A 56,747-nucleotide genomic window follows, 5' to 3' on the forward strand; every position below is an offset into this window, starting at 1 on the left:
GCGCCGAGTGCGCATCTTTGCAAGCTCTGCTTGCTTTTATGGAATAGGGAATTCTATCGGAATTTCCTATTCCATAAAAAGAAAATACCACCTGTCAAATGACAAGTGGTATTTTTTATGGACCTGAGGGGAATCGAACCCCTGTCCGAAAGCCTGTTCCCTGTTCTTCTACTATCGTAGTCAGTTCTTTGACATTCCCTCCGTCCGCCGGGAACTAACACCCTGCGGGCTTCAGTAGCTTCATGATACGCCCATGCGCGCAAAGCTTAACGCATGTCGTTTCCCACATAGTCGATGCCGGATTCTTAAAGTGCGGGTGCTCTAAGGCCGACAGCTGCCATTAGGCAGCGTATGCTAAATTATCTTCAGCGTTTATTTTTAATTTTGCGATTTGACGCATCGCCTGCGGATAGCTTCACCAGCTGCGAGACCCCCGTCGAAACCAGTACAAGCCCTGGCTGGGACTGCCTGAAACGCTGCGAACGGCAGCCGTTTTGCCCTCTTCGGGTAATCTGTTCTCCCAGTATAGACCGAAACCCCTGAAAAATCAAGCCCTTTTCTTAAATTTAAACTCTTATTCCACCAGAATCGCGTTCGGATAGATCCGGTCCATCCGTTCATCTGGAAAATGCGTATCCAGCCACCCGTCCGCGAAGGTCTCGATGCCCTCGCCGGTCTGCCGCACCGTATAGCGGTTCAGGGCCAGACCCGACAGGCAGACATCATAAATCATAAATACCAGCAGAATCCAGGTCATCCAGGTTCCGAATTTCTTCGGAATCTTCTCGATCCAGCCGGAAAACAGCGGATACAGTACCTTCATCCAGACCACCGCTGCGATGCCCCAGAAGAAGCAGTACAAGAGGTTAATTCTGCCGCCCAGATTGAACGGAATCTTACTGTAATCCCAGAACACTGTGCCGAATACCAGCTCCGTAAAGACGCTGCAGATATACTCATAAGCGCCGCCCAGAACCGTGCCGAAGCAGAAAATATAGCTGTCGCTCCGATCCTTATACCGGTACAGCACCGCCGTCAGAAGGGCACAGCCCAGTCCCCAGACGATACTGAAGGGTCCGTACACCACGCTGCTGCGGCTCATGAGCTTGCCAGCCGTCACATAGCAGAAAATGGTTTCGGTGATATCGCCCAGGAACGCGCCCAGCAAAAACAGGCACACCAGCTTATAAAAGCAGCAGCCCACCGCAAAGACGCCTGCCTTCGCCCGCGCCGCGTCCGCTTCCTTTTCCTGCTCCCGTCTGGCTCTAAGAAGCTCTTCAGCCGCCAGCCTCGGATAGGCCCGCTCCATACGGCGCAGCACAAAGGCTGTCAGCTTTCCGCCCATCTCATCAGAGGTTTTCTGCAGATTCTCCGCCACGCCATACAGCAGAGACGCCTTTTTCACGCTGGATCTCACCTTCAGGATTCCCACCAGTGTGCCGACAAAATCCATAATGAAAATGATACCAAGCACAAGTAGAATGATTTTTCCGACCCCATGGGGTAAAAGCTTCAGCACATCCCGTAAAAACGGATTCACAAAACGGATGCAGAGTACTCCAAGCAGACCCCACACCACCGACCAGGGCAGGCTCACATAGCCGCCGAACTGGAAGCGTTTCCGGGAGAAATCCCACCATTTCCGATGGAAAATCCGCTCCAGCACGAAGCCGGTCGTATAGGTCACAATAAAAGAAAGAATCACGCCGCCCACAAACAGGAAAAACAGGCTGTCACGAAGCTCTGTCAGGAAAATGGCAAATAACAGTCCGCCCACGCCGTAAGCAGGACACCAGGGACCATAGAGAAAGCCCACATCCACAAATTTTCTCTGCCGCGCCGCCGCTCCGGCCGTGCCAGTCACCCAGCCCGCAAAGCTGTATGTAAAAAAGAGCCACAAAAGCTCGTATCCCGTCATGTCCATACTATTTTCCTCCTCTGTCCGTCCCTGCACAAGTCTCTTGTATGGGGCTTATTATAACGGTTTTCCGTGCTCCACACAAGCCTCTTTTACAAAAGAAGCGAAGCGCCTGGCCGCAAAAGGCATGGTTTCCCAGTTTCGCCACAAAAGCGCCACCGGCCGCTCCAGCCGTTCCCGGATTGGGCGCAGCTCCAGCCCATCCTCGAAGCCCTCCAGCACCAGCCGATACAGAATCGACACGCCCAGACCCTGACGGATCATGGCCAGAATCGAATAGTCATCGTATACCTTGTATTCGATCCGCGGCTCGATCTGAAGCTTCGCGAATGCCCGCTCCGGCACACTGTATTCGCCCTCATCCAACAGGATAAAGGGTTCTCTGCCAAGCTCCGCAAGCGACACATCTTTCTGCCCGGCCAGCGGATGTCCCTCCGGCAGTACCGCCACCATCTCGTCCCGGTACAGGACGCTGACCTCCATGTCCGGCACCGCCTCGGCATTCACGAAGCCAAAGTCAACGCTTCCATCCCGCACCCAGCCTGCAATATTCGTGTACTCCCCCTGCTGCAGCACAAAGCGCGTACCCGGGTACTTTTTTTTAAACTCTCTCATAAGCTCCGGCAGCAGATTTCTGCTGACACTGGTAAAGGTTCCGATTTGGATAACACTGTTTTCCAGCCCCCGCATTTCCCGTTCCTTCCGCTCAAGCGCCTCCTCCGCCTGGTAAATCTGCTGAAAATAAGGCAGATAAGCCGCGCCGTCCACCGTCAGCAGCGTTCCGTCCTTTCGCCGATTAATGAGCGTTGTCCCCGTCTCCTGCTCCAGCGCCTTGATCGTCTGGCTCACCGCGCTCTGGGAATAACCCAAAAGCTCCGCCGTCTTCGTAAAGCTCCCCGTTTCTATGATTTTACAGAAAATTCCGTATCGCGATATCATATGGTTCTCTCCATCAGTTTAACTTATGTTTTTATTATAATCATTCATTTTACTTATGTAAAGAGAACTGATAAAATAAAGCAAGCTACAAAAGGGAGGAATTATCTTATGAAAGAAAGTAAAGCCCAGGGATTCCGGCTCGGCATGCGGGACGGCATTCCCATCGGCCTCGGCTATCTGGCTGTGGCATTTTCGCTTGGCATCACCGCGCGGAACGCAGGTCTCAATGCCTTTCAGGGATTTCTGATTAGCATTTTAAATAACGCGTCCGCGGGTGAATACGCCGGCATCACGGTCATCGCTGCCAATGCCGCTTACGCGGAAATCGCCATTGTGACTCTGATTACCAACGCCCGCTATCTTCTGATGAGCTGCGCCATGAGCCAGCGGCTGGAGCCCGGACTTTCTCTGGGACACCGCCTTTTGATGGGCTTTGATATCACAGACGAGCTTTTTGGCATCGCCATTGCACGCCCCGGATATCTGAATCCCTATTATACCTACGGCGCCATGCTCATGGCAATGCCCGGCTGGTCCATCGGCACATCCCTTGGCATCATTGCAGGCAACATTTTACCGGAGCGCGTGGTCAGCGCCTTAAGCGTGGCCCTCTTCGGCATGTTCCTGGCTGTGATCATCCCGCCTGCCCGGAAAAATAAGGTGGTGGCTGTTCTGGTGGCCCTGTCTTTCGCCGCAAGCTTCGCCTGCTCGGTTCTGCCGTGGATCAGCACTCTGTCGGACGGTACCCGCACTATTATCCTGACGGTCGTGATTTCCGCCGGAGCCGCGCTTTTGTTCCCGGTTCCCAAAGAAAACACTGCTGAAAAAACTGCTGAGAAAGGAGTTTCCCACTCATGACCCATAATATTTACATCTACATCCTGATTATGGCCGCCGTATCCTACACAATCCGCGTGCTGCCGCTGACCCTGATTCGAAAGCCGCTGGAAAATCAGTTTCTCCAGTCCTTTCTCTACTATGTGCCCTACGTAACTCTGGCCGTCATGACCTTTCCGGCCATCATCCACGCCACCCAGTCTCCCATCGCCGGAGCGCTGGCCCTCGTCATCGGCATTGCCGCCGCCTGGATGGGCGCGGGACTGCTGCCCGTAGCAGTCATCTGCTGCGCCGTAGTATTTGTGACGGAGTTCTTTTTGTAAGCTTACTTTTACGTAACCTTTCTTATTTCGCGCAGCCGAAAGGGCTGAGACAGTTTTAAACCGCCTCAGCCCTTTTTATCTCATACCTTCTCTTTTCCCCTTAAATCTTATCCGGATGCTTACTCAATGGTAATTCCGGCCTTCTCCAGAATCTTCGGCACATTCTTCTCTGCGCCGATAGCCATGATATGTACGCCGTCGCAGATGCCCTCGTCCTTGATCTTCGCGATCATCTCCGCAGCCATCTCGATACCAAGCTGTGTGGGCAGTCCCTTAACGCCCTTCTCCTTGCCCTCTGCTGCCGCAGCGGAGAGACGGTCAATCATATCCTGGGGTACTGCGATACCCGGTACGTTCTCATTCATGTATTTCGCCATACCAGCTGCCTTCAGCGGGATGATACCTGCCATGATGTGGGTATGGATGTTTGCCTTATCCACCTCGTCCATGAAACGCTTCAGGCCTTCGATATCAAAGATACCCTGGGTCTGGATGTACTGTGCGCCTGCGTCTACCTTCTGGCGCAGCTTGTTAATCTGCAGCGGAAGCGGATCATAAACCGGAGTTACCGCAGCCCCCTTATAGAAGGTGGGCGCATTATCCAGATCATTGCCGCCGCAGTCCTTTCCGGTAGCTTCCATATAAGTCAGCATATGCAGGATACCTACGGAATCCAGATCGTAGACCGGCTTGGACTCCTTGCAGTCGCCTACGGTCGGATGGTCTCCAGTCAGAGCCAGCATGGTATCGATACCGAATGCCGCTGCGGAGAGCATATCGCCCATGATACCCATACGGCTTCTGTCACGTCCGGTAACCTGTACGATGGGCTCCAGCCCTGCTTCCTTCAGCTTGATACAAAGACCAAGGGAGGAAGCCTTCAGACAGGCTGACTGCATATCGGTTACGTTCACGCCGTGAACCTTGCCCTTCAGAAGCTCTGCTACTGCAAGCTGCTCTGTAAAATCATATCCCTTCGGGGGAGCCATCTCAACGGTTACACCGAATTTACCGCCTTCCAGCGCTTTCTCTAACATTCCCATTATTTATTCCCCCTGATATTAATTGTTCTCGGATAAGATACCTTTGCGTATCCCTTGTCCGGTCTTCTCTTTGTCAGGAGATCCAGTCTTCCCAGAGACTCCAGACGTTTGTAAATCATAATCCATGCGCAGTCATTGTCCGGATTCACCTCGCACTTGCCGTTCTTCTGTCCGCCGCAGGGACCGTTTACCAGAGACTTGGCGCAACGGGAAATGGGGCAGATGCCGCCGGTGGTTCCCAGCACACAGTCTCCGCACAGATGACAGGCTTCCTCAAAGAGACCGAAACGAACAGCCTCGCCTAAGAACATGGTATTATTGGACGGATAAACCGGTGCGGACGGGCTGTGGGCTGCCGCCACCTGCACGCCGTCGCCGCAGGACATACAGACTACGGCGTCCGGTCCTGCCGCGTTCAGCTTCTTCATGGCTGTCTTCACGCCCATATTCATACAGCAGTAATCTGCCATATTCGTGGCTACTACGGTCTTTCCCTTAGATTCCAGATACGCTTTCAGTTCTGCTACTTCCTTCTCACCGCCGGTCGCGCATGCGGTCGCGCAGCTTCCGCAGCCCAGAATCGCAATCTTCTGCGCGTCTCCGAGCATCGCCATCAATTCATCGATGGGCTTTTTCTGTGTGATAATCATGATATCCTCTCCTTAAAATTCGGGTGTTTGTCCACGGGAGGCTTTCCTTTTTGAAAGTCACTTCTGCCCGAAGAACCTATTTCTATTTTAATACATTTCCCACAAAAATCAACCCGTAATTTTCTTTTTTTAACAGAAAATATCATTTTTATAACATCATTATTTTCATATCATAACACTTTATAACATTTTTGTTTTTAACAACTTTGCCTGATTTGCAAGCTCAGGCTATGATCTATCCTCTCTATGCCTCTGCTTTTTCTTCTTTCTCCTGTTGAAACTCCGCAATCGCATCCAGAAACTGTCTTCCGTACTTCTTCCGCTTATTTTCTCCCACGCCTGAGACCTCCAGAAATTCCTCTTCCGTGGCGGGCAGCTTCACACACATATCGATCAGCGTCTTATCGTTGAAAACGATATAGGGCGGCACCCCATTTTCCCGGGCTATCTCCATGCGGAGTTTTCGCAGAACCTCGAACAGCTCACTTCCTGCACTGGTCAGGCCGTCCGTACTCTTAACTTTGGCCGTCTTCTTCTTTTTCTCCGGCTCCTTCGCCTTCCAGGTCCGCAGCATGACCCGGGCATCCTCCTTCATAAGCGGCGCGGTATCCCCCAGCTTCAGGACACTGTACTGTTCCTCGGTCTGGCGCAGATACCCTTCGCTTACCATCTGGCTAATCAGAGCGCGCAGATCCGCTTCTTTTTTCTCCTTCAGGCTTCCGTAGGATTCATAGTTCATCATTCCCAACTCCCGCAGTCTGACCCGGTTGGCTCCAAGCAATGTGCCGATGACAATCTGAATGCCGTAACGTCCGCGGGTCTCCGTCACGCATTTCACCACCTGCCTGGCTTCCTCGGTCAGGTCGATCTCCGTGTATTCCCGGTGGCAGTTGCCACAGTTTTCACAGGGGTCTTCCGTCTCTTCTCCGAAATACTGTAAAATATAGTTTCTCAGGCATCCCGTTCCCCGGCAGTACTGCTCCATGGTCTGAAGTCTCCTGGTATCCCGCTGGCGAATCAACCGCGCCTCTTCTCCGGTCAGCTCGGAAAAATCCTTCTGCTCCAGTAAAAATCGATTGATCATCATGTCCTGTGGTGAAAATAAGAGAATACACTGGGCCGGTTCGCCGTCCCGTCCGGCGCGCCCCGCCTCCTGGTAATAATTTTCCATGCTCTGAGGCATGTTGTAGTGAATCACAAAACGCACATTGGATTTGTCGATGCCCATGCCGAAAGCGTTAGTGGCAACGACGACTGGCGCCCGGTCATAGATAAAATCCTCCTGATTTTTCTTCCGTTCCGCGCCGCCAAGACCCGCGTGATAGCGCGTCACCGCCACGCCCCGCTTGAACAGTTCTTCGTAAAGCTTGTCCACATTTTTCCGGGTGGCGCAGTAAATAATGCCGCTGTCCGACGGGTGCTTTTCTATGTAGTCCAGGATAAAATCGTCCTTTTTCCGGATATGCTCTACACTGTAATAGAGGTTTTCCCGGTCAAAGCCGGTCACAACCACGTTCGGGTTGGCCAGTTGCAAGGTTCGCAGGATATCATCCCGCACGTTTTCAGTGGCTGTGGCCGTAAAGGCGCTGACCACCGGCCGTCTTCCCAGCTTTCGGATAAAATCCACGATTTTCACATAGCTGGGCCGAAAATCCTGCCCCCACTGGGAGATGCAGTGGGCCTCGTCCACAGTCACCATGGAAATCTCCGTATGTGTGGCAAAATCCAGAAACTCCCAGCTTTCCAGCCGTTCCGGGGCCACATAGATAATCTTGTATACACCCTGGGCCGCCAGGGAAAGGGCCTTTCGAATCTGTCCTTCTGTCAGCGCTGAATTGATAAACGCCGCATGTACTCCGACGTCATTGAGCGCCTTCACCTGATCCTGCATCAGTGAAATCAACGGCGACACCACCAGGGTAATCCCCGGCAGCAGCAGCGCCGGCACCTGATAGCACACCGACTTTCCCGCTCCCGTCGGCATAATCGCCATCGCGTCCCTGCCATTTAAGATCGCCTCAATAATCTCCTCCTGCCCGGGGCGGAAGGTATCATAGCCGAAATAGTTTTTTAAAACTTCGGTTGGTTTCATACTTTCTTTCCTTCCATATAGCTTTTTAGTTCTTCCAGTTTCTTTACTGTCATTTTTTCTGAGTAGTGTAAGCCATCATAGGTAAGATGAAGTACGGGATATTGCCCTTTTGTCTTCAATAGCATATGTATTTCAATCAGCCATTCCACCACTGCCTGTATCTCATTTCGAGTCATATCCTTCAACGCTCCATACTCCGGTATTTCATTCAGATTGTTCTGTTGTATACGCTCCGACTGGTGTCCTTTCAAAATATCCGTAAGCATTGTAACTCCATAATATTTGGAACGGCTCATATTCTGTACCGCTGTCAATACTGTATAAACCACGTCATTCAAATCTAGCCCTTTTAGCGTAACCGGTTCCATATTTACTTTTTCTATTTTCACATCTGCTATATCTGCCTGTATCTGTTTTCTTACTTTTACCTCCGTACATTTTCTATTCTGCACAAGTATTTCATCGTTTTTATCATTTTTTTCCTCTACGTCCGGAGTATATCCCATTTGATCATAAAATGCTTTTTTACTGATTGTTCGGTCGCATCCTCTTCCATCCTTTCTGTAATTAGTACATCCCAAAAAATAATCTTTTTTCTGACTCGCATCTTTTCCCGGTTTTATAATCAGATAACCATCTCTGCATTTGTCACATTTTTGAATGGACAGTTTTCCGCCATTACAATCATTTGTCATGAAACCACACACTTCAGGTTCATTTGTACAAATATACAGTCGGAGCCCATATGCTCTTTTATACTTCAGTTGTAAAGGATATCCACATATCGGACATACCTTTCGATCTATTCGCCTCTCTGCTTCTTCGTTCCATTCTCCTTCCAATTTAATATTTTTATAATCTCTCTTCAATTCAAGCAGAAACTCCGAGGGATTGCTTTCTGGTGCCACAAAATATACACGATTCTTGGTTCTTGTCATTGCCACATAAAAAAGCCGCCTTTCCTCTGCGTAATCAATGGAATGATCCCCTTTGATTACAAATCCAAGAACCGGATCGTCCTCTATTTTAGCAGGAAATCCATAGGTTTCATTTTTTCCGTTAATGATAATAACATCATCATAACCAAGCCCCTTTGATGAATGTGCCGTCATAAATACGATTTTCAAATTCGGATATTTTACACTTTTTACTTTATCCCCACGCCTTACAAACTCAAATAGTCCTGTCCGTTCCAATTGGTCTCCGTCAAAACCGAATCTGCCAATCAGCAGAATTGTTCCCGCCTTTTTTCCTTCTTTTTTTCTGCTTATTACGATATGATCGAGGGCTGTCTGAACTGCATTTGCCAGTGCGTAGTTTGCTCCTGTTCTTCTGTCCGCATTTACCTCTTTTCTTCGGCTGTCATAGGTATAAATAATCACCGGATCTTCAATCGTTTTGGGCGAAATCAATTGCTTCTTTATTTGCGCACTGTTTTTTTGAATAAAATTGCCTGCGATATCTATTACTTCCTGAGAATTTCGGTAGGTTCTTACTATTTTAAGCATTTTAGCATATCCCATTTTCTCAGCAAATTTTGTAAACAGTGTAATATCAGAACCACTAAAGGCATAGATGGACTGCCAGTCATCACCCACCGCTATAATTTTAGCATCCGTTACTTCAGACAGCGCTTTTGTCAAATCAAACCTCTGTCTTGAAATATCCTGATATTCATCCACAATTATATATTTAAAATCAAGCTTCTGCTTCATTTCCTTTACTTCATTTAATAGCCTTGCAGATTCATTTATCATATCTTCGAAATCAACTGCTTTGTTTGTCTTTAGCCATCTGTCATATTCCAGATAACACTCCTGGCAAATATCCAGAAATAACTTACTTCTCACATTTGTTGTCGAATGATACATCCGTGCAAATTCATCGCTTCCATATCCATTTACCTTAAAATTGGATATAAAACGGCAAATCAGGCTCAGAAGCTTACGGATGTACCGGTTTTCTTCCCCCGCAACAAGCTGTTCCATCACTTCTTTGTTATTCCTTGGCCTTAATTCTATCCCGCACACCTCTAATTTTTCTTTCAGATGCTCAATCAGACTTCGATTATCCTTATAACTTGAAAATGTATAAATAAGCTTTGTTCCATGTTTTCTGTGGAGCATAATCTTATCATTTACCGCTTTTTTATAACATTCCAATTCTTCATCACTATATCTGTCATTTTTACCATCTTCTGAAATCCCGAAATGTTCAAGATAAACCTGATTATCTCCCTGTAGAATTGCAAAATCCGGTGTATAAGGCTTCCTGGAAAATGCAATATAATACGGATATGTCGGTTCGTATTCATAATCAATGTTATTCAGATACAGGAAATTTGCGATTTCAACTTCCTGATACGAACGTAAAATCTCATTTTGAATCGTGACTGATTTTTTTGTTCTTGCATCAATCACCTCTCTTTTAAAGTTTTCCAAATCACTGCGCAAGGTTGAGTAATTTGCTTTGGCGATATGATTGAAAAAACCATTCAGTTCATTCCCCTCATACGGCGCATCAAAATAAGTTGCAAAAAACATAATGAGTTTATTGACAATACTTTCATTTTTCAGCAGAGAATTTCTAAAATAATCCCGGAGTACAAAATACATTTTTGAATTATCCACAATTGTCATGGTTTCCTCCGGGGAATGCTTATGTATAATCGCATTTCCAGTAGAATGAAAGGTTGCGATCGGGCACTCAATATGAAGTCCTTTCTGAATTTTATCTTTCAGTTCATTCACAGCCTTATTGGTAAAAGAAATAACCAGAATCTGAGAGGGATCTATTTTTCCTTTTTCAACCAAATATTTTACTTTCGCTGCAACTGTGGTTGTTTTCCCAGCACCTGCACCAGCAATCACAAGAGAATAGTCTTCATCTGTCAAAACAACTTTTCTTTGATCTTTATCCAGGATAACATTCGGATCCACTTCCTTCAAAATATTGTCCAAATAATCTTTTTCCTGAGCCAACATCTTTGAGACATAATGTTCGTTATGCTCTTCCACATAGGTTTCCAAATGCGTATATCTTTCTAATATACAGCTTATTTCTGCTTCTTTTACACGGTTTGCCCGGCAGAAATCAGAAAGCACCCCGCCTTTTTGCAAAACTCCAAAAAAATCTATTACTTCCGTATATTGAGAATATATATCTGCATAGTCACTTTTTGCTATATACCCTGTTCGCTCCAGAAGCTTTTCAATTGTATCCTGTAATACCAGTATTCTATTACAATTTTCATTTCGTATTTCTGTCGTTGTATTTCCTTTATGAGAATCTGAGCCCTTTCCGTCAAATTTATCTTTGGCACGTCCTAATATGCGATCTAAAAATCCCATAATTTTCTCCTAATCGTATAAACTCTTTTCCTCATTATGTACTTTTTCCAACATTTTGTCTACTGTGATTTACTGATAACGAAACGCAAAATGGCAGAGGGGAAGCCTCCGCCATTTTTTCTGTCAGTACTTTTCTGTATAGAGTTCAGGAGCTTCATTTCCTGAATGCTCACTTTTCTTCAGTAACTCTACCAGTCCATGCTGGTTTCCCACATTCGTAACATCAATTTTATGTACACATTCTCCCATCCACGGCAATTGGCTGCTTAGTTCTTTCATTAACCGATAGATATCTACGGTTGTAATTCTATTAACAGACAAATATCCGGACCCCTGTCTATGCCGAAATCCATGCTTTCTAAAAAATTTTCGCAGATCACTATATGCATGATGGTAATCATTTCCAGGATAATGCTTTTTTAATTGATATGTATCCAGGTCAAAATTCAATGCTTTCACATATTTTCTTTCCAATATGCTAAGCCCTCATCGCCTGTCTGTAATTTCTCAGAAAATTTTCTTCGTTAAAATGCTCTGGAGCATCCAAATAGCCGTCACTCTCATAGAACATCCATTCCACTGCATTATTCATAAACCATGACTGATCGGATAGTATATTTGAAACGATCCCAAAATACGCGAAATCATTCTCATTCCCACTGTCCCGGTAAACCCTTGCGCCTGAGGTATCTTCCATTCGAAGCAGTCCATATTTGGCAAATAAACGGTCCAATGTCTGATAGACTGACTCCAGCTTATAGGTTTTCTCTTCCGTAATCTTCTTTTCATCCATCCGAATCAACATCTTCAGCATCCGAAAACCTCCCGTCCAATGAATTTTAATAGAGATTCTTCACCTTAAACTCCTTCTCTGCCTCGCGCCGCTGATCCTTTTTGGCAATGTCCTGACGTTTGTCGTAGAGCTTTTTACCGCGGGCCAGACCTACCTCGACTTTAACCAAGCTGCCTTTCAAATATACCTTTAAGGGCACCATGGTGTAGCCTTTTTCGGCCATCTTGGACGCAATCTTCCGGATTTCGTATTTGTGCATCAGAAGCTTCCGGGGGCGTAAGGGGTCTTTGTTGAAGATATTGCCCTTCTCGTAGGGACTGATGTGCATGCCATAGACCCATACCTCCTCCTTTTCCACCTTGACAAAGGCCTCCTTGACGCTGCATTTTCCCATGCGGATCGACTTTACCTCGGTTCCGGCCAGGGCGATGCCGGTCTCGTAGGTCTCGTCGATGAAATAATCGTGATATGCCTTCTTGTTATTGGCAACTAACTTGTAATTATCCTTCCCCATCTTGTTCTCCTCATCTATCTGTTCTGTATCATAACTGCTCACACCTAAGGGCTTGCCGCTGGCAGCTCCTCACGGATACTTCGTACTCTCAAATCACTTTCCTACGTCTTCGGCAGTCAATTCTTCCGGCCATACTGAACCGTTACTCTGTATCTTTCGTCGATAATAATTCGTAATCAATGGTCCTGCACAGCCGATCCGTCCCCTTCACACGAATACGCACCCGCTCACCGATGCGCCAGACCTTTCCGGTCCGAGCGCCCCGAAGCTCGCTTCCGGCCTCATCATACTCGTAAAAATCGTCGGTCAGCGAATTCACATGCACCAGGCCCTCCACTGTATTGTTCAGCTCCACATACAGACCGTAAGCTGTCACGCCGGAAATGACGCCGTCAAACGCTTCGCCGATATGCTGCTCCATGTACTCCACCTTCTTTAGCTTCACGGTCTCCCGCTCCGCCTCCTCTGCCCGCCGCTCCAGCTCGCTGGAGCGCTTGGCCACCTCCGGCAAAATCGCCTCGTAATGTACCACCCGGTCGCCGTTTAAGCGGCCCCGCAGGTTTTCCTTGATAATCCGGTGAATCTGCAGATCCGGATACCGCCGGATGGGCGAAGTAAAATGACAGTAATGGGTAGCTGCCAGTCCGAAATGTCCGGTGCAGTCGGTGGCGTACTTGGCCTGCTTCATGGAGCGCAGGGTCAGGCGGCTGATCATGGCCTCCTCCGGAGTCCCTGCAATCTTATCCAGCAGCTTCTGTACCTCGCCCGGATGAATCTCATCGCCCGATGTATGAAGCGCGTACCCGAAATTCTGGATAAAGGTTCCCAGACGGCTCATTTTTTCACTGTCCGGCTTCTCATGAATCCGGTATACAAAGGGCTGAGCCTGCCAGTAATAATCCTCTGCCACAGTCTCATTGGCCGCCAGCATGAAATCTTCAATCAGACGGGTGGCCTCATTGCGTTCATAGGGCCTGATATCAATGGGATATCCCTTTTCATCCAAAATCACCTTCGTCTCCGGAAAATCAAAATCTATGGATCCCCGCTTTCTTCTCCGCTTTCGAAGGAGGGCCGACATCTCCGCCATCTCCTTCAACATGGGAACCAGCTCCGGATAGAGTGCTGTCTCCACCGGATCATTGTCCAGCACCTTCTGTACCCCTGTGTAGCTGAGTCTGCGATTCACACAGATCACCGTCTCCGCAATGGTATGGCCGATAATCTTACCTTTCTCGTCAATGGTCATGATGCAGCTCAAGGCCAGGCGATCCTCCCCTGCATTCAGAGAGCAGATTCCGTTGGAGAGATTGCGCGGCAGCATGGGAACCACCCGGTCCGCCAGATAGACGCTGGTGCCCCGGTCCAGAGCTTCCTGATCGAGGGCGCTGTTCTCCTGCACATAGTTGGTCACATCCGCGATATGCACGCCCAGCACGTAATTGTCGCCCTCTCTGCGCAAAGAAACCGCGTCGTCCAGATCCTTCGCGTCCTCGCCGTCGATGGTGACGCAGACCTCATCCCGCAGATCCAGCCGTCCGGCCCGATCCGCCTCTGATACCGGCTTCGCCACCCGTTCCGCCTGGTTCAGCACCCGCTCCGGAAACTCCGTGGGAATACTGTAAGCCAGCATAATAGCCAGCACTTCCGTAGCCGGATCATCCGCCTCTCCCAGCACCTGCGTAATCTTCCCCTCGGGATTTTTCCGACCCCTGCCGTAATCCGTGATTTCGGCCACAACCTTTTGCCCGCTGACTGCCGGACCGATTTTCTCCAGGGGAATAAAAATATCGTGGTTAATCCGTTGATTATCCGGTACCACAAAGCCGAAATTCTTGCTGCGCTCAAAGGTACCGATAACCTCAGTGAGTCCATGTGACAGAACCTTTGTAATCACGCCCTCCGGACGTTTCCCTGCATGGCCCTTGATCACCACTTCCACCGTATCACCCAGAAAAGCGTCTCCGGCGTCATTTTCTCCGATGAAGATATCCTGCTCCTCGTCCTCCACCGATACAAAACCGAAGCCCTTGGCATGGCTTGTATACACGCCGACCACTTTTTTGATCTCCGCTTTTCCGTAGCGCCCCCGCTTGGACAACGAGATTTTTCCTTCGGAGAGAAGTTCATCCAGAACTTTATTCAATTCCTCCCGGTCCCTCTTCTCCACCTGCAGGATGATCGCCAGCTCCTTCTGCTTCATGGGCACATAGCGCGGATCATTGATAAAATCATATATAATTTTCTTTCGCTCTTCAAATGTCTTGTCTGCCATAATTCCTCCGGCATATTACATAAATCCGGCATGCAGACCTGGGTTCTACGAACCCAGGTCTCGCGGGCTTCGCCCTATGTTCAAAAGTTCAAGCACTGGCTATCATGCTGGCAGGATAGCCAGTGCTTGAACTTCTGAACGCATGCCTCATTGCCATAACGCAGAAAGCACCCACGGTCATCCCGGGAGTGCTTTATCTGTCGTAAGTTCTTCAGAGTCAACCTCGAAAATGCTGCGCATTTCCTCGGTCTGGCGTATCCGCCAGATAGAATGTCAGATAAAAGTATTCGCTCATGCAAGCATGGCTCTTACTTTTATCTGACATTCTGCCTGACTCTGAACGATTAGAAAATGTTTAAATTCAGTACCAGTGCCAGTACGATAAAGGCAATTGCCAGAATCTTGGTCGCAAGTACAATCTTACCCTCTGCGGAACGGCTCTTATTCTGCTCCCAGAAAGAATTGCCGCCTGCAATCGCTCCCAGACCGTTGGACTTGCCTTCCTGCATCAGTACCACAACCGTCAGCGCGATACACACCAGTACAAAAAGAACCATTAAAATAGCTCGGATTACTCCCATGCTTAAACCTCCTTAACCAGCAGAGATTTGCCGGTCATCTCTTTCGGCTGCTCCATTCCCATCAGCTCGATGAGCGTCGGAATGATATCTGCCAGACAGCCATTCTCTCTCAGACCGTATGCCGGATCTGCGTTTACCAGAATAAACGGAACCGGATTGGTGGTATGTGCTGTCCAGGGCTCGCCTGTCTTATAATCAATCATCATCTCGGCATTGCCGTGATCCGCGCAGATAAACATCTGACCGCCTGCCTCTTTCACTGCCTCAACCGCGCGTCCCACGCAGCCGTCTACGGTCTCAATAGCCTGTACTGCAGCCGGAATCACACCGGTATGGCCTACCATATCCGGGTTCGCGAAGTTGATGATAATCACATCGTACTTATCAGACTTAATGGCCTCTACCAGCTTGTCGCAGACAGCCGGAGCGCTCATTTCGGGCTGCAGGTCATAAGTTGCTACCTTCGGAGACTTCACAAGAATGCGATCCTCGCCCTTGTTCGGCTCCTCAACGCCACCGTTGAAGAAGAAGGTTACATGTGCGTACTTCTCTGTCTCGGCGATACGAACCTGTGTCATATTATGAGCTGCCAGATACTCACCAAAGGTATTGTGAAGCTCTACCTTGTGGAAAGCTACCAGCTTGTTCGGGATGGTTGCGTCATATTCGGTAAAGCATACATAGGTCAGATTCAGGCGCTTCTCACGGGGGAAGCCGTCGAACTCATCACAGCAGAACGCTCTGGAAATCTCTCTTGCGCGATCCGGCCGGAAGTTGAAGAAGATCACAGAGTCGCCATCCTGAATGACAGCCACCGGCTTGCCGTCCTTCTTTACCACTGCCGGAAGAACAAACTCATCGTTCACACCCTCTGCGTAGGAAGCTGCGATAGCACTGACGCCGTCAGCCGCCTCATTGCCCTCTCCCTTTGTCAGGGCGTTGTAAGCCTTTTCTACCCGATCCCAGCGGTTGTCGCGGTCCATGGCGTAGTAACGTCCCATAACGGAAGCCACTTCTCCGACGCCGATCTCCTGCATCTTGTCTGTCAGCTCCTGTACAAAATCCTTTCCGGAGGTGGGCGGTGTGTCACGGCCATCCAGGAAGCAGTGTACATAGACCTTCGTAAGACCGTGGCGCTTTGCCAGCTCCAGCAGTCCGTAGATATGGGTATTGTGGCTGTGTACGCCGCCGTCGGATACCAGTCCGAACAGGTGCAGTGCGGAGTCCTTTGCTTTCGCGTTCTCCACAGCCTTTACAAGCGCTTCATTTTCAAAGAAGTCTCCATCCTGGATCTCCTTTGTGATACGGGTCAACTCCTGATATACGATGCGTCCCGCACCCATGTTCATATGACCAACCTCAGAGTTGCCCATCTGTCCGTCCGGAAGACCAACTGCCAGTCCGCTGGCATTGCCCTTTACAAAGGGGTAGTCCTTCATCAGACCGTCCATAACCGGAGTCTTCGCCATCGCAATGGCATTGCCCTCCGGATTCTCATTCAGACCATAGCCATCCAGAATCATCAGTACTGTCGGTTTCTTACTCATTGTTCTTCTCCACCTCTGCGATCGCTGCTTTCTTCATCGGGATTCTGCAGTTGCGGTTGCTGCCGAACTCTACGATAACGTCGTCCTCTGTGATGTCAATGAGAACGCCGTAAAATCCGCTTGTGGTTACGACTACATCGCCTACTTCCATCGTAGAAAGCATGGCGTTCAGACGCTTCTGCTCCTTCTTCTGCGGACGGATAGCTGCGAAATACATAAATGCTCCGATTACTACTACGTAAAGAATGATGGTTCCCCATCCCATTGCTGCATTGCCTGTTGCAAGTAAATTCATGTTCATTCCTCCTGAAATATGCCCGTTCTTATCTTTTATCTGCGGGCGCTTCTATTATACTAGCATACTTCCCGATCTCCGGTCAAGTATTCCGGCTGTATTTTCTGCGGTTTTCTGCTGATTTTATGACTGGCCGTTCATCAGGCCGTCCAGCTTCCGCTTCTTGTAGGCCTGGTACTCGCCCCGGTCAATAGCGTCCCGGATCTCAGTCATCATGGTATTGTAGAAATACAGGTTATGAAGGACGCAGAGACGCATACCCAGCATCTCCTTCGCCTTTAACAGATGGCGGATATAGGCCCTGCTGTAGCGGCGGCAGGCCGGACACTGGCAGCCCTCCTCGATGGGCCGGTCATCCAGCTCGTACTTCGCGTTGAACAGATTGATCTTACCCAGGTTGGTGTAGAGATGTCCATGGCGTCCGTTGCGGCTGGGATATACGCAGTCGAAGAAGTCCACGCCCCGGTCTACCGCCTCCAGGATATTGACCGGCGTTCCCACGCCCATCAGATAGGTGGGCTTGTCCTCGGGAAGATACGGCGTCACCGCCTCGATAATCCGGTACATATCCTCATGGGACTCGCCTACTGCCAGTCCGCCGATGGCGTAGCCGTCCAGATCCATCTGAGAAATCTCCTTGGCGTGCTCGATCCGGATATCCTCATAAATCGCTCCCTGGTTGATTCCAAACAGCAGCTGGTTCTGGTTGATGGTGTCCGGAAGGCTGTTCAGCCTCTGCATTTCCGCCTTACAGCGGGCAAGCCAGCGGGTGGTGCGGGCCACGGATTTCTCTACATAATCCCGCTCCGCCAGGGCCGGAGCGCACTCGTCGAAGGCCATGGCAATGGTGGAGGCCAGATTGGACTGAATCTGCATACTCTCCTCCGGTCCCATGAAAATCTTCCGTCCGTCAATATGGGAGTTAAAATATACGCCCTCTTCCTTTATTTTGCGTAAGGAGGACAGAGAAAATACCTGAAATCCGCCGGAATCTGTCAGAATCGGCTTGTCCCAGGACATAAATTTGTGAAGTCCGCCCAGCTTCTTCACCACCTCGTCGCCCGGTCTCACATGGAGATGATAGGTGTTGGAAAGCTCGATCTGGGTTCCGATCTGCTCCAGATCGGAGGTGGCTACCGCGCCCTTAATGGCCGCCACGGTTCCCACATTCATGAACACCGGCGTCTGTACCGTACCGTGTACAGTTGTAAATTCGGCACGCTTGGCGCGGCCGTCTTTCTTTAATATTTTATACATACTTATTTCAAACCTCTCGCTTTTAATTCTTCAATCACCTTATGGTACATGGGCATCTCCCGCTGCCGCCATGGGGCTTGTATATATGAATCTCCGGAAGGTATCCCGCTTCACCTGACCCGTATAAGCGCCGCCTCGTCGGCTTTCTGTCCCATCTTATCGTCCCCAAATTTTCTCTATAAAATCCATACGGGCGCTCATGCCCTCCATCAGCGCGTCCACAATTGTCAGCGCAGTCATGGCCTCTACCACAACTACCGCGCGCGGCACAATCACCGGATCGTGACGACCTTTCACGCTGATTTCGATATTTTCCCCTTTCTGGTTCACGGTATGCTGCTGCGCTGCAATGGAAGATGTGGGTTTCACGGCAGCGCGAAGCACAATTCGGCTTCCATCGCTGATACCGCCCAGCGTGCCGCCTGCATGGTTAGATTCCTTTTCAATACCATTTCCATGATTTACAAAGGGATCGTTGTTCTGCTTTCCGCGGGCCTTCGCTGCCGCGAAGCCGCTTCCAATTTCAAAACCTTTCACTGCCCCAATCGACAGAACCGCCTTGGCCAGATTCGCATCCAGCTTTTCAAAGCAGGGCTCGCCGACACCTGTGGGCATGCCGTCTACGATACATTCCACTACGCCGCCGACGGAATCCTTTTCTTCCATACACTGTCCCGTGTATTCTCCCGCCTTTTCTGCTGCCTCTTTATCCGGCATATAGAAAGAATTCTTCTGAATTTCTTCCATGTCAAACTGCTTCTCATCTATTTCTACAGGTCCGATGGATCGGGTATAGGCACAGACCGTAATGCCCAGTTCCTTCAGAATCTTCGCCGCCACAGCTCCTGCGGCCACGCGCCCGATGGTCTCACGTCCCGAGGAACGTCCGCCGCCCCGGTAATCCCGAAAACCATACTTCATATCAAAAGTATAATCCGCATGTCCCGGACGATAATAAGACGCGATTTCGCTGTAATCCTGTGAACGCTGGGAAGTATTGGCTACCAGAATCGAAATTGGAGTTCCTGTTGTCCGTCCCTCAAAAACACCGGAAAGAATTTCCGCCTTATCTCCTTCGGTTCTGCTGGTTGTAAACTGAGATTGTCCGGGTTTTCTCCGGTTAAGATATTCCTGAATATCCGCTTCGCATAAAGGCAGTCCTGCCGGACAGCCGTCAATTACTACGCCTACTCCTTTTCCATGGGATTCCCCCCAGGTAGAGATTGCAAAATGCTTGCCATAAATCGATCCTGCCATTTTTTCCTCTTTCCCTTCTGATAGCGGTCTTCCGTAAAGCTTCCGCTTCTTATCTTATATTTCGTATGATCCTGTTTATCATACCGAACTTTTTTTCATTCGTCAACGCATAAAATATTTTCTCCATGAACACGCCTGAAACAGAGAAACCGCGGTTTCCGAAACATTTTTCGAAAGCCGCGGCTTCTCTGTCGAGTTGTATAAATCATGGCAGATGATTAGATATTGTCTTATTGAAATTATTCTGCAAGCTTATAAACCTCCATTACCATATCCACGTCATAGCCTGAATATGCGCCCGCCTTTCCGGTGCCGGAAATCTTCATGGCATTCTCTGCGCAGATCTTGCAGTCCTCCGCCTTGATACCAATGTCGCTGAGTCTGGTGGGCAGACCCATACGCTTCTGCCAGTCTTCCAGATTGCGAAGGCCTTCCATGACGGTATCCTCCTGGTTATCATAGAGACGCGCGCCCATGCAATTCACAGCCCAACGTACGAATTTGGCCGGATTGCTCTTCCATGCATATTTCACCCAGGCGTCTGTGATAATGGAAAGAATCTCGCCGTGAGTTCTCTTGAAGGTAACAGTAATCGGATTCTCCATATGATGGCATACCCAGTCTCCCATCTCTCCGGCTGCCGGCTTCGTGTTGGACATGGCCATAATCGCGGCCAGATTCAGGTTTGCACGGGCATCGTAGTTGGTCGGTTCCTCTTTTGCCACCAGACCTTCCTTCAGAACCGCCTTTACGATAGCCTCGAAGTAACCCTCCATAATCTCATTTCCATTGATGGGGGCAAAGTATACTTCCCAGCAGTGGGACATGATATCCATAGCGCCGCAGGCCATCATCTTCGGCGGCAGGGTATAGGCAAATTCCGGATTGATGATTGCGAAATCAAAGAAGAAGCCCAGGTTGTAAAGACCAACCTTCTCCGGAACCTCCAGACTGTCATCTACTACCATCGCACACAGAGACTGCTCGCTTCCGGTTCCGCCCAGTGTAGAAATAACACCGTGAGGAATAACGGGATCCGGAGTGAAAATATCGCGGTTCACAAACAGGCTCTCCTTCATATTGGCCTGTACAGCGATAAATTTCGCGGTATCCATAACGGAGCCGCCGCCCACAGCCAGAATAAAGTCTACCGGCTCCTGATGTACCTTCTCAATACACTCCTTACAGTAGCTCAGGCGGGGATTCGGCTTTACATCTCCCAGCTCATAATAAGAGATGCCGTTGGCATCCAGGGACGCCCGAACATCCTCCAGAATCTTGGTCAGATAGCTTCCGCCGTCGTGCACGATCAGGCAGCGGTTACCATATTTCTTTATTTCTTCTCCCACGGTTTTGTGAGTGTCTTTTCCGAAAATTACGTTTGTTTTCTGTGAATCATAGAAATTATTCATAATAATCACCTCATTCTCTGGCTGGAATTTTATTCCAGAATTCCCAGTTCCTTCATCCATGCATTTACATCAATGATTGCGTCCTTAGACGGCTCCAGTGTACCTTCACAGAGCACGTCCGCATCTGCATCCTCTCCCAGCTGGCTCACCACATCGATGACCATCGGAAGATTCATACCGGTCAGGTGACGGAACTTATAATGCTCCATCAGTCTGCTTACGCAGTTAAAGGGTGTTCCGTTGGGAATATCCGTCATAATGATGACGTCTCCCTTTTCCAGCTCCTCTTTCAGTCTTTTTTCTACCTTTGCTGTCAAATCGTCCGGTCCTTCGCCCGGCTCAAACGTGATAAAATCCAGATCCGGCTGATCTCCAATCAGCATTGTCGTACTTTCTACCATTCCCTTTGCCATTCCGCCATGGGAAACCAAGATTACTGTCACCATCACAAATGTCTCCTTATATATTCCTGCATATTTTTGCATAATTTTGAATTCTGATACATATCTGCAGCCATAGACATCTGCAGCTTCAGGGTACAGAGCTCGTTGCCGTCCTGATAGGTTAAAAGCACCTTGTCATAGACGTCGCCCATCCTGCCCGTTTCTCCCATCGCCATTTCCCGGCCCGTTTCCATTTCCACGATTTTCACGTCTTTTATCAGCGGATAGGGAATCATGACGGAACAGAAGGTTTCTTCTTTTCCGTCGTTCGCCCGGATTACAATAGCTTTTTCCAATACCCGGACATGAACAATCGCCTGCTCCGGGTTATGCGGATCTCCGTCGAGATAAATCATCTCATACTGCCATCCCAGCACCTGATCGCTCTTTTTTCTGCCGCGTATCATCTGAAATGGATGAAATTTTGCTTTTTCCATAACAGTTCTCCTCAGGCCTTTTTCCAGTTCAGCTTTTCGCACAGGAAGGCTTCCACGATATCAAGAACCTGCGGCGTCCAGAAGGGAGAACCTCCGTGGGCAGCGTTATGCATCCGGTACATGGTTGCGTCTTTTCCGGCCTCGCGCATCCTTCGATAGAGAATGACGCTCTGTTCGAAGCTGCAGCTCTTATCCTTATCCCCGTGCAGAATCAATACGGCCGGCGTCTCGCCTTCAAGATAAGATACCGGACTCGCTTTTTTCGCCAGATCAAGATGTTCCTTTACCGGCACGCCCAGAAGCTCATCCAAATGTTCGGTGGATGTGGAATGATAATCAATCATAGCCGGAAGATAAGCAGGACCGTAATAGTCCACTACTGCGCCAATCCGCAGGCTACGCTCCCGATATTCCGGCATCATAGCCATCAGAAGCGCCGTATGCGCGCCCGAGGAACTGCCCCAGGCTGCCAGCTTATCGGTATCCCAGCCAAGCTCCTCCGCATGCTCCCGCAGAAACTCAAGCGCCAGCCAGCCGTCGTCCGACTGAGTTGGGAAATGAAATCCCGGAGCAGGCCGGTATTCCACGCTTGCCACGATAAAACCGCGCCGCGCCATTTCCACCAGCTGCGGAATGCCCGGAACCACGCTCTGCTTCTGCCAGGCTGAACCGCGGATAAAGAGCACCAACGGACGCTTTTCACCGTCCCCGACCGTAGAAGGAAGCAAAAGCTGCAGTTTCAGAGATACGCCGTCGATATTGGCAAATTCCACATCCCGAATGTATTTTACAATCTTGACCTTTGAAAAATCTGCTTCCAGTTCCCGCATACCCTCCGCAGTCAGCGGGGAAGCCTCCATATCCGGCGCCGGAATGCTCCAGCGCTCATTTTCAGAACGAAGCTCCATCTCTATTCCTCCTCTATGCGCTCCATTTCCACCTGTTTCAGAATCAGGCCTTCTTCCATGGTGCATGCAATTTCAAAAAAGTATCGGACTCCCGCTTCTGCTTTCAAATTCAAGATCTGGCTTTTCATGGTGTCCAGTTTAATGTGAATCTTATGGAAGCCCGGCTCACACAAAATGTTGCACTGCTTCTCCATCTCAATTTTCGAAACAGGCGCCCCGTCCAAAATGATCTGAAAGCTCCGGATATGACCGCGGATTCCCTGCTGCCGGTAAAAGGACAGCATGGCCTCTCCATCGTGTGAAAGCTTCTCCTCGTCCACCGCGTCGAACCGTTCCCGGATGTCCGTCTTCGCATGTTGCTTGCCCGAACGGGAGCGCAAAAAGCTTTTTTCCAGTTTATTCCAAAAGCGCATATCCGTAACTTCCTTTCCCTTTGTACTGTCAGATCCCGATTTCAAAAATGGCTGTCGGAGTGCTTGCACCCTGACAGCCATCTCTCCGTCTCAACTAATCCGTCAAATTTGTTTCGTTCCGCTTACGCGCTGAAGATGCCAAGCAGACCGAATATGATTGCAAACACTACCATTGCCAGAATAATATGAATGGACTTCTTTCCGCTGCGCAGTGCCTTTACACATGCAAGAGTCAGCAGAAGGGGAAGAATCTTCGGGCAGATGGCGTCAAACAGAGCTGTCTGAATATTGAACTCTGTACCGCTGATGGTAAAATTCAGCGCGCACTGCAGATTGACGTAATTTACAATCAGACCACCCATAACGCAGCATCCTACGATACCGGCTGCATTCATGATCTTATCCAGGGTTCCTGCTGCCATCACATCAACGATGGCGTCTCCGCCCTTATTATAACCAAGTTTGAAGCATGCCCACATGCAGCCAACCATAATGGCGTACATTGCAACCGCGTAAATAATCGGTCCAAGAACCAGTCCGTTGTTGGTCAGGTCAATACACAGGGCCAGGACAATCGGAATAATAATACCCTGAATCAGGGAATCACCAATACCTGCCAGCGGTCCCATCAACGCAGATTTCAGGCCTACGATCTGGTCTGCGTCGCAGTCCGCTCCTGCTGCCACCTGCTCCTCCATGGCGATGGTTACGCCGTGGATAACCGTACCTACCTCAGGTTCGGTATTCAGGAAGGTCAGATGACGTGTCAGGGTCTCTTTCTGCTTCTCCACATCGTTCGGATACAGTTCCTTTACAACCGGAACCATGGAGTACATAAATCCAACGCCGTGCATGAACTCATAGTTGCCGCCTACGGCACAGGATAAAAACCAGTTTAAAATAGATTTCTTCTGTGTGCTTTTGGAAACCTTTACTACCTCAGCCATTTATGCCACCTCCGCTTTCGTACGATAGAAATACAGAACCGCGCCTACAAAACCAATCATCGCAATCGGGATCAGGCCTAGGCTTAAGTAAGCGGCTGCAATAAAGCCTACCAGAAGCCAGATGCGCGCCTCGTCCTTGAAGATGAAGGAAAGGTTGATTGCAATACCAACTGCAGGAAGCATACCGCCGATAAGAGATACAACGGTCAGAATCTTGCCGTTCAGTATGTCTGCCAGAGAGTATACCAGATCGGAACCGAAGTACGCGCAGAGCATACAGGGGATACCGTATCCGATAAAGGTAATAATCAGTGGAAGCAGCCAGGCCGGAATCCACAGAGAATTAATTTTGCCGTCATCAATAAATTTCTGAGCCAGATGTCCGCATGCAGCCAGAACTGTCATCAGCATCGTGTACAGCGCGATAGCTACCAGACCTACCGGAACTGCCAGAACCAGAGCCGCGTCCATATCAAGACCGGTGGCCAGAACAAAAGCGGTACTCAGAACGCCAGCCGCACAGGGGTCTGCCGGGGAAGCTCCGCCGGCTCCAATCCATCCCAGGTAAATCATGTTGATCTGCGCACCAATCATCGCGCCTTCCAGCGGTTTTCCGAATACCAGGCCTACCAGGAAGCCTGCAACCAGAGGTTTGCTGAATACGAAATAGCCTCGTGCGAAGGAATTGTTACCAATCCAGTAAATTACACCGCACAAAAATGCTTGAAATAGTGTCATAACTGTACCCTCCTTGTAACATTACATATCTTTTGCTTGCCTATCTCATTTTAACAATTTCGCCAGGTCAACCGGTGCATTGTCAATCGCCAGCTGGTAGACCATGGTTACTCCCTTGTCAATCAATGCCCGCATAGCGTCCTTTTCACTGTCGCTTGCGAACAGATCCCGGATTAACTTCTTCCGTTTTCCGTATTTGTTGCCACTGACTGCCGCGGAACCGCAGATGATTTTGTCATATACGACTCCCGCTTCATTCATGCGCAGAAAGCTCTGTGCGCATTTGGTCAGAAGCATCACTTTCTCATTTTCAGGGGAATCCTCTTTCAGATATTCAATCGCCTGATCCACGGTGAAAATCTGCAGTTCCGTTCCAGCCGGCTTCATTCCCATAAAGATCTTACAGGTAAACTTATCATTTACCAGATCATCATCTGCAAGAACGATTACATTCGCATGGGTCGCCTGCATCCATTTGGTACAGACTTGTCCATGCAGTAATCTCTCATCGATTCTTGCCAGGACAACGTTTCTCATGTTTTTCCTCCTTTCCTTATGCCTTTCCGGTAGATCCGCACAGGTCCATGTGATGTGCCGCTACAGCCTTTGCTCCTTCGCCCAGCTTCTCATACAGATCGTACGGTGCCCAGCTTCTGAAGTTCTCCGGAAGTGATTCCTTATAGTTCTTATAGCTGTCAATTGCTCCTGTGTACAGCTCATAAGCAACATTCAGTTTATTGATTCCCATGCTGCAGGCCTTCTTCAGGTTCTCATCACCTGTACCGGATCCGCCGTGCAGTACCAGGGGTACCGGAACGGTATCGCGAAGCTCCTCCAGCAGTTCAAACTGAAGCTTCGGGGTATCCTTATACGCGCCGTGCGCGGTTCCGATGGCTACAGCCAGCGCGTCTACGCCAGTCTCCTCAACGAATCTCTTCGCCTCATCCGGACGGGTAAATACGCTCTCATCGCCCATGGCCACATGTCCCAGCTCTGCCTCTACGCCCATACCGCATGCATGCGCGATTTTGGTCAGTTCCTTTACCTGTGCCATATTTTCTTCAAACGGAAGCTTGGAGCGGTCTACCATGATGTCTGTGAAGCCTGCGTGGATAGCCCAGATAGCATGCTCGTACTCTGCGCCATGGTCCAGGATAATGGATACCGGAACGCTGGCCTGTGCAGCCTGCTCACGCGCCCATTTTCCGAAACGCATGATGTCGTTCTTGCCGTACATGAACAGCATAATAACCGGGGAACGCTTCTCCTCTGCCGCCTGCAGGCACGCCATGAAGTTGATTTCATTACCGATTCCAAGTGCCGGAACGCAGTAGTTTTCCGCTTTTGCTTTTGTCAGAATGTCTTTGATATTTGCTAACATGTGATGTTTTCCTCCTTATTTTCTGTCGGTTCTTCGGTTGTCTTATTTATACTCGATGATGCAGCGGAAGGTATCCGGGCGAAGTGCTGTCTCAAACGCTTCCTTGCACTGCTCCGGAGTAAATACACCGCTGACCAGTCTGGACGGGTCGATGATACCCTTTCTCAGGCAGTTTACAGACTCGGTAAAGGAACGAACGCTCGGGCTCTTGGTTCCTGTAATCTTCACGCCCTTGCTGTGAACATATCCTACATCCAGCGGAACCTCCTTGCCGGCATGTACGGAGCTGTACATCACTACAGTTCCTCCGGGAGCTGTCATCTTGATGGCCTGCTCTGCAACAGCTGCCACAGCTGTGGTATTAAATACTGCTTCGGCACCCATACCGTCAGTGTGATCCTTTACAAACTGAACCGCATCCTCTTCCATCGGATTGAAGGTCAGATCACAGCCAAGCTCCTCGGCAAGCTTTCTTCTCTCCGGGTCAATCTCGCTCATGATTACGTAAGCGCCTCTTGCCTTTGCGCACATCACATGGAGCTGTCCCATGATACCGCCGCCGATAACGACCACATTATCGCCAAGGTTGATGGTGGTCTGGTTGACGCTCTGGATAACGCAGCCCAGCGGCTCTGCGAACACAGCCTTTTCTGTGGGCATATCATCCGGCATGAAGTATACCTGATCCAGATTCAGTTTAATATACTCGCCAAGTCCTGCTGTTCCGGGAATCTCATAACCATCATCGATATCATCTGCCATCTTGCAGAGATTTTCCATGCCGTGACGGCAGAAATAACATTTTCCGCAGGGCTTTTTAATCAGGTTTGCCACGATTTTCTTTCCAATCGGATATGCCTTCGGATCAACGTTTTCGCCAATCTCCGCAATCTCACCTGCTACCTCATGTCCGCCTACAAACGGGGGTGTAATATACTTAATAACTCCGGAGTACATACGCTCCTCCCAGGTACAGAGCGCGCAGCCATTCACCTTCATCATAACCTGGTTCTTACCGAGCACAGGTTTCTTCACTTCACGAACTTCAACCTCGCGCTCGCCTGTAATCGCTACTACTTTCATTTCTTTATCTCCTTTCTGATGCTTGTGCACATTTTTCACACATTCCGATAAACCTTCAAGCCCTTCCATTGCTGTCTCTGACTTTATCTAGACTATAGCATGTTCCCTTCCGTCATAAAATACCAAACCACTTCCGTATCGATGCAGAAGTATTGTACGTATTGACTATTTTATACATATCTATCTTTCTAGTTTTGTATATTTTGACGGATTTCTCTTGTAAGCGCAGGAAAACCATATTATAATAAGCCTGATTCAGATAAAGGAGGTTTTTAGACATGAATTTACAGCTGACAGATAAAATCGCGATTATTACAGGCGGCACCAGGGGAATCGGAGCCGGAATTGCCCGGGTTCTTGCCTCTGAAGGCGTCCATCTGGCGCTGGCTTACCGTTCCGATACCGAAAGGGCGCTCCAGTTTACACGGGAGCTCACCGCACAATACGGTATACAGGCCTATGCCATACAGGCCGACGTCACCATTCCGAAAGAAGTTGACACTTTTTACCAGAAGGTACTCACACTCTTTCCCACTGTCCACATCCTGATCAACAACGCTGCCGGCGGCACGCCGGAAAACATACCAATGGAAGATCTTACCTTTGACCAGTGGCAGGCCTGCATGAACGGCTGCCTGTCCCACGTTTTTACCATGTCCCAGGCCTTTATACGGGAGTGCAAAAAGTCCGCCCATGGCGGACATATCGTCAATGTTTCCGCAAAAGCAGCCTTCCACAGCGCCAGTCACAATAAAATACCATACGCCACGGCCAAGGGCGCTATCGCAACCCTGACCCAGCGTATGGCAAATGATCTGATCGAAGACGACATTTTTGTAAACGCCATTGTCCCCGGTTATGTTCTCAGTAATTATTACCGGGATCCGGAATCGCCCCAGTGCAAAGCCAAAGAAAAGGATCTGCGCATCGGCTGGGCCACACCGGAAGATATGGGAAACATCACCGCTTTCCTCTGTTCGCCTCTGTCCCGGCAGATCATTGGCGCTGTCATCGACTGTTCCGGCGGCACCATGCTGTAATATTTACAGGAAGAGCTGTTTCAAATCCTCCGTCGAGTAACATCTCTCCATCATTTCTCTGCCTTTGGAGCTGCAGAGAATCTGATAAGATTCTGCCAGCTGCTCCAGCAGCCCGTCGTAGGTACGGGCATAGCTGACCAGGTGCCAGACTTCCGTCTCATTTTCTCTGCGGTATACATAGGTTTTCTCATCTGCGTTAATACCGATAGCCACCTGCAGACAATGTCCCCAGGACAGACGTTTTCCCTGATAAGGCATTGTCCCGCGGAAAAAGTTATCCTTTACCTGCTCCACCGTATACAGTGCGAAATTTCCTTCTTCATACTGCCTTCTCAGCCGCTCCAACGAAAAATCCGTCTCCAGCCAGCTGGCTGCGATGGTATCCTGGATATTCCGGATATCCGTGTCCGACATGACGCAAGACACCTGGATACAGGGAATTCCCATATTCTTCAGCGGCACCGTGGAAATAATAAAATCGACAGGCTCCATAGACGCAAGCTTCTCCAGCTGAATCATGGATACCACGTCCAGGATACGATAAGTCGGAAAATACTGGCGCAGCTTGGTTTCCAGCAGCTGTGTCGCCCCAAATCCGCTGTTCGTGACCACCAGAATCTTCTTTTCCATGCGTTTGGCTTCCAGCATTGCCTGATAATAGATTGCAATGTAAGAGACTTCCTTGATGCTGATCTCCTTCCTGCCGTATTTCCGGCAGATACACCAGAGCGCCGCCTGACACAGTCCCAGCAGTTCTCCGTAATTGGCCTCCATATCCTCCAGAATCCGGCTTTGAATCCGGATATCGTACTTCACCCGGTTCAGAAGCGGACGTACATGGGCCAGCAGTCCCTCCATCAGCTGAGAATCCGGCTCTACTGTGATCCGCAAAGCCTTCAGCATATAGTGACTCAGCTCCTTTACCAGCACCGGCGCAAAATCCGTCTCCTCCAGACAGTTCTGCTCCGATTTTCTCGGATATTCCTGTTTTCCCGGCACAATATCAGAGGATACCAGATAGCGGTACAGATAAAAGCTCTCCTGCTCTGCCGCCTCCCAGTGTTTGCGGATTATTCCCAGGAGCTCCTTCGCGAAATTCAGCAGCACCGGTTGAATTTTCGGGAATTTATGCTCATCCCATTCGATAAAATGGCCTCTCCTGGTTCGGGACGCGCAGATCAGTATATGATCCCGCAGATAGCTGTAATAAGGCTCCGTAATCGTGTGGCTGCATTGCTGTTCCAAATACCGCATAACCTCGCCGGACAGTTCTACTTCTTCCTCTGTAAAAAAACCCGTATGAATAAAATGTGTTTCTTCTTCACCGGACTGCATATACTCGCCCGGCGTAATCTCCGTATTCTTGGACGGATTATTCTCCCGCACCCAGGCCGCAATCGCATGGCGAATTCCTTTTTCCGGCCCTTCCAGGCTTCTGCCCTTCCGGCTGGTTACCAGCGTCAGCCCGTAATCAGCCACCCAGCTCTCAATGGCCTTAAAATCATTGACAATACTGGCTCTGCTCACATAGAATTCATCTGAAAGCTTCTGTATCGACAGGCAGCTCTCATCCATCAAAAGCAGACGTTTAATAATCTCCATCCGCCTGAATTCCGCAGGCACAGGGCCTTCCTCATCTGCGTTGCTGCGCAGGCCGTTCAGCAGTTCCTGATTTCCCCTGGCTTTCGCCGGAAGCAAAATGCCGCTTCCCGTCTTGCGAATCAAGGTCACATGAAATGGATTCAGATATTCCTGAATCGCCTTGATATCCTGTAAAACTGTTTTGTCCGATACCTGGAGTTTTTCCGCCAGATACTTGGCGGAGCGAAATTTCTGCTCATTTAATAAGAGTTCCAAACATTTTTTCTGTCTCGTATTTAAGTTCGCCATGGGTCTCTTCTCTTTTCTGTAGCATCGCTTCAGAGCAGTTCCTTTTGTCAGGAACTGCTCTTTCCTGTTTGTTTCTAACATTTTCTATAACATTGCACGTCTGATTATACAAGAAATCTTCTTCTCTGTAAAGCCACCTCTACTCCATCTGTGCCGCCGGGGTAATTACAATGTTCTCTCCGGAGATCCCGGTTTTCCGCTTTACAATATCCTCAATCTGGGCCCTGCCCGCGTCGTCCACATTTTCCATATTAACCACCACATCGGCCTGGCCGTCGGTAATACTGACCACCACGTCCTCGAAGCCCTTGGCTGCCAGCAGGATTTCCGCCGCTGCTTCCTTCTCGGCGATATCCGTCAGCTCCACCATGCTGTCCACTGCCTCCTGCTTCTGGGCTTCGGAGATATTGGTATTGTTGATAACCTCCAGAAGGGTTTCCTTGTTTTTGGAGCGCAGCTGCTCCCGGCTAAGCTTCGCCTCCGCCGCGAAGCCGGTTCCCGCCGAAGAACTGGCCAGCACCGCCTCACCGGGTTCTTCTCCCTCCTCCACTTCCGCCGTCTCTTCCCCGTCGGAATCCAGGCTTTGGATATCGCCATCTGCGAACTGCAGCTCCTCCAGTCCGGTCTGGGCATAGAGATCCTCCGCGGAAATGTCGTCCGCGGCGGACGCTTCATCCGCGGCAGATGCGTCGCCTCCGGTCTGCAACTTCGCGCCACTGAGCTTGCTGCCGGAATAATTTAAATACCCGGCCACCGCAATCATAATGGCAAGCGCGGTGATGATCATCTGGTTCTTTTTAAATATGTTTTTCACTTTGCACCCTCCAACTTCATTATTTTTACTTTATGCGCCTCGATGGGAAATAATGCCTGCACAGCCTCCAGAAGCTCCTGCTTCACCACGGCACTGTCGCCGCCCTCCGCCAACACCAACACTCCTTCGATATTCGGCTCCAGCTCCTTCACCACATAGGGGCTTTTGCCGCCGCTGCCGTCCTCAAAATATACCGTCTCTTCGCCCCAGTCCTGCTCGTCGGTGGTGCGGCTTCCGCCACTGCTGTCCGTTTCTTCCACACTTTTCCGGGATTCCGGCGTATCCTTCTCCACGATCCGTTCTCCCCGGGATTCCAGAGTCACCATGACCTCCACCCGACCTGCGCCTGCCACCTGGCTTAGGATGGCAGACAGACGCTTTTCCAGCTGTTCTTCATAGGTTAATGTGGCAGTATCTGTCCCTGCTGCCCCCTGGGTCCCGGAAATGTCCGCGTCTTTTTTGTCTGCCCCCATAGTCCCCGTCGTAGTCGGAAGTGCAATTACCACCAGCAGAACACCAAAAAGCAGGAGTACCACCAGCCGCTCCTTTTTCGGCTTCTTCAGCTTACTCATCCAGTACAATTTCCACTTTGATGTCTGAGCTTCCACCTTGCTCCTCCTCTCCGTCCGCCGGATTTTCTGTGCCGTCCCCGGTCAGCTCCTGCTTCCGCTTTTCTATCTCCCGCGCATAGTCCACTTCCAGTTCCGCCTGCCGCCGCGTGAAATCCTGAAGCTCCTCGTCATAGGTCTGCTCTGCGTAAATGCTGTCCAGCGTACCAGACAGGCCTGCCACGGATAACAGAGGCGACAGCACCACCAGCATCAGCACAATCCCCATGAAAAAACGGACATATTTCTTCTGGCCTTCCTCCGGCAGAAGATGGAGAATTACGGTCATCAGGATAGCATAAAACGCGATGTCACGAATCCAGCCATATAGAAACTCTTTCATCCCTGCCTCCTACCCACGCACCGACACGGTCACCACCACAATGGTCATCACAAAGAGCACGGTCACCGTAAAAACCGCCTGAAATAAAAGTCTTACGCCCTCTCCAGCCCCGGACACACAGCCCGAAAAGCGCTTATCGCAAACCGGCTGAATCAGGGCGGCGGTTCCCTTTAAAAGCAGGGTCAGCACGCCAAGCTGCACCAGCGGTCCCAGGCAAAGCAGGGCCAGCACCAGCACCGCAGACGCCCCCACGCCATTTTTCAGAAGCACCGCAGAGCCCAACAGCACATCTGCCACGCCGCCTGCCGCGTTACCGACGCCGGGCAGCATCCGGGCGGCCCTCGTAAAAGCCGTATTTTTCAGGGAATCAATGGCCGGGGTAATCATCCCCTGAATCGTGTTGAACCCCACCACCGCCGTCAGCAGAATTTTCAGCGCCCAGCCCACCGCTTTTCCCGTAAGCTCAGTCATCTGGGACAGGTATTCCTCCTTTGTCAGATGATTGATGAAAACCAGAAGCATATACAGGTTCAATACCGGCAGCAGCGCCTCGCCAATCAGCCAGTCCAGCGCGTAGATAAGGCCCAACAGGAACTGGTAAAACACCAGCGCTGTAGCACCGCCCGCCGACAGGGTCACCGCCAGGCACCAGGCCGGAATCAGGGCCTTCATAAACTCCTGCACCGAAGCGAATACCTGTCCAGCCAGCTTTGCCGCCCCGGAAAATACCTGCAGCAGCAAAAGGAACAGCAGCAGATAGGTCATTTCAAAACTGATTTCCCCGATCTGATCATTTTTAAATACGTCAGTAAAATTCTTAAGGAGCGCCGCCGCAATCCCCAGTACCAGAATCGACACAAATATCTGTTTATCCTGGGTGAAGCTCCGTCCCGCTTCCGTAAGCGCCGTCCGAAAAAAGCTCTCCAGCGTAAAGGGCTGCTCCCCGGACAGCAGGGAAAGCACCGTATCCCGAAAGGAAAAGCTCTGGTTCAGGATCTCGTCCATGGCCCTCTGAATCTCCGAAAAATCCAGTTGTTCCAGTGTAAACGTGTCCATACTCACCCTCCCAGGAAGCTCTGTATCGTCTGAAGCAGCGCGCTCACAATAGGCATGCTGACCGCCAGAATGGACAGCTTCGCGAAAACGCCGATCTGCCCGGCCACTGCAGCGCAGCCTGCGTCCCGACAGATATCGGCGGCAAATTCTGAGATGTAGGTGATGCCGATGATTTTCAGCAATACCTGAATGTAGGCGCTCTGGATGGAAATGGCACTCTGAATCAGACGGATATTTTCTATCACCAGACTTAAGCGCTCTGCCACAGGAAAAAGCAGCAAAATACCCGTTCCGGCGCTGACACAGACGGCATATTCCGGTTTTGTCTGTTTCAGAAACAGAGCCAGAAAAACGCCGGTAATTCCAATCATGACTGCCTGGATCATCTCATTTCCCCCTCTCCTGAAATGAAGCTAGAGTGCAAACAGCTGCTTCATAGTATCAAACAGTTCAAAGATGTAGGGCAGAATCCAGAACAGCACCAGTACCAGTCCCGCCAGACTGGTGAGAAAGGCCTGCTCCTCCCGTCCGCTGTGCTTCAAGACCTGACAGATCACTGACACCAGAATTCCCACTGCCGCGATTTTAAAAATGAGATTCACACTCATAATTCCTCCCTCTGTGAAATCAAAGCAAAAGTATCACCAGGAATACACCGCCTGCGATCCCCAGGCTCTGATAAAGCTTCTGCCTGCTACCCATATGCTCCTGCGCCTCAGCGATACTGTTCTCCAGCTGTTCCAGATAAAGCCGGATGGCTGCGAGCTGCATTTCCGCGTCCAGATACCCCAGCACCTCGCCCAGACTCTCCAGCTGCTCCAGGTCAGCCCGCACCAGATGCAGTCCCTTCAGATGCTTTGCCTCTTCCATTTTCCAGACCTCTCCCAGCGTCCGTCCATCCGCTTTTTTCAGCTCGTCCGCAGTTTCGGACAAAAAAGTACCGAAGGGCACTGGCAGCCGCACAGACACATGACAGAATGCCTCCGGAAGAGGCAGGCGGGCGTAGCGTATCTCACCCTGAAGCATGTAGACCAGCTGCTTCAGGATACGGAGCTCCCGTACGCGCCGTTTTAAATCACCGCTGAAGCTTGCCCCAATGCCTGCCGCCGAACATAAAATCAGGCAGGCGCCTGTGATTTTGAGCATAGGATCTTCCCCTTTCCGTCCAGGATGGCTCGCACGGTTCCCGGTCCATGCCGCGCATCCAGCACCACGAAGCGTTCGAAAATTCCCGTCTGCAAAAGTCCCGAAACCAGGGGCTTTTGACGAATCTCCTCCAGGCTGCTTCCGTGTACGGTGGCCAGGATGCGACAGCCGCAGGAAATGGCGTTTTCCATAGCTTCCATATCTGCATTTCCACCTATCTCATCCACGGCGATGAGCTCCGGGGACATGGAACGCACCAGCATCATCATGCCCTCGGCTTTGGGACAGCCGTCCAGAATGTCAGTTCGCACTCCCACATCCAGGCCCGGAACGCCTAAGTGACTTCCGCCAATTTCGCTTCGCTCATCCACTACGCCTACCCGCATTCCCCGAAAACCGGTACGGCCATTGGAGATCTGACGGATTAGATCCCGCAGCAATGTGGTCTTACCGCAGCGGGGCGGGGAGATCAGAAGCGTATGGCAGAGGCCTTCCGAGCTGTAGAGCCAGGGCAGGACGGCGTCGGCGCAGCCTTTGACCTCATGGGCGACTCGAATGTTCAGACTGGTGATATAGCGAAGGGTTTTAACCTGGCCGTTTTCCGTCACTGCTTTTCCTGTGACGCCGATGCGGTGACCGCCGGGCAGGGTAAGATACCCCTGACGGATTTCATCCTCATAAGCATAGAGGGAATAGGCTCCGGCAAATTCCAGGGTTTCGCGGAGCTCCTGTGCAGTGACCTGGTGAGCGGATTTTGGGCTTCCCGTTTCATAGCCATCCTCGGTCAGGAAGGTTTCCCGTCCCCGATACCAGAGAGTCAAGGGGCGCGCCTGAGACAGGCGGATTTCCTGCAGCTCCTTCCAGTCTAAATTGACTTTTTTCAGAAGCTGGCGGAGCGGCAGGGACAGGATAGCGGAAATTGCTTCCTGTGGGGGCGGCGATACCTGATATGGTTCTGTTTTTGGTTGTGAATTAGTTGGCTGCATGTCCTCTCACCTCTTAAGACAATATATGTGAGGGCAGGCCAAAAAAAGAACCGGCAGTTTGCTTTCGCTCCTGCCGGTTCTCTGATATACATCTGTGTAATTTTTATTTCATCTGCTCGGCTGCTACCTCGGCTGCCTTGGCGATGGCTGCGTCGATGCCATCCGCATTCTTGCCGCCGGCCTGTGCCATGCCGGGACGTCCGCCGCCGCCACCTCCTACGAGGCCTGCAATGGCTTTAATCAGGTTGCCTGCGTGAGCGCCCTTCTTCTGAGCTCCGTCAGTGGCGGTGGCCATGAGACTTACCTTGCCATCAACGGCGCTGGCCAATACGACCACGCCTTCACCCAGCTTTTCCTTCAGCTGATCGCCCAGATCCCGGAGACCGTTCATATCTACGCCCTCCAGCTTGGCTGCCAGTACCTTGACGCCGTTTATGTCTCTCACCTGATCCATCACGTCGCCCAGGGCGTCCTTCGCCGCCTTGCTCTTCAGAGCCTCGTTCTCGCTGTGCAGCTCTTTGATCTCTGCCAACAGATGCTCAATCTTCTCAGTTAAGTTTACCGGAGTAGTCTTGGCTGTCTTAGCTGCCTCCTGAAGCTGCTCCTCCACATTCTTATAATAAGCAAATACGCCGTCGCCGGTCAGCGCCTCGATACGGCGCACGCCCGCAGCGATACCTGCCTCGGATACAATCTTGAATACCATGATCTGAGAGGTGTTCGCCACATGGGTACCGCCGCAAAGCTCCTTGGAGAAGTCGCCCATGGATACCACACGCACCTTCTCTTCGTACTTCTCGCCGAACAGAGCCATCGCTCCGGTCTTCTTCGCTTCCTCGATATCCATAACGTCCGTCACAACCGGAAGCGCCGCCTGGATTTCCTGATTTACCTGAGCCTCAACCTTCTCGATCTCCTCCGGCGTCATAGCCTCGAAATGAGAGAAGTCAAAGCGGAGACGATCCGGGGTTACCAGAGAGCCCTTCTGCTCTACATGGCTGCCGAGGACAGTCTTCAGGGCTTTCTGAAGCAGATGGGTAGCACTGTGGTTCTTACAGGTATCCGCGTGCTTCTTGGCTGCCACCTCCAGGGTTACCTGATCGGATACCTTGAACATACCCTTGGTCACACGTCCCACATGGCCAATCTTGCCGCCGCGGAGCTTGATGGTATCCTGTACCTCGAACTCGCCGTTCTCGGAACGGATCACGCCGGTATCCCCCTGCTGACCGCCCATGGTAGCGTAGAACGGGGTCTCCTTTACGAAAATGGTTCCGCTCTGGCCGTCGGTCAGCGCCTCTGTCAGCTCGCTGTCGGTGGTCAGTACGGTAATCTCGGACTCTGCGGTCAGGCTGTCATAGCCTACAAAGGCAGAAGTCACCTTCGGATCGATCTGATCGTACACGGTAGCGTCGGCTCCCATGTAGTTGGTCACCGCGCGGGCCTCTCTTGCCTTGACACGCTGCTCCTCCATGGCTGCCTGGAAGCCCTTCTCGTCTACGGACAGGCCCTTCTCCTCCAGGATCTCCTTGGTCAGGTCTACCGGGAAGCCATAGGTATCATACAGCTTGAAGGTATTCTCACCGGAAAGCACCTTCTCACCCTTTGCTTCCATCTCTGCTTCCATGTCTGCCAGAATGCTTAAGCCCTGGTCGATGGTCTTATTGAATTTTTCTTCCTCCTGGTCGAGAACCTTGAAAATGAACTCGCGCTTCTCGTCCAGCTCCGGATAACCGTCCTTGGATCCCTCGATGACAGTCTCGCTAAGCTTGGCCAGGAACTTACCCTCGATGCCAAGGAGACGTCCGTGGCGGGCTGCCCGGCGGATCAAACGGCGCAGTACATAGCCCCGTCCCTCATTGGTGGGCATAATACCGTCGGAAATCATAAAGGTAGCGGAACGGATATGGTCGGTAATCAGACGAATCGATACGTCCTTCTGTTCGTCCTTCTTGTATTCGGTGTGAGCCAGCTCGCAGACCTTGTCCCGGAGCGCTCTTACGGTATCCACGTCAAAGATGGAATCCACGTCCTGCACCACGCTTGCCAGACGCTCCAGACCCATACCGGTATCAATGTTCTTCTGCTTCAGCTCGGTATAGTTGTTGTGGCCGTCGTTGTCAAACTGGGTAAATACGTTGTTCCAGATCTCCATGTAGCGGTCGCAGTCGCAGCCTACGGTACATCCCGGCTTGCCGCAGCCATACTTCTCGCCTCTGTCATAATATACTTCGGAACAGGGACCGCAGGGGCCTGCGCCGTGCTCCCAGAAGTTATCCTCCTTGCCGAAGCGGAAGATCCGCTCTGCCGGAATCCCGATTTCCTTATTCCAGATGTTGAACGCCTCGTCGTCCTCCACGTAAACGGACGGATACAGACGATCCTTGTCCAGTCCCACCACCTCGGTCAGGAACTCCCAGGTCCAGTGAATCGCCTCGTCCTTGAAGTAATCGCCGAAGGAGAAATTGCCCAGCATCTCAAAGAAGGTGCCGTGACGGGCGGTCTTTCCTACATTTTCAATATCGCCTGTACGGATACATTTCTGACAGGTGGTCACTCTGCGACGGGGCGGAATCTCCGCGCCTGTGAAATACGGCTTCAGCGGAGCCATACCGGAGTTGATCAGCAGAAGACTGTTATCATTGTGAGGTACAAGAGAAAAACTCTTCATTGCCAGATGTCCCTTGCTCTCAAAAAATTCCAAGAACATTCTTCGAAGTTCATTTACGCCATACTGTTTCATTTGTTCCCTCCTAAGCCCGTTCTTATCAACGGGCTGTCTCTATTCCATAATCTTTTTTATTATAAATTCTGGAATAGGGTTTGTCAATTACCAGCGTTTCATTTCCCGGATCAGCTCTTCCTCGTAGTCGCCGAGGACCTCCTGCTGACGGCCGCCGTGGTAGAGATTGGTCTCTGCGCCGCGCTCACCGTTTTCCTCAAACTCCCAGATGTGATAGGGGACGCCGCGGTAGGAGAAGTCAACGCTGCCAAGCCCGTCCTCCTCCGTATATTCATATTCCCAGCCCTTTTCCTCCAGAAAGGCGCGGACGCGGGAAAGATACTGTCTTTCTTCCATATTAATCAGCCTTTACCTTGTGGTATACCTTCTTACCCTTGCGAAGCACCAACGCTCCGTCGGCGTCCATATCGCCCGTGGTAAATTTCTGGTACACATCTGTTACCTTTACATCATTAACCGTCACGCCGCCCTGCTGTACCAGACGTCTCGCCTCGGAACGGGTGGGAGCAAGCTTGGTCTCCACCAGAAGCGTCAGGATATCCTTACCCTCGTCCAGCTCGGCCTTCGCGTAGGTGGTGGTGGGCATATCGTCGGTCTTGCCGCCGTTGGCGAACAGGGCTCTTGCAGCCTCCTGTGCTTTCTTAGCTTCTTCCTCGCCGTGTACAATCTTGGTGATCTCGTATGCCAGAACCTCTTTTGCATGATTGATTTCCGCGCCCTCCAGAGCTCCCAGGCGACGAACCTCGTCCATCGGCAGGAAGGTCAGAAGTCCCAGACACTCCTCTACCTTCACGTCTTCGATATTTCTCCAGTACTGGTAAAACTCGTAGGGAGAGGTTTTCTCCGGATCAAGCCACACGGCGCCCTTCATGGTCTTGCCCATCTTGATGCCCTCGCTGGTGGTCAGAAGCTTGAAGGTCAGACCGTATGCCGGCTTATTCTCTTTTCTGCGGATCAGCTCTACGCCGCCGATGATATTGGACCACTGGTCATTGCCGCCCAGCTCCATCTGGCAGCCGTACATCTGGTTCAGCTTCAGGAAATCGTAGGACTGCATGATCATGTAGTTAAACTCAAAGAAGGTCAGTCCCTTCTCCATTCTCTGCTTGTAGCACTCCGCGTTCAGCATCCGGTTTACGGAGAAATGCGCTCCCACCTCACGCAGGAAATCCACATAATTCAGATCCAGCAGCCAGTCCGCGTTATTGGCCAGAATCGCGTTGTCGTTGTCAAAGTTGATGAAACGGGACAGCTGATTCTTGAAACATTCTGCATTGTGCTGGATGGTTTCCTTTGTCATGATCTTACGCATATCGGACTTACCGGAGGGATCGCCTACCATGGTAGTTCCGCCGCCTAAAAGGGCGATGGGACGATGTCCTGCCCGCTGCATGTGCATCATGGCCATGATGGTCAGGAAATGTCCTGCGGTCAGGCTGTCTGCAGTGGCGTCAAAGCCGATGTAAAAGGTTACTTTTTCCTTTCCGAGGAGCTCTCTTACCTCCTCCGGATGGGTACACTGCTCGATGAAGCCGCGCTCCATGAGTACGTCATAAATATTTTCTGCCATGTTCTCTTCCTCCTAATTAGAAATTCTCTCTGCTGTGCAAACCCTGGCTTTTTCAAAGCCAGGGTTCACGGGCTTCGTGCAAAAAACCCTCATCCTTTCTTAAAAGGACGAGGGTTACGCTCGTGTTACCACCTTTTTTTCATAAACAGCTCGCGCTGCTTACCTCTTCAAGTGCCAGCTATCGACACTCTAGCACGCTAACGGGTGCGGGATTCCGTCGCAGCCTACTTCCTGCCCCGGAAAACTGCTTCCGGAAATGGGTTCGGTACGAAGCTCGGGGATGTATTCAAAATCAGGAGATACGCGCGCCTCTCATCGCCCGGCTGCTTTCTGTCCGCTCCCTCCGACTTCTACTTGTTCCCGTCAAAGCCTTTTGGTTTATGTGTAAATCTGCGTTTATTATAGGCAGGGGAAACTGGTTTTGTCAAGCCCTTTTTCCGCTTTTTATCCAGCCCGGCAGATAATAGATCTGCCGTTTTCCCGTGGCCGTATTGGTTGTGATCTGCGCTTCGATTCCAAAGTACTCCCGGATATTTTCTTTTGTGAGCACCTCTTCCGGCGTACCGTAATCCACAATCTTCCCCTGATACATGAAAATAATCCGATCGCAGTACAGGGCCGCCAGATTCAGGTCATGAATAGATGAAAATACCGTCACGTCCTGCCCCTTTAAAATATCCATAATCTGATACTGATAGCTCACATCCAGATGGTTCGTGGGCTCATCCAGCACAATAAAGGCACTCTCCTGCATCAGCACCCGGGCCAGCAGCACACGCTGCTTCTCGCCGCCGGACAGGCTTAAGTAGGAACGGTGCTCGTAGCCGGACAGTCCCACTTCCTTCAGGCATTTTTCACAGAGCTTCTTGTCCTCCGCCGAATCCCCCTGCAGGAATTTTTTCTTGGCGTACCGGCCGAACATGACCATATCCCGCACCTCGAAATCAAACTCCACATGATTTTCCTGGGCCATGACTGCCATTTCCCCGGCCATTTTTTTGAAGGAAAAATCCAGCACATCCTTTTCATTCAGAAAAACGGTACCCCGGCCCGGCTTGTAGGTTCGGTAGATATTTTTGAGAAGCGTAGATTTGCCGCAGCCATTGGGACCAACCAGGCCCACAAACTCGCCGTCCTGCACTTCCAGGCAGATTTGTTCCAGAATGCTTTTTCCGTCTATCTGATAATCCAGATTTTTTACCTGTAAACTCATACTCTGCCTCCTCTACTTTTTTCCCATATTGCCCCGGCGAATCAGATACAGGAAGAAGGGCGCGCCGAAAAAGGCCGCCACCACGCCTATGGGCAATTCAGACGGAGCAATGATGGTGCGTGAAATCAGATCGGTAAGCATTGTGAAGAGTCCTCCTCCCAGAATCGCCATGGGGATCAGCCGTCTGTGTCCGGATCCCACAAAGCTTCGCATAATATGGGGTACAACCAGTCCCACAAATCCGATAACGCCGCTGACGGATACCACAACGCCGGTCAGGATCGTGGAAGCCGCAATAATAACCAGTTTCATTTTACGGGTATCCACACCCAGAGTTTCCGCCACGTCGTCGCCCAGAAGCAATACATCCAGCTCCTTCGCGAACAGGAAAATGACCACGATTACCACAACGCCAACCACCACCACATATCTCAGCTTGCTCCAGGTGGCTCCGCTTAAGGATCCTACCATCCAATAGAGCGCCATCTTCGTCTTATCCGATCCCGTATTGATTCCGTATACCATCAGATTGGTAAAGGCTGAAAACAGGGCGGAAGTCGCGATACCCGCCAGCACCAGCTGCGTCGAGGTAATCCGGCCATGAATGGAGGCGATACTTAAAGACAGACAGATGGAGACAGCCGCTCCCATGGTAGCGCCAAAGATAACGGAATATCCGCCCATAAAGCTGAACCAACCAAGCAGGATGGCACAGACTGCTCCGGCAGAAGCTCCGGAGGAGATACCCAGTACATAGGGATCTGCCAGGGGATTCTTGGTCAGCGCCTGCATCAGGACGCCGCACAGCGCCAGTCCCGCACCTACGATAAAGGCCATCAGCACGCGGGGAAACCGGATATTCCAGATGATATTTTCCGTCTTGCCCTCCCAGGCAATTCGAAAGATATCCTTCCCAGAGATTTTATTTACCAGAATTTTTCCAATATCGCCTGCTGAGACGTTCACTGCGCCGATGGTTACGGATATGGTCAATACCGCGGCAATCAGCAGCAATACCAGCAGCAGCGTCACAAGGAAGCGGCCTTTGCCCGATTTTACTGTTCCTTTCATAGATTCCTCCTTCGTGAACACAAATAGAATGAGCAAGAAAAACGGGGAGCTTTCACTCCCCTGTCTTTCCCCCTGTTAGAATTTATCCGGATACAGCTGCTCTGCAATGGTCTTAACCGCGTTGGCGCTTCCTGCGCTACCCTGCATATCGCTGCAGCATACGGAGTAGATTCTGCCTTCCTTTACGGCGCGCAGATCCTTGGTGAATTCATTGGTCTCCAGGAACTCCCGCTTCTCTGCTACATCGTCTCCGGTATACTCCAGAATCAGAATCACGTCCGGATCACGCTCTACTACTTCCTCCCAGGAGGGCTTTGCCCAGCCTGCTTCGATATCATCGAAGATGGAGATACCGCCGGCCTTCTTGATGATGTCGCCCGGCATGCCCTGGCAAGCGGTAAACGGTACATCCTCTCCGGAATCATAAGCAAATACTTTTACCGGATTCTCATAGGCCTCATCACCCAGAGCGTCCTGCACCTCCTGCAGGGTATCCTTCATAGCCTGTACCTTCTCAGCTGCCAGATCCTGCACCTTGAAGATCTCGCCCAGAGTTTCGTAGTCCTTATACAGATCCGCAAAGGTTGCGCTGTCTGTGCATACATACGGGAAATACATGGCGATACCATTCTCATCGCAGAAATCCTTGTTGAAATTCTTATCGGAAAATGTGGAATCCCAGCCCATCAGGAAATCGCAGCCGGTTGCCAGCAGCTCTTCCTTGGACAGATTTGTCAGGCCTTCGCCCGGGTTCATCAGCTGGGGAACCTGATCGCGGGCCGGATACTCGGAAGCCGTACTCCAGCAAAAGCCCTTGGTATAGCCTGCCATCTGATCCTGCAATCCCAGATCAAAGAAAAAATCTGCCATCTGGTCACCGGAAGCTACCACAGCGGAGGGCATTTTGGTGATGGTGTACTCTACGTTCTCACCCAGTCCGGAACGCTCCAGGTTCAGGGTAATGGTAACCGGCTCATAGGCGTCGTCTGCGTCTGCAGTCTCCTTTGTCTCGTCGGCGCTTTCGGCAGCCTCTGTGTTCTCCTCTGTTGTGGTGTCCGCTGCCTTGGAACCACAGCCTGCCAGCAGGCCTGCCGCGAGACAGGTACTTAAGAGTACGCTTACTACTTTCTTCTTCATGTTTCTTCTCCTTCGTTCTGTAAAATGATTCGTCCATAAAAAAAGCACCACCCAATCACTTCTGATCAGATGATGCACCCGTATTCGGCATCCGGACGCACTGCGCCCTCTATCTTTCGCAAATGTCATGGACCGTGACAGCAAAAGCAGAATAAGCAGGTCTTCTGACTTACGCCGGCCTTTTTTGTCTTCCTTCTTCCCGTCCCGTACCATTTCCTGTACCTTACGGACAGTGAAGGAAAACGGCCCTGAAACTTTGCGCTTACAGCGGCGGCACCGCACAGGATTTACACCTGTTTCCCTTTTCACCGGCCCAACATTTCTGTTAGTCGGCACTCACTCCGTTAAATATATAACATATTTTTTCTTTTCTTGTCAAGCATCAAATATTGTTAATCCATGCCAGTTTCTTCCACTTCTCCACAGTGCGATAATATTTTTTATGTAACAGGGGATTCCATAGGAATTTCCTGTTGCATAAAACAAAAAGCTCCTGGATAACCAGAAGCTTTTCAGCAGTCGATAGGGGAATCGAACCCCTGTTTTCGCCGTGAGAGGGCGACGTCTTAACCGCTTGACCAATCGACCATTTCCTTATTCTTTTGTGCCGCTCGCTTGCGACTTGTTTAGTATATAATAAGACAAGGGGAAATGCAAGTGTTTTTTTCAAAATTTTTAATTTCTTTATTTTTCACGTATTTTTTATATTTTTCTGATAATTTATACATCTTTTTTTCTTACTCCCTGACGCTTCCATCTTCCCCTATCGTAACGCCGCCGAAGCACAGCCCCTGCAGATTTCCATAGAAGGCTGCCCGCTCACTGCCATCCATCAGTCCCATCTGGTTGGCCGTACTGACACAGGGAATCACCCTTACCTCTATGCCGTCGTCTGTAATGGTCAGCTCTGCCATCATGGTTTCGTAGGTCCGGTTCGCGAAAATAAAATTGCCCAGGCTATAAAAAATCGGTTTTCCCTGATAATATTCAATCCCCTGCAGCACATGGGGGTGCGCGCCAATTACAGCGTCTGCCCCGGCGTCGATATACTGGCGGGCCAAGGACTTCTGATACTCCTCCGGCTCTGTGTTCCGCTCGATTCCCCAATGGACATAGACCACTACATAGTCGCACTGCTGCTTCGCCGCCTGTATCTCCCCCAGAAGCTTCGTCGGATCATAGGTGGTAAAGAGACCGGAATTGCTCTGAGACGCAGTCCAGGAATGCTCCGGAATCACACGGGTGGCTCCCAGAAAGCCAATGACCCGTCCGCCTGCCTCCATGGTTTTCAGAGCCTTTGCCTCCTCCAGGTTCTGCCCTGCTCCCACATGGAGAATGCCCGCTCCGTCCAGTGCCGTTAATGTCTCGGCAAGCGGCCCTCTGCCGAAATCCAGCATATGATTATTGGCCAGGGTCACGATATCTGCCCCCAGCTCCGGTAATACAGATGCATATTTGGGATCCACCCGGAAGGTATATTGCTTATCTTCCATTGCCTCACCGGTAGTTCCAAAAGGAAATTCCTGATTCAGCATGAAGATATCGGCGCCGCGGGTAATGGAAAGCAAATCTGATGTGGCCGCTGCAGAAATGCCATTTCGCTCGTATTTTTCCTGTAAAACATCAGTCAGAAACAGGTCGCCTGCAAACAATAAGGCAACATCCTCTTTCCGGTTCTCTCCATCCGAGGCTTCTGCACCTTCCGATTCCTCTGCCCAAGCTTCAGAGGCTTCTGATTTTCCGGACGGCGTCAACACATGTACGGTCGGTACTTCCACTGACAGCTTTCCTGTTTTCTCAGTGTCCGCATTTTCCAGGGAATCCATCCCTGCATCCGCCAAAGCCTCCGCGCTTTTCCCGGGCGCAGAAAAGCCTTCCGCCGCCCACAATGCGCCGCCTACAAGGAGCGCCATGAGAACTGCCAGAATACTTATCTGAATGTATTTTATCATTTCCCTGTAAAAAGATCTTTTCCGTCCCGCCATGGATTCCGTCCCTTCGCTGCCGCCGTCCATTTTATCTGATATCTATTTTACCCGTTTCCAAAGAAAAAGGCAACAGCCCTCCGGGAGGAAGGACTGCTGCCAATTCTTAATATTTCCTGATCTCTATGCTTGTTTCTTTTTCTCCAGCGGAGTACTGTATCCGATATAATGGTTCTGATACAGAATCTGGAAAAACTTCGTAAGGCGCGGAAGAAGCGGCTCCGCCTCCTCGCCGTAGCATTCCTTTACCAGAAAGCTGATGTCGTAGATGGTCCGCTGGCCGTCCATCTGCTGCCATACAAAGCTGCCGTACTCGTCCAGACTGATATAGCTGACCTTCGGCCGCTTGAAAAACTTCTGTGCCAGCCAATTATAGAAGCCTTTGTTCTGTACTTCTATCTCCACCAGCTTCTTTTCATTCAACTTCCAGCTGTAGCCCGGCGCGCAGACCGGCACAAAATCCAGATAATTCTTTTTTTTCTTCATTTATTTCTTCTTTCTGCCAATGGTGACCTTGAACAGGGTCGCGGTCAGCAGGGCAAAGAAAATCAGACCGCCGATATTGCCGTTGAGCGGGGTTCTGGAAAGAATGGTATCGCCCATCGCGTCGCCCAGGGAACCATTTGCCATGGGGATGATCGCGAAGACTGCCAGCAGGATACCTACCAGGCCCTCGCCTGCGATCAGACCGGAGCAATACAGTACGCCGTTGTCGATCATATCTTTCTTTGCCTTCTCGTCCATGCCCTTCTTCTTTTCCAGGAACAGACGAACCAGACCGCCGATCATCATCGGAGTGCTCAGATGAATCGGCAGATACAGACCTACGGCGAAGGGAAGTACCGGGATACCCAGGACTTCCACTACGATACCGATAAACGCGCCTGCAAATACCAGGGTCCAGGGCAGGTTGCCGCCCATAACGCCCTCTACGATCATCTTCATCAGAGTCGCCTGGGGAGCCGGAAGCTCGGTGGAACCGTAGCCCCATGCTGCATTCAGCAGGTACAGGATCGCGCCGATGGCCACTGCGGATGCTACCACACCGATGAGCTCACCGATCTGCTGACGCCAGGGTGTAGCGCCTACGATGTAACCGGTCTTCAGGTCCTGAGAGGTATCTCCGGCAATCGCTGCTGTGATACAGATCACAGAACCGATAGCGATAGCTGCTGTCATACCAGCCTGGCCTACCTGACCGGTCGCCTTCAGGATCATAGCGGTTACCAGAAGCGTCGCGATGGTCATACCGGATACCGGGTTGTTGCTGCTTCCGATCAGACCTACCATACGGGAGGATACGGTTGCAAAGAAGAAACCGAAAATCACGATCAGAATTGCGCTGAACAGATTCACCGGAACAATCGGGATCAGCCAGATCAGCAGGGCCAGAGCTACTACGCCAAGGATGATAGCCTTCATCGGAAGGTCTTTGTCTGTACGCAGATCGCTTCCTGCATTGCCCTTGCCGTAGCCCTTCATGGCGTCGCGGAAGGTGCGAACGATCAGCGGCAGGGACTTGATCAGGCTGATGACTCCGCCCGCTGCTACGGCGCCTGCGCCGATGTATTTGATGTAGTTGCTCCAGATAGCGAAGGAACCGTCTGCCGCGTACAGCTCAGCGACGCTTACACTCGCCGGGAACAGGGTGACATTCTGACCGAACAGAACGATCAGCGGCATCAGCACGAACCAGCCCAGTACACCACCTGCGAACAGGTAGGAAGAAATCTTGGTTCCGCAGATATAGCCGACGCCAAGCAGAGCCGGAAGTACGTCGATACCGACGCCGGATCCCTTGTAAGCCGGAATCTCATAATGAACCTCGCTGGGAAACAGCTTCAGGCCGTCTGTGACGAACTTGTAAGCTGCTGCCAGACCCAGACCCTTGAATACGATACCGGCCTTCTCTCCGCCTTCCTCACCTGCCAGAAGTACCTCCGCGCAAGCCTGCCCTTCCGGATAGGGAAGTACGCCGTGTTCCTGCACAATCAGTGCTTTCCGCAGCGGAACCATGAACAGAACGCCCAGGCTGCCGCCGATAGCTGCGATGATGGCGATCTCTACCAGAGACGGAGCACTGGTGCCCCACTCGCTGGCCCACAGGAACAGAGCCGGCATGGTGAAGATAGCGCCTGCGGCTACGGACTCACCGGCGGAACCGATGGTCTGTACCATATTGTTCTCAAGAACAGAATCCTTTTTCAGGATGACACGGATGACACCCATGGAAATAACTGCCGCCGGAATAGACGCGGAAACAGTCATACCAACTCTCAGTCCCAGGTAAGCGTTTGCGCCGCCGAACAGAACAGCCAGCAGAATACCGAGAATGACAGAGGTCGCCGTAAACTCCGGAAGAGACTTCTCAGCCGGAATGTAAGGCTTAAAATTGTTATCACTCATAATTACTCTCCTTTTCTTCTCTTTCCGGTCTGTTTCTCCCGTCAGCACCGAAAAGGCAGTGATTTTGCTATTTTAGCATAACAGAGCAGCTTTTCGCAATCCCTTCTTCGCATTTTCTTAAGATTTCCACCATTTCCCGTAAGATATTCTACCTTCTTTTTCCATTTATGTAACAAATAAAAGCAGATGTCCGGTATTTCTGTATTTTTCTACCACACATCTGCTCTGTTATTTTATTTCCCTACTATTATAATAAGAAATCAGTCATTCAGTCCCTCGTCCTCTATCAGTCCGTCCCCGTCCGCCGCCGTGGTAGCCAGCTGATCGCAGCGCTCGTTCTGCGGATGACCGTCATGGCCTTTGACCCAGATAAATTCCACCTGATGGGGCTCCTTCGCCTTTAAAAGCCGCTTCCAGAGGTCCACGTTTTTCACTGGTCCGGAGCTGCCCTTCCAGTTCTTTTTCAGCCAGGAATCCACCCAGCGCTTATTGAAGGCGTCCGTCACATATTTGGAATCCGAATAGAGCTCCACCCGGCAGGGACGCGTCAGCGCTTCCAGACCTGTGATAACTGCCATCAGCTCCATCCGGTTATTGGTGGTTTTCTTATAGCCCTGGCTGTACTCCCTCTCATGGAGCTGCCCCTTACTGTCCGTATAATGCAGCACCACGCCGTAGCCGCCCGGTCCGCCCGGGTTGCCGCGGGCCGCGCCGTCGGTGTATATCTTTACAAGCATATTCTTACTCCTCTCCACTGTACGCTGCATTTTTCTCCACGTCTAACTGCGTACTGTCTGTAATTTGCCTTCCGCTCTCCTTAAATCAGGAAATATTTCAGCAGGAACAGCACAGCCAGTACATACATAACAATACTGATCTTCTTCTCCTTTGCCTTGCCTGTGGCTATATTCAGCACCACGTAAGAGATAACTCCCATGGAGATTCCCTCGGAAATGCTGTAGAAGAACGGCATAGCCGCGATACAGATAAAGGCCGGAATACCCTCGCCAAAATCGCTGAAATCAATCAGACCCACCTGATTTACCATGTAAAAGCCTACGACGATCAGGGCCGGAGCCGTCGCAAAGGACGGGATAGCCAGGAAAATCGGGGAAAGCAGCAGAGCCAGCGCGAAAAGTACCGCGGTGGTCATGGCCGTCAGGCCGGTTCTTCCGCCCTCGGATACGCCGGAGGCGCTCTCTACGAAGGTGGTGGTGGTAGAAGTTCCAAGAAGAGCTCCTACCGTGGTTCCCACTGCGTCTGCCATCAGCGCGCCCTTGATGTTCGGAAGCTTACCGTCCTTATCCAGCATGTCCGCCTTGGAAGCTACGCCAATCAGGGTTCCCAGGGTATCAAACATATCCACAAACAGGAACGCGAATACAATGACGATGAACTGGCTGAACGGAATCGCCGTAAAGTTCAGCTTGCAGAAAATCGGTGCCAGACTCGGAATGGAGATTCCGGCTGAAAAATCCGGAAGCAGGTTATAGAAGCCGATCTCCGGATTCGGAACATAAATGCCTGTGAGCTGGCAGATAATACCCAAAATCCAGGTGGCAAGAATGCCCCAGAGAATATTGCCCTTTACGTTCTTAATGACCAGAACAGAAGTGATCAGAACGCCTAAAATCGCCAGGAATACGGTGATTCCCACGTCATGCATGGTGCCTCCCTCTACGGCGTCCAGGGAGAAGAACTCTACCAGAGTCGCTCCGCCTACAACGATCTTGGCATTCTGCAGTCCGATAAACGCGATAAAGAAGCCGATACCTACGGATACGGCCTTTTTCAGGTTGGTCGGAATGGAGTTGAAAATCGCCTCACGGATATTGAACAGAGACAGCAGGATGAAAATCACACCCTCCACAAATACGGCTGCCAGAGCTGCCTGCCACGGATATCCCATACCGATGACTACCGTATACGCAAAATAAGCGTTCAGTCCCATACCGGGCGCCAGCGCAAACGGATAATTTGCAAACAGAGCCATGCACACGGTACCGATCACCGCTGCCAGAACCGTCGCAGTGAAAATCGCTCCCTGGTCCATTCCCGTCGCGCCAAGGACACTGGGATTCACTGCCAGGATATACGCCATGGTCATAAATGTGGTGATACCTGCCAGAATCTCCGTTTTCACTGTGGTATGATTCTCTTTCAGTTTAAACAACTTTTCTAACATTGTTTCCCTCCTAATATCTTGTAGTGTACAAAGAACACAGTTACAAGTGTAGCATAGATACATGTTCCGGTAAACTGTTTTTATCAGGAAGGTCCACTTTTCACGGCCAAAAGACCGGAATCTCCTCCCGGCAGATCCCGATCTTCCTGTTCCGGCATTCTCTCAGATAATGATACACACCAGCCCGCCGGTGCTTTCATTTACAATCTTCTGCATGGTATCCTGAAGCTTCACCTGGCTTTCATCCCCAATCTGATAAATCTTGCTGCGGATGCCGTCCTCTACCAGCTCCTCCACGGACTTGCCAAAGATATTTGTATTCCAGATTCCTTCCCCGCTCCCGGCGCTGTCCTTCAGATAGGTAATCAAATCCTGGGCCTGATCCTCATTTCCTACGATAGGCGCAATCTCGGTCTCAATGTTGGCCCGGATCAGGTGGATACTGGGAGCTACGGAACGAATTTTTACGCCGTACTTGCTCCCCTGGTGAATCAGCTCCGGCTCCTCCAGAGTGATTTCCGCCTTCTCCGGCAGCATGACGCCATAGCCCTTTTGCCGCACGGCCCGAAGCGCCGTCTCTGCCTTCTCGTACTCCCGTTTCATCCGGGACAACTCTTTCAAAAGGGCTATCAGCTCATATTCATCCGGAATCTCACTGCCGGTCAGCTCGCCCAGCAGCTCGTAATAATATTTCTCATCCACATCGAACTGCACCCGGGCGCTGCCGCTGTCCAGCCGCACCTCCTTAAGCACAGCCCGCTGAATATACGCGCTGTCCAGCTCCAGATTCTCCTGCTTCATATCCCGGATAGTCTGAAGGCGCTCTGCCATTTCCCGGATATGGGCAATCATATCCTGCCTGATTTTATGCTCCGGCGGCAGCATTTCCGTCCAACGGGGCGCGAAAAATTCCACGCGCACCAGCGGGAACGCGTAGAGAAGCTGGGTCAGAATCTTCGTCACATCCTCTTTTTTAAGCTGCGCGCAGTTCACCGGCAGCACCGCCACGCCGTATTTCTCCTGCAGGGCAGTCGCCTCCGTGGTCACGGGCTCGCTGTAGGGCTTTTCCGAATTCAGCAGAATCAGGAACGGCTTCCCCAGGTTCTTAAGCTCCGCCACGGTCCGCTCCTCCGCCTCTATGTAATTGGCCCGGGGAATGTCGCCAAAGGAACCGTCGCAGGTCACCACGATGCCCACCGTGGCATGCTCGGCAATCACCTTCCTGGTCCCTATCTCCGCGGCTTCTGAAAATGGAATCTCTTCTTCCATCCAGGGTGTCTTCACCATGCGCTCGGCCCCGTCCTCGATATGCCCCTCGCTTCCGGGCACCAGAAAGCCCACGCAGTCAATCATCCGAAGCTTCATTTCCACATCCTCGGAAATCCGCACGCTGGCCGCTTCCTTGGGAATAAATTTGGGCTCCGTGGTCATAATCGTCTTGCCCGCCGCCGACTGGGGCAGTTCATCCCGGGTTCTGGTCCGTTCATGCTCATCCGCTATCCCCGGCAGCACGCACAAATCCATAAAATGCTTGATAAAGGTGGATTTTCCGGTCCGCACCGGCCCCACCACCCCCAGATAAATCTCGCCTCCCGTCCGGGTCTGGATATCCTGATACAGATTATATTCGGAATTTTTGTCCATAAAAATACCCCTTCCATATATGCTGTTAAAATATATGCAAGGGGTATGCTTTCTATTCAGTTTCCTATTTCTGTTCCTCCTGCTCCAGAATCCGGAAGGTCATCATCACATAGAGAAGCGTGTCGTAATCATTCAAATCCAGCTTCACCAGCTCTTCAATCTTTTCCATCCGGTATAAAAAGGTACTTCGGTGGATAAACAGCTTCTTTGCGGTCTGTACTGCGTTCAGCTGACTCTCCACATAGGTCTTCAGGGTATGATAATAATCTGTGTGATGTGCCTCGTCGTAGGCCTGCAGCTTCAAAATCCGATCTGAGCAGACCAGACGCACCGGAAGCTCTGAGCTGCTTCGCTCCAGCACGTAGTCCAGGGCCACCTCGTCGAAACGGTAAATCCAGCGATAGGGCTTTCTCCTGCAGCCCACATCCAGAGCTGTCACCGCCTGCCGGTAATAGGCATCCAACTGCTCAAAGCCTGTAAATTCATTGCTGACCCCGGCCTTTAAAAAAGTATCCTTCAGAAAGCTCACCATTTTCTCCAGCACCTCCTCCGCTCCGCTCTCCATCAGCGTCAGGTTGACGAAAATGGCGATATTATTTTCATACTGGAAGGCGCAGCTTCCACATTTTCCCAGCATACTTTCCATGTGTTTGCAAATGAATCGGACGGTCATATTGGCCCAGTCCAGGGAATTGACCTTCAGGCTGACACAGAAATAGCGATGCGTCGCCAGCCAGCCGAATTCCGAAAACCATTTTTCAGCGCTCTTATTGTCACGACCCGGATTGGACAGTATATCGGATAGGATACGATCCAGCCGGTGCCCGATTTCCACCCGGGAATCAATTAAGCGGGCCAGGGCCGTCTGAATATAGGCAGACAGATATTCCAGAAGCGCGCCGTCATAGGACTTGAACCGACTTAAGCTTTCCACCATCATAATCTGATAAATAAACTGAGCATTTTCAAATAGATTCACGCGAAGAGTCCGGGCTCCGGTGATGTATTCCGGCAGGTAGTATGCCCCCCGCTTTTTCCGCTGGTTCAGGATGCGCTTGCCGTTCTGGTACTCATCGCTGGACTGAATGACAGAATCCAAATCCACCAGGCTGGACAACTCCTCCCGGGTATCAATGACGCTGGAATAGCCGATAACAAAATAGTCGGCGGAGCTTACGATAATGGGATTCAGGAAGATCCGGAAGCTCTCGTCCAGAAGTTCCTGAATATTGTCAGCCTGTCGTGTCAGCTCCTGAAGGCGCTTCTCCCACCGGTCGTAATAATCGAAAATCCGCTGAATTTCATTCAGAAGCGTAAAGGGCGACGTCTCATCAATAACCTGAAAAACCTGGCCGTCGTTCTCGGTATTTCTTGTATGTACCTTACCCATGCAGAACAGTACTGTCCGCTCCGGAACCACCAGCATCTCCGCCGCGCCCGGCTTCTGGGTATAAATATAGATTTTATCCGGCTGCATCTCGTCTCCGTCGTCGTAAAATAAGACCTGCTCCAGATGCAGTTCATCGGACAGGGCCTTTTTGTTCTGTAGTCCGAATTTGGATTTTAACTTATCTGCCAGGATAGCGGTGCTCAGTTTCATAATGAGAAATACCTCCTCTTTGGTATCGTCATACATAGTGTACGAAAACCTGCCCCAAAAGTCAACCTGCAGGACCTGCCACTGGCAACAAAAAACAGCCCTAAGCAGGATTTTGAGGGGACACCTCATTTTTTCCCGCCCGGGCCGTCTCTTAACCGGCTATGTAAGCCGCTTTTTCTTTACATATATTTTCTCTTAGCTGCCTCTACCACATGTCCAACCAGCACGGAAGTGGTTACGCTTCCAACGCCGCCCGGTACCGGAGTGATAGCGTCTACGATAGGCTCAACCTCTGCGTAAGCTACGTCGCCGCAAAGCTTGCCCTCTGCATTTACATTGATTCCCACATCAATAACCGTCTGGCCCGGAGCTACGTAATCCTTGGTTACAACGCCTGCGCGGCCTGCTGCCACGATCAGGATATCTGCCTCGCGCGCTACGCTGGGCATATCCACAGTCTTGGTGTGGCATACGGTTACGGTTGCGTTCTTCTTGATAAGCATCATAGCTGCCGGCTTTCCAACAACCAGGGAACGTCCGATTACTACTGCCTTCTTGCCTGTGCAGTCGATTCCGTAATGGTCCAGAATCTCCATACATGCCTGCGGTGTACAGGGCGGGAAGCCTACAGCCTTGCCTGTAAATACGCCGGACATGGAACCGTCGGTCATACAGTCTACGTCCTTAGCCGGGTCAAGGGCATTCTCAATCTCAGTCTGGTTCAGGTGCTTCGGAAGCGGACGGAACAGCAGAACGCCGTGAATGCTGTCGTCCTTATTTACCTTATCAACTGCTGCCAGAACCTGCTCCTGGGTAGCGTCTGCCGGAAGCAGAATCTTCTCACATGCTACGCCCAGAGTCTCGCAGCGCTTGGTTGCGCCTCTCTCATAGGAGATGTCGCTCTCGTTTTCACCTACACGGATGATTCCCAGTGTGGGGTTGATTCCCTTTTCCTTCAATGCTGCCACATCTGCTTTGATGCGCTCGTTCAGTGCTGCTGTTACTTCTTTTCCTAATAACTGCTTTGCCATTTTTTTATTTCCTTCCTTTTATTTTATCTCAGTCTCGCTGTGACGCTTGCGAAAATATCATCCGCAATCTTGGTGTACTTTTCAAGCATAGCATCCGCCTTGGCGTTCAGCTCTGCCGCGTACTCCTTGTCCGCCATGGACTTGGTGTTGATAAATACATTCAGGGAAGCACCCTGAAGAGCCGCCTTGCAGAACGCAGCGCCTACGCCTGCATCACTGATAGCAAGAGCAGAACCCTTTGCCGCAAACTCTACGATAAGATCCAGCGCCTCACAGCACTTCTCCATGATCTCCATGGGTACAGAGCAGGCGTCCTTCAGCACGATCGCCATGACACGCGCCTTCTCAGCCTTCTCCTCCTCGGTCTCACGGGGCATGCCGTAAGCCTTGGCCAGGGGCTCGAAAACTTCTGCGTCTCTCTCAATCAGACGAAGGAAATCCTTCTGAAGAGCCGTCGCCTTCTCCTTCAGCGCGTACATCTCTTCCTCTACGTCTGCGTACTTCTTCTTACCTACGGTCAGGCTGCCTACCATGTTGCCCAGGGCAGTGCCCACTGCGCCTACCAGTGCGGATGCTCCGCCGCCGCCCGGAACGGGAGCCTTGGAAGCCAGTACTTCTACAAATTCATCACATCTGCTGGTTGAAAATCCCATATCGTTCTCCTTTATGTATCAAAATGATATTCCAATTATACCATACATTTCCCTATGCGCACAAGTGGGAAGGGCCTGATGGTCCTTCCCTTGTGTCTATTTATTTAGGTTTATAATGGGTAGCTATTCTATAGAAACGCTGTTCAAGCGTTTCCTGCGCCGGATTTTCTTAGAACAGTCCGCTGATCTTTCCGGTCTCGTCTACATCGATTCTCTCTGCAGCCGGTACCTTCGGCAGACCAGGCATGGTCATGATTTCGCCGGTCAGGGCTACGATGAAGCCTGCGCCCGCGGAAATCTTCAGGTTACGAACGGTTACCTCGAAGTCCTTCGGAGCGCCCAGCTTGGTCTGGTCGTCAGTCAGGCTGTACTGTGTCTTAGCTACACAGATCGGGCAGTTGCCAAAGCCCATAGCCTCGAGCTGCTTTGCCTGCTTCTGAGCGTTTGCGGTCAAGACAACTCTCTTGCCGCCGTAGATCTTGGTTACGATAGCGTTCAACTTATCCTCAATGCTGGTTCCCTCAAGCTCGTAGGAGTATGTAAACTGATCGTTGGGCTGCTCGCAGAGACGTACCACTTCTTCTGCAAGAGCTACGCCGCCTTCGCCGCCTTTTGCCCATACTTCGGACAGAACGACATTTACACCCAGCTCCTTGCACTTCTTCTCTACCAGGTCAAGCTCTGCCTTGGTATCGGTCGGGAATGCGTTGATAGCAACTACGCAGGGAAGCTTGTATACGTTGGTGATGTTGCTTACGTGCTTCAGCAGGTTCGGAAGACCAGCCTCCAGAGCCTCCAGGTTCTCATTGTTCAGGTCTGCCTTCGGAACGCCGCCGTTGTACTTCAGAGCACGTACAGTCGCTACGATAACAACTGCGTTCGGCTTCAGTCCTGCCATACGGCACTTGATATCCAGGAACTTCTCAGCACCCAGGTCAGCGCCGAAGCCTGCCTCTGTGATGGTGTAATCAGCCAGGTTCAGGCACATCTTGGTAGCGGTTACAGAGTTGCAGCCGTGAGCGATGTTCGCAAAGGGTCCGCCGTGTACGATAGCCGGTACATGCTCCAGAGTCTGTACCAGGTTCGGCTTCAGAGCGTCCTTCAGAAGAGCTGCCATAGCGCCCTGTGCGTTCAGATCGCCAGCGGTAACCGGCTTCTGCTCGGAAACCTTTCCGTATGTATATCCGATGATAATTCTTGCAAGTCTTTCCTTCAGGTCTGTGATGTCCTTAGCCAGACACAGAACAGCCATAATCTCGGATGCTACGGTGATATCGTAGCCGTCCTCTCTCGGCATACCGTTGGTCTTTCCGCCAAGTCCGTCTACTACGTTACGCAGCTGACGGTCATTCATATCTACGCATCTTCTCCAGGTAATCTTTCTTGGGTCGATGTTCAGAGCGTTGCCCTGGAAGATATGGTTATCAATCATCGCTGCCAGCAGGTTGTTGGCTGCGCCGATAGCGTGGAAGTCGCCGGTGAAGTGAAGGTTGATATCCTCCATCGGAACTACCTGTGCGTATCCGCCGCCTGCTGCTCCGCCCTTTACGCCGAATACCGGTCCCAGGGACGGCTCACGAAGGGCTACCATAACCTTTTTGCCAATCTTCTGCATACCGTCTGCCAGGCCTACGGATGTGGTAGTCTTTCCTTCTCCTGCCGGAGTCGGGTTGATAGCGGTCACCAGAACCAGCTTGCCGTTTTCAGCCGGTTTCTCCTTCAGCAGATTGTAGTCAATTTTTGCTTTGTACTTTCCGTACTGCTCCAGATATTTGTCGTCGATACCTGCCTTTGCCGCGATGTCAGTAATCGGCAGCATCTCTGTTTCCTGTGCGATTTCGATGTCAGTTTTGAATCCCATTGTAAAACTTCTCCTTTCATAGTTATCGGCCCTTCTGCGGCCGACGTCTGTGGTTTTTTTGTAGATAATTTAACAAGTGATTCATTCGTATCTCTTATCTACTATGTGTCCTATTATAGTGTTCTCTTTCAAAATCAGCAATCATACACTTTGTTGAATATTGATATTCTTTTCACGAACTTGCTTTTTTCTGCTTTTCCGCTATCTTTCGCACTTTTCGCAGAAACTTTACCTGTTCTTTTCCATTTCTTTTCTGTTTTTCTATGGGAAACGGCATTTTTCATCCGACATATTGTATAAAATCCATTTCGTAAAGTCTTACTTTATATATT

53 protein-coding genes, 1 tRNA gene, 1 other RNA gene and 1 riboswitch are annotated in these 56,747 nt (G+C 50.9%); of the genes, 3 read left to right on the plus strand and 52 right to left on the minus strand.

Annotation, left to right across the window (positions count from 1 at the left end; all coding sequences use genetic code 11):
* Positions 1-115: 115 nt before the first annotated feature.
* The 3 genes from ssrA to ACTRC3_RS04160 all read right to left on the minus strand — a co-directional run bounded on the left by ssrA (position 116) and on the right by ACTRC3_RS04160 (position 2,857).
* Positions 116-455, minus strand: a transfer-messenger RNA (tmRNA) gene (ssrA, locus tag ACTRC3_RS04150).
* A gap of 119 nt (positions 456-574) precedes the next feature.
* Positions 575-1,924, minus strand: a complete 1,350-nt coding sequence (locus ACTRC3_RS04155; RefSeq protein WP_440321790.1) for a putative ABC transporter permease — start codon at positions 1,922-1,924, stop codon at positions 575-577.
* A 51-nt stretch (positions 1,925-1,975) separates the two neighbouring features.
* Positions 1,976-2,857, minus strand: coding sequence for a LysR family transcriptional regulator (locus tag ACTRC3_RS04160; RefSeq protein WP_440321791.1), 882 nt, complete (start codon positions 2,855-2,857; stop codon positions 1,976-1,978).
* Positions 2,858-2,965: 108 nt separating this feature from the next.
* Between ACTRC3_RS04160 and ACTRC3_RS04165 the strand changes: the two genes are divergently transcribed.
* Both ACTRC3_RS04165 and ACTRC3_RS04170 read left to right on the plus strand, forming a co-directional pair.
* Positions 2,966-3,715, plus strand: coding sequence for an AzlC family ABC transporter permease (locus tag ACTRC3_RS04165; protein WP_349164186.1), 750 nt, complete (start codon positions 2,966-2,968; stop codon positions 3,713-3,715).
* Positions 3,712-4,017 (plus strand): AzlD domain-containing protein, encoded by a 306-nt coding sequence (locus ACTRC3_RS04170; protein WP_178038192.1) that lies wholly within the window; start codon positions 3,712-3,714, stop codon positions 4,015-4,017. Before ACTRC3_RS04165 ends, ACTRC3_RS04170 begins: the two co-directional genes overlap by 4 nt.
* A gap of 119 nt (positions 4,018-4,136) precedes the next feature.
* Here the strand turns inward: ACTRC3_RS04170 and ACTRC3_RS04175 are convergent, their stop codons facing one another.
* The 23 genes from ACTRC3_RS04175 to ACTRC3_RS04285 form a co-directional block, all read right to left on the minus strand.
* Entirely contained in the window at positions 4,137-5,060 is a 924-nt protein-coding gene (locus ACTRC3_RS04175; RefSeq protein WP_158362230.1) for a methylenetetrahydrofolate reductase, read from the minus strand.
* Positions 5,060-5,710, minus strand: a complete 651-nt coding sequence (locus ACTRC3_RS04180) for a methylenetetrahydrofolate reductase C-terminal domain-containing protein (RefSeq protein WP_158362228.1) — start codon at positions 5,708-5,710, stop codon at positions 5,060-5,062. The genes ACTRC3_RS04175 and ACTRC3_RS04180 overlap by 1 nt, the downstream gene beginning before the upstream one ends.
* Before the next feature lie 244 nt (positions 5,711-5,954).
* A complete protein-coding gene (gene recQ / locus ACTRC3_RS04185) occupies positions 5,955-7,802 on the minus strand; it encodes a DNA helicase RecQ (RefSeq protein WP_349164188.1) in 1,848 nt (615 codons plus the stop codon).
* Positions 7,799-11,152 carry a UvrD-helicase domain-containing protein gene (locus ACTRC3_RS04190; protein WP_440321794.1) on the minus strand — a complete coding sequence of 1,118 codons (3,354 nt, stop codon included), beginning with the start codon at positions 11,150-11,152 and terminating at the stop codon, positions 7,799-7,801. The genes recQ and ACTRC3_RS04190 overlap by 4 nt, the downstream gene beginning before the upstream one ends.
* A gap of 123 nt (positions 11,153-11,275) precedes the next feature.
* Positions 11,276-11,611, minus strand: coding sequence for a VapD family protein (gene vapD / locus ACTRC3_RS04195; protein WP_440321843.1), 336 nt, complete (start codon positions 11,609-11,611; stop codon positions 11,276-11,278).
* 19 nt (positions 11,612-11,630) lie between these two features.
* Positions 11,631-11,966 carry a hypothetical protein gene (locus tag ACTRC3_RS04200; RefSeq protein WP_178038189.1) on the minus strand — a complete coding sequence of 112 codons (336 nt, stop codon included), beginning with the start codon at positions 11,964-11,966 and terminating at the stop codon, positions 11,631-11,633.
* 25 nt (positions 11,967-11,991) lie between these two features.
* Positions 11,992-12,459 (minus strand): SsrA-binding protein SmpB, encoded by a 468-nt coding sequence (gene smpB / locus ACTRC3_RS04205; protein WP_178038188.1) that lies wholly within the window; start codon positions 12,457-12,459, stop codon positions 11,992-11,994.
* Positions 12,460-12,601: 142 nt separating this feature from the next.
* Positions 12,602-14,734 carry a ribonuclease R gene (rnr, locus tag ACTRC3_RS04210; protein WP_440321796.1) on the minus strand — a complete coding sequence of 711 codons (2,133 nt, stop codon included), beginning with the start codon at positions 14,732-14,734 and terminating at the stop codon, positions 12,602-12,604.
* A gap of 344 nt (positions 14,735-15,078) precedes the next feature.
* Complete coding sequence (gene secG, locus ACTRC3_RS04215; protein ID WP_158362216.1) at positions 15,079-15,315, minus strand: preprotein translocase subunit SecG; 237 nt, start codon at positions 15,313-15,315, stop codon at positions 15,079-15,081.
* A gap of 2 nt (positions 15,316-15,317) precedes the next feature.
* On the minus strand, positions 15,318-16,862 hold the full coding sequence (gene gpmI / locus ACTRC3_RS04220) for a 2,3-bisphosphoglycerate-independent phosphoglycerate mutase (RefSeq protein WP_440321798.1): 1,545 nt from the start codon (positions 16,860-16,862) through the stop codon (positions 15,318-15,320).
* On the minus strand, positions 16,855-17,157 hold the full coding sequence (gene yajC / locus ACTRC3_RS04225; protein ID WP_435391114.1) for a preprotein translocase subunit YajC: 303 nt from the start codon (positions 17,155-17,157) through the stop codon (positions 16,855-16,857). The genes gpmI and yajC overlap by 8 nt, the downstream gene beginning before the upstream one ends.
* Before the next feature lie 123 nt (positions 17,158-17,280).
* A complete protein-coding gene (gene tgt, locus ACTRC3_RS04230; RefSeq protein ID WP_440321800.1) occupies positions 17,281-18,414 on the minus strand; it encodes a tRNA guanosine(34) transglycosylase Tgt in 1,134 nt (377 codons plus the stop codon).
* Between the two features lie 156 nt (positions 18,415-18,570).
* On the minus strand, positions 18,571-19,671 hold the full coding sequence (gene aroC / locus ACTRC3_RS04235) for a chorismate synthase (RefSeq protein WP_178039374.1): 1,101 nt from the start codon (positions 19,669-19,671) through the stop codon (positions 18,571-18,573).
* A gap of 239 nt (positions 19,672-19,910) precedes the next feature.
* Positions 19,911-21,083 carry an iron-containing alcohol dehydrogenase gene (locus ACTRC3_RS04240; protein ID WP_440321802.1) on the minus strand — a complete coding sequence of 391 codons (1,173 nt, stop codon included), beginning with the start codon at positions 21,081-21,083 and terminating at the stop codon, positions 19,911-19,913.
* A 29-nt stretch (positions 21,084-21,112) separates the two neighbouring features.
* Positions 21,113-21,529, minus strand: coding sequence for a PTS sugar transporter subunit IIA (locus ACTRC3_RS04245; RefSeq protein ID WP_440321803.1), 417 nt, complete (start codon positions 21,527-21,529; stop codon positions 21,113-21,115).
* Complete coding sequence (locus ACTRC3_RS04250; protein WP_178039371.1) at positions 21,529-21,963, minus strand: hypothetical protein; 435 nt, start codon at positions 21,961-21,963, stop codon at positions 21,529-21,531. The genes ACTRC3_RS04245 and ACTRC3_RS04250 overlap by 1 nt, the downstream gene beginning before the upstream one ends.
* Before the next feature lie 11 nt (positions 21,964-21,974).
* Positions 21,975-22,871 (minus strand): alpha/beta hydrolase fold domain-containing protein, encoded by an 897-nt coding sequence (locus tag ACTRC3_RS04255; protein ID WP_440321805.1) that lies wholly within the window; start codon positions 22,869-22,871, stop codon positions 21,975-21,977.
* A gap of 2 nt (positions 22,872-22,873) precedes the next feature.
* Entirely contained in the window at positions 22,874-23,284 is a 411-nt protein-coding gene (locus ACTRC3_RS04260) for a hypothetical protein (protein WP_349164196.1), read from the minus strand.
* A 122-nt stretch (positions 23,285-23,406) separates the two neighbouring features.
* Entirely contained in the window at positions 23,407-24,231 is an 825-nt protein-coding gene (locus ACTRC3_RS04265) for a PTS system mannose/fructose/sorbose family transporter subunit IID (protein WP_349164197.1), read from the minus strand.
* Positions 24,232-24,969, minus strand: coding sequence for a PTS sugar transporter subunit IIC (locus ACTRC3_RS04270; RefSeq protein ID WP_178039367.1), 738 nt, complete (start codon positions 24,967-24,969; stop codon positions 24,232-24,234).
* A gap of 45 nt (positions 24,970-25,014) precedes the next feature.
* Complete coding sequence (locus tag ACTRC3_RS04275) at positions 25,015-25,506, minus strand: PTS sugar transporter subunit IIB (protein ID WP_178039366.1); 492 nt, start codon at positions 25,504-25,506, stop codon at positions 25,015-25,017.
* 16 nt (positions 25,507-25,522) lie between these two features.
* Positions 25,523-26,350 carry a ketose-bisphosphate aldolase gene (locus ACTRC3_RS04280; RefSeq protein WP_178039365.1) on the minus strand — a complete coding sequence of 276 codons (828 nt, stop codon included), beginning with the start codon at positions 26,348-26,350 and terminating at the stop codon, positions 25,523-25,525.
* A 42-nt stretch (positions 26,351-26,392) separates the two neighbouring features.
* Complete coding sequence (locus ACTRC3_RS04285) at positions 26,393-27,433, minus strand: zinc-dependent alcohol dehydrogenase (protein WP_440321808.1); 1,041 nt, start codon at positions 27,431-27,433, stop codon at positions 26,393-26,395.
* Positions 27,434-27,711: 278 nt separating this feature from the next.
* Between ACTRC3_RS04285 and ACTRC3_RS04290 the strand changes: the two genes are divergently transcribed.
* A complete protein-coding gene (locus ACTRC3_RS04290) occupies positions 27,712-28,473 on the plus strand; it encodes an SDR family NAD(P)-dependent oxidoreductase (protein ID WP_440321810.1) in 762 nt (253 codons plus the stop codon).
* 3 nt (positions 28,474-28,476) lie between these two features.
* Here ACTRC3_RS04290 and ACTRC3_RS04295 read toward each other — a convergent pair whose 3' ends face one another.
* The 26 genes from ACTRC3_RS04295 to ACTRC3_RS04420 form a co-directional block, all read right to left on the minus strand.
* On the minus strand, positions 28,477-30,363 hold the full coding sequence (locus ACTRC3_RS04295) for a BglG family transcription antiterminator (protein WP_440321812.1): 1,887 nt from the start codon (positions 30,361-30,363) through the stop codon (positions 28,477-28,479).
* 139 nt (positions 30,364-30,502) lie between these two features.
* Entirely contained in the window at positions 30,503-31,177 is a 675-nt protein-coding gene (locus ACTRC3_RS04300; RefSeq protein ID WP_440321814.1) for a SpoIIIAH-like family protein, read from the minus strand.
* Positions 31,174-31,749, minus strand: a complete 576-nt coding sequence (locus tag ACTRC3_RS04305) for a stage III sporulation protein AG (protein WP_440321816.1) — start codon at positions 31,747-31,749, stop codon at positions 31,174-31,176. The genes ACTRC3_RS04300 and ACTRC3_RS04305 overlap by 4 nt, the downstream gene beginning before the upstream one ends.
* Positions 31,742-32,128 (minus strand): stage III sporulation protein AF, encoded by a 387-nt coding sequence (locus ACTRC3_RS04310; RefSeq protein WP_440321817.1) that lies wholly within the window; start codon positions 32,126-32,128, stop codon positions 31,742-31,744. Before ACTRC3_RS04310 ends, ACTRC3_RS04305 begins: the two co-directional genes overlap by 8 nt.
* A 9-nt stretch (positions 32,129-32,137) precedes the next feature.
* On the minus strand, positions 32,138-33,184 hold the full coding sequence (locus ACTRC3_RS04315) for a stage III sporulation protein AE (protein ID WP_440321819.1): 1,047 nt from the start codon (positions 33,182-33,184) through the stop codon (positions 32,138-32,140).
* Between the two features lie 2 nt (positions 33,185-33,186).
* A complete protein-coding gene (locus tag ACTRC3_RS04320; RefSeq protein ID WP_349164205.1) occupies positions 33,187-33,570 on the minus strand; it encodes a SpoIIIAC/SpoIIIAD family protein in 384 nt (127 codons plus the stop codon).
* A 27-nt stretch (positions 33,571-33,597) separates the two neighbouring features.
* Entirely contained in the window at positions 33,598-33,792 is a 195-nt protein-coding gene (gene spoIIIAC / locus ACTRC3_RS04325; protein ID WP_158362197.1) for a stage III sporulation protein AC, read from the minus strand.
* A 19-nt stretch (positions 33,793-33,811) separates the two neighbouring features.
* Positions 33,812-34,330 carry a stage III sporulation protein AB gene (locus tag ACTRC3_RS04330; protein ID WP_178039356.1) on the minus strand — a complete coding sequence of 173 codons (519 nt, stop codon included), beginning with the start codon at positions 34,328-34,330 and terminating at the stop codon, positions 33,812-33,814.
* Positions 34,303-35,316: a stage III sporulation protein AA gene (gene spoIIIAA, locus ACTRC3_RS04335; RefSeq protein WP_440321822.1), complete on the minus strand. Its 1,014-nt coding sequence runs from the start codon at positions 35,314-35,316 to the stop codon at positions 34,303-34,305. The genes ACTRC3_RS04330 and spoIIIAA overlap by 28 nt, the downstream gene beginning before the upstream one ends.
* Before the next feature lie 103 nt (positions 35,317-35,419).
* Positions 35,420-38,059, minus strand: coding sequence for an alanine--tRNA ligase (gene alaS / locus ACTRC3_RS04340; protein ID WP_440321824.1), 2,640 nt, complete (start codon positions 38,057-38,059; stop codon positions 35,420-35,422).
* Between the two features lie 87 nt (positions 38,060-38,146).
* The gene (locus ACTRC3_RS04345; RefSeq protein ID WP_440321825.1) at positions 38,147-38,395 is read right to left on the minus strand and encodes a kinase; all 249 of its coding nucleotides are present in this window, start codon (positions 38,393-38,395) and stop codon (positions 38,147-38,149) included.
* Between the two features lies 1 nt (position 38,396).
* Positions 38,397-39,629, minus strand: coding sequence for a tyrosine--tRNA ligase (gene tyrS, locus ACTRC3_RS04350; RefSeq protein WP_440321826.1), 1,233 nt, complete (start codon positions 39,627-39,629; stop codon positions 38,397-38,399).
* A 424-nt stretch (positions 39,630-40,053) separates the two neighbouring features.
* Complete coding sequence (locus ACTRC3_RS04355) at positions 40,054-40,842, minus strand: ABC transporter ATP-binding protein (protein WP_158362186.1); 789 nt, start codon at positions 40,840-40,842, stop codon at positions 40,054-40,056.
* Positions 40,843-40,854: 12 nt separating this feature from the next.
* Positions 40,855-41,913: a FecCD family ABC transporter permease gene (locus ACTRC3_RS04360; RefSeq protein ID WP_440321828.1), complete on the minus strand. Its 1,059-nt coding sequence runs from the start codon at positions 41,911-41,913 to the stop codon at positions 40,855-40,857.
* Positions 41,914-41,988: 75 nt separating this feature from the next.
* Entirely contained in the window at positions 41,989-43,050 is a 1,062-nt protein-coding gene (locus ACTRC3_RS04365) for an ABC transporter substrate-binding protein (protein ID WP_440321830.1), read from the minus strand.
* 137 nt (positions 43,051-43,187) lie between these two features.
* Positions 43,188-43,405: riboswitch (cobalamin riboswitch) on the minus strand.
* 161 nt (positions 43,406-43,566) lie between these two features.
* A tRNA-Glu gene (locus ACTRC3_RS04370) sits at positions 43,567-43,638 on the minus strand.
* Positions 43,639-43,787: 149 nt separating this feature from the next.
* Complete coding sequence (locus ACTRC3_RS04375; RefSeq protein ID WP_440321832.1) at positions 43,788-45,002, minus strand: CapA family protein; 1,215 nt, start codon at positions 45,000-45,002, stop codon at positions 43,788-43,790.
* A gap of 156 nt (positions 45,003-45,158) precedes the next feature.
* Positions 45,159-45,521, minus strand: a complete 363-nt coding sequence (locus tag ACTRC3_RS04380) for a PqqD family protein (protein WP_440321834.1) — start codon at positions 45,519-45,521, stop codon at positions 45,159-45,161.
* Positions 45,522-47,444 carry an OPT family oligopeptide transporter gene (locus tag ACTRC3_RS04385; RefSeq protein WP_440321845.1) on the minus strand — a complete coding sequence of 641 codons (1,923 nt, stop codon included), beginning with the start codon at positions 47,442-47,444 and terminating at the stop codon, positions 45,522-45,524.
* A 257-nt stretch (positions 47,445-47,701) separates the two neighbouring features.
* Entirely contained in the window at positions 47,702-48,178 is a 477-nt protein-coding gene (gene rnhA / locus ACTRC3_RS04390) for a ribonuclease HI (RefSeq protein WP_440321836.1), read from the minus strand.
* An 80-nt stretch (positions 48,179-48,258) separates the two neighbouring features.
* Positions 48,259-49,626, minus strand: coding sequence for an NCS2 family permease (locus ACTRC3_RS04395; RefSeq protein ID WP_440321837.1), 1,368 nt, complete (start codon positions 49,624-49,626; stop codon positions 48,259-48,261).
* A 162-nt stretch (positions 49,627-49,788) separates the two neighbouring features.
* Positions 49,789-51,270 (minus strand): stage IV sporulation protein A, encoded by a 1,482-nt coding sequence (gene spoIVA, locus ACTRC3_RS04400; protein ID WP_440321839.1) that lies wholly within the window; start codon positions 51,268-51,270, stop codon positions 49,789-49,791.
* A 64-nt stretch (positions 51,271-51,334) separates the two neighbouring features.
* On the minus strand, positions 51,335-52,870 hold the full coding sequence (locus ACTRC3_RS04405) for a PucR family transcriptional regulator (RefSeq protein ID WP_440321840.1): 1,536 nt from the start codon (positions 52,868-52,870) through the stop codon (positions 51,335-51,337).
* Positions 52,871-53,049: 179 nt separating this feature from the next.
* The gene (locus tag ACTRC3_RS04410; RefSeq protein ID WP_440321841.1) at positions 53,050-53,901 is read right to left on the minus strand and encodes a bifunctional 5,10-methylenetetrahydrofolate dehydrogenase/5,10-methenyltetrahydrofolate cyclohydrolase; all 852 of its coding nucleotides are present in this window, start codon (positions 53,899-53,901) and stop codon (positions 53,050-53,052) included.
* 23 nt (positions 53,902-53,924) lie between these two features.
* A complete protein-coding gene (locus tag ACTRC3_RS04415; RefSeq protein ID WP_349164219.1) occupies positions 53,925-54,554 on the minus strand; it encodes a cyclodeaminase/cyclohydrolase family protein in 630 nt (209 codons plus the stop codon).
* Positions 54,555-54,723: 169 nt separating this feature from the next.
* Positions 54,724-56,415 carry a formate--tetrahydrofolate ligase gene (locus ACTRC3_RS04420; RefSeq protein WP_349164220.1) on the minus strand — a complete coding sequence of 564 codons (1,692 nt, stop codon included), beginning with the start codon at positions 56,413-56,415 and terminating at the stop codon, positions 54,724-54,726.
* Between the last annotated feature and the right edge of the window lie 332 nt (positions 56,416-56,747).

This window comes from Laedolimicola sp. (genome assembly GCF_051972735.1).
Lineage (GTDB): Bacteria > Bacillota > Clostridia > Lachnospirales > Lachnospiraceae > Laedolimicola > Laedolimicola intestinihominis.

Excerpts from the sequence above, each read along its gene's own strand:
- ACTRC3_RS04200 (WP_178038189.1), bottom strand. The coding sequence starts at position 11,966 with ATGCTGAAGATGTTGATTCGGATGGATGAAAAGAAGATTACGGAAGAG.
- ACTRC3_RS04255 (WP_440321805.1), bottom strand. The coding sequence starts at position 22,871 with ATGGAGCTTCGTTCTGAAAATGAGCGCTGGAGCATTCCGGCGCCGGAT.
- ACTRC3_RS04420 (WP_349164220.1), bottom strand. The coding sequence starts at position 56,415 with ATGGGATTCAAAACTGACATCGAAATCGCACAGGAAACAGAGATGCTG.
- spoIVA (WP_440321839.1), bottom strand. The coding sequence starts at position 51,270 with ATGGACAAAAATTCCGAATATAATCTGTATCAGGATATCCAGACCCGG.
- ACTRC3_RS04395 (WP_440321837.1), bottom strand. The coding sequence starts at position 49,626 with ATGTTAGAAAAGTTGTTTAAACTGAAAGAGAATCATACCACAGTGAAA.
- ACTRC3_RS04275 (WP_178039366.1), bottom strand. The coding sequence starts at position 25,506 with ATGAGAAACGTTGTCCTGGCAAGAATCGATGAGAGATTACTGCATGGA.
- ACTRC3_RS04315 (WP_440321819.1), bottom strand. The coding sequence starts at position 33,184 with ATGGACACGTTTACACTGGAACAACTGGATTTTTCGGAGATTCAGAGG.
- rnhA (WP_440321836.1), bottom strand. The coding sequence starts at position 48,178 with ATGCTTGTAAAGATATACACCGACGGCGCGGCCCGCGGCAACCCGGGC.
- ACTRC3_RS04270 (WP_178039367.1), bottom strand. The coding sequence starts at position 24,969 with ATGACACTATTTCAAGCATTTTTGTGCGGTGTAATTTACTGGATTGGT.
- ACTRC3_RS04250 (WP_178039371.1), bottom strand. The coding sequence starts at position 21,963 with ATGGAAAAAGCAAAATTTCATCCATTTCAGATGATACGCGGCAGAAAA.
- ACTRC3_RS04380 (WP_440321834.1), bottom strand. The coding sequence starts at position 45,521 with ATGAAGAAAAAAAAGAATTATCTGGATTTTGTGCCGGTCTGCGCGCCG.
- ACTRC3_RS04180 (WP_158362228.1), bottom strand. The coding sequence starts at position 5,710 with ATGATTATCACACAGAAAAAGCCCATCGATGAATTGATGGCGATGCTC.
- recQ (WP_349164188.1), bottom strand. The coding sequence starts at position 7,802 with ATGAAACCAACCGAAGTTTTAAAAAACTATTTCGGCTATGATACCTTC.
- ACTRC3_RS04265 (WP_349164197.1), bottom strand. The coding sequence starts at position 24,231 with ATGGCTGAGGTAGTAAAGGTTTCCAAAAGCACACAGAAGAAATCTATT.
- ACTRC3_RS04165 (WP_349164186.1), top strand. The coding sequence starts at position 2,966 with ATGAAAGAAAGTAAAGCCCAGGGATTCCGGCTCGGCATGCGGGACGGC.
- spoIIIAA (WP_440321822.1), bottom strand. The coding sequence starts at position 35,316 with ATGCAGCCAACTAATTCACAACCAAAAACAGAACCATATCAGGTATCG.
- ACTRC3_RS04160 (WP_440321791.1), bottom strand. The coding sequence starts at position 2,857 with ATGATATCGCGATACGGAATTTTCTGTAAAATCATAGAAACGGGGAGC.
- yajC (WP_435391114.1), bottom strand. The coding sequence starts at position 17,157 with ATGAATTTACTTGCAACAGGCAATGCAGCAATGGGATGGGGAACCATC.
- tgt (WP_440321800.1), bottom strand. The coding sequence starts at position 18,414 with ATGTATAAAATATTAAAGAAAGACGGCCGCGCCAAGCGTGCCGAATTT.
- smpB (WP_178038188.1), bottom strand. The coding sequence starts at position 12,459 with ATGGGGAAGGATAATTACAAGTTAGTTGCCAATAACAAGAAGGCATAT.
- tyrS (WP_440321826.1), bottom strand. The coding sequence starts at position 39,629 with ATGGCAGAAAATATTTATGACGTACTCATGGAGCGCGGCTTCATCGAG.
- secG (WP_158362216.1), bottom strand. The coding sequence starts at position 15,315 with ATGGGAGTAATCCGAGCTATTTTAATGGTTCTTTTTGTACTGGTGTGT.
- ACTRC3_RS04415 (WP_349164219.1), bottom strand. The coding sequence starts at position 54,554 with ATGGGATTTTCAACCAGCAGATGTGATGAATTTGTAGAAGTACTGGCT.
- aroC (WP_178039374.1), bottom strand. The coding sequence starts at position 19,671 with ATGGCAGGATCGATTTATGGCAAGCATTTTGCAATCTCTACCTGGGGG.
- ACTRC3_RS04245 (WP_440321803.1), bottom strand. The coding sequence starts at position 21,529 with ATGGTGACAGTAATCTTGGTTTCCCATGGCGGAATGGCAAAGGGAATG.
- ACTRC3_RS04330 (WP_178039356.1), bottom strand. The coding sequence starts at position 34,330 with ATGCTCAAAATCACAGGCGCCTGCCTGATTTTATGTTCGGCGGCAGGC.
- ACTRC3_RS04190 (WP_440321794.1), bottom strand. The coding sequence starts at position 11,152 with ATGGGATTTTTAGATCGCATATTAGGACGTGCCAAAGATAAATTTGAC.
- ACTRC3_RS04360 (WP_440321828.1), bottom strand. The coding sequence starts at position 41,913 with ATGAAAGGAACAGTAAAATCGGGCAAAGGCCGCTTCCTTGTGACGCTG.
- ACTRC3_RS04310 (WP_440321817.1), bottom strand. The coding sequence starts at position 32,128 with ATGAAAGAGTTTCTATATGGCTGGATTCGTGACATCGCGTTTTATGCT.
- ACTRC3_RS04320 (WP_349164205.1), bottom strand. The coding sequence starts at position 33,570 with ATGATCCAGGCAGTCATGATTGGAATTACCGGCGTTTTTCTGGCTCTG.
- ACTRC3_RS04170 (WP_178038192.1), top strand. The coding sequence starts at position 3,712 with ATGACCCATAATATTTACATCTACATCCTGATTATGGCCGCCGTATCC.
- ACTRC3_RS04355 (WP_158362186.1), bottom strand. The coding sequence starts at position 40,842 with ATGAGTTTACAGGTAAAAAATCTGGATTATCAGATAGACGGAAAAAGC.
- ACTRC3_RS04295 (WP_440321812.1), bottom strand. The coding sequence starts at position 30,363 with ATGGCGAACTTAAATACGAGACAGAAAAAATGTTTGGAACTCTTATTA.
- ACTRC3_RS04305 (WP_440321816.1), bottom strand. The coding sequence starts at position 31,749 with ATGAGTAAGCTGAAGAAGCCGAAAAAGGAGCGGCTGGTGGTACTCCTG.
- ACTRC3_RS04155 (WP_440321790.1), bottom strand. The coding sequence starts at position 1,924 with ATGGACATGACGGGATACGAGCTTTTGTGGCTCTTTTTTACATACAGC.
- ACTRC3_RS04175 (WP_158362230.1), bottom strand. The coding sequence starts at position 5,060 with ATGGGAATGTTAGAGAAAGCGCTGGAAGGCGGTAAATTCGGTGTAACC.
- ACTRC3_RS04240 (WP_440321802.1), bottom strand. The coding sequence starts at position 21,083 with ATGAATAATTTCTATGATTCACAGAAAACAAACGTAATTTTCGGAAAA.
- alaS (WP_440321824.1), bottom strand. The coding sequence starts at position 38,059 with ATGAAACAGTATGGCGTAAATGAACTTCGAAGAATGTTCTTGGAATTT.
- ACTRC3_RS04365 (WP_440321830.1), bottom strand. The coding sequence starts at position 43,050 with ATGAAGAAGAAAGTAGTAAGCGTACTCTTAAGTACCTGTCTCGCGGCA.
- rnr (WP_440321796.1), bottom strand. The coding sequence starts at position 14,734 with ATGGCAGACAAGACATTTGAAGAGCGAAAGAAAATTATATATGATTTT.
- gpmI (WP_440321798.1), bottom strand. The coding sequence starts at position 16,862 with ATGAGTAAGAAACCGACAGTACTGATGATTCTGGATGGCTATGGTCTG.
- ACTRC3_RS04345 (WP_440321825.1), bottom strand. The coding sequence starts at position 38,395 with ATGGAAGAAAGACAGTATCTTTCCCGCGTCCGCGCCTTTCTGGAGGAA.
- ACTRC3_RS04290 (WP_440321810.1), top strand. The coding sequence starts at position 27,712 with ATGAATTTACAGCTGACAGATAAAATCGCGATTATTACAGGCGGCACC.
- spoIIIAC (WP_158362197.1), bottom strand. The coding sequence starts at position 33,792 with ATGAGTGTGAATCTCATTTTTAAAATCGCGGCAGTGGGAATTCTGGTG.
- ACTRC3_RS04285 (WP_440321808.1), bottom strand. The coding sequence starts at position 27,433 with ATGAAAGTAGTAGCGATTACAGGCGAGCGCGAGGTTGAAGTTCGTGAA.
- ACTRC3_RS04405 (WP_440321840.1), bottom strand. The coding sequence starts at position 52,870 with ATGAAACTGAGCACCGCTATCCTGGCAGATAAGTTAAAATCCAAATTC.
- ACTRC3_RS04260 (WP_349164196.1), bottom strand. The coding sequence starts at position 23,284 with ATGCGCTTTTGGAATAAACTGGAAAAAAGCTTTTTGCGCTCCCGTTCG.
- ACTRC3_RS04280 (WP_178039365.1), bottom strand. The coding sequence starts at position 26,350 with ATGTTAGCAAATATCAAAGACATTCTGACAAAAGCAAAAGCGGAAAAC.
- ACTRC3_RS04375 (WP_440321832.1), bottom strand. The coding sequence starts at position 45,002 with ATGATAAAATACATTCAGATAAGTATTCTGGCAGTTCTCATGGCGCTC.
- ACTRC3_RS04410 (WP_440321841.1), bottom strand. The coding sequence starts at position 53,901 with ATGGCAAAGCAGTTATTAGGAAAAGAAGTAACAGCAGCACTGAACGAG.